At 32.3% G+C, this 57,671-nt stretch carries 29 protein-coding genes, 3 tRNA genes, 1 rRNA gene and 1 pseudogene (1 of these 34 running past the window's edge); 32 read left to right on the plus strand and 2 right to left on the minus strand.

Annotated features, from left to right (window positions below):
• The 4 genes from rrf to ASF10_RS11180 all read left to right on the plus strand — a co-directional run bounded on the left by rrf (position 1) and on the right by ASF10_RS11180 (position 449).
• Positions 1-111: ribosomal RNA gene (gene rrf, locus ASF10_RS11165) — 5S ribosomal RNA — on the plus strand.
• 74 nt (positions 112-185) lie between these two features.
• Positions 186-258 (plus strand) — tRNA-Phe (locus tag ASF10_RS11170).
• 6 nt (positions 259-264) lie between these two features.
• Positions 265-350, plus strand: a tRNA-Leu gene (locus ASF10_RS11175).
• A 13-nt stretch (positions 351-363) separates the two neighbouring features.
• Positions 364-449, plus strand: a tRNA-Leu gene (locus ASF10_RS11180).
• Between the two features lie 302 nt (positions 450-751).
• Here ASF10_RS11180 and ASF10_RS11185 read toward each other — a convergent pair.
• Entirely contained in the window at positions 752-1,771 is a 1,020-nt protein-coding gene (locus tag ASF10_RS11185) for a proline-specific peptidase family protein (RefSeq protein ID WP_056249001.1), read from the minus strand.
• A gap of 42 nt (positions 1,772-1,813) precedes the next feature.
• A complete protein-coding gene (locus ASF10_RS11190) occupies positions 1,814-2,344 on the minus strand; it encodes a GNAT family N-acetyltransferase (RefSeq protein ID WP_056249004.1) in 531 nt (176 codons plus the stop codon).
• Between the two features lie 136 nt (positions 2,345-2,480).
• Between ASF10_RS11190 and ASF10_RS11195 the strand changes: the two genes are divergently transcribed.
• The 28 genes and pseudogenes from ASF10_RS11195 to ASF10_RS11330 all read left to right on the plus strand — a co-directional run.
• On the plus strand, positions 2,481-2,918 hold the full coding sequence (locus tag ASF10_RS11195) for a PepSY-like domain-containing protein (RefSeq protein ID WP_056249006.1): 438 nt from the start codon (positions 2,481-2,483) through the stop codon (positions 2,916-2,918).
• A gap of 149 nt (positions 2,919-3,067) precedes the next feature.
• Positions 3,068-4,129, plus strand: a complete 1,062-nt coding sequence (locus ASF10_RS11200) for a LacI family DNA-binding transcriptional regulator (protein WP_056249008.1) — start codon at positions 3,068-3,070, stop codon at positions 4,127-4,129.
• A gap of 4 nt (positions 4,130-4,133) precedes the next feature.
• A complete protein-coding gene (locus ASF10_RS11205; RefSeq protein ID WP_056249010.1) occupies positions 4,134-4,970 on the plus strand; it encodes a helix-turn-helix domain-containing protein in 837 nt (278 codons plus the stop codon).
• A 90-nt stretch (positions 4,971-5,060) separates the two neighbouring features.
• Positions 5,061-5,606 (plus strand): annotated as a pseudogene (locus ASF10_RS11210) (YbhB/YbcL family Raf kinase inhibitor-like protein).
• A 225-nt stretch (positions 5,607-5,831) separates the two neighbouring features.
• Positions 5,832-7,982 carry an alpha-glucuronidase family glycosyl hydrolase gene (locus ASF10_RS11215; RefSeq protein WP_056249012.1) on the plus strand — a complete coding sequence of 717 codons (2,151 nt, stop codon included), beginning with the start codon at positions 5,832-5,834 and terminating at the stop codon, positions 7,980-7,982.
• Between the two features lie 19 nt (positions 7,983-8,001).
• The gene (locus ASF10_RS11220) at positions 8,002-8,739 is read left to right on the plus strand and encodes an SDR family NAD(P)-dependent oxidoreductase (RefSeq protein ID WP_056249015.1); all 738 of its coding nucleotides are present in this window, start codon (positions 8,002-8,004) and stop codon (positions 8,737-8,739) included.
• 27 nt (positions 8,740-8,766) lie between these two features.
• On the plus strand, positions 8,767-9,930 hold the full coding sequence (uxuA, locus tag ASF10_RS11225) for a mannonate dehydratase (protein ID WP_117611370.1): 1,164 nt from the start codon (positions 8,767-8,769) through the stop codon (positions 9,928-9,930).
• A 142-nt stretch (positions 9,931-10,072) separates the two neighbouring features.
• Positions 10,073-12,685: a glycosyl hydrolase 115 family protein gene (locus tag ASF10_RS11230; protein WP_082472421.1), complete on the plus strand. Its 2,613-nt coding sequence runs from the start codon at positions 10,073-10,075 to the stop codon at positions 12,683-12,685.
• Between the two features lie 149 nt (positions 12,686-12,834).
• Positions 12,835-13,944, plus strand: coding sequence for an endo-1,4-beta-xylanase (locus ASF10_RS11235; protein WP_056249020.1), 1,110 nt, complete (start codon positions 12,835-12,837; stop codon positions 13,942-13,944).
• A 259-nt stretch (positions 13,945-14,203) separates the two neighbouring features.
• Positions 14,204-15,637: an MFS transporter gene (locus tag ASF10_RS11240; RefSeq protein ID WP_056249023.1), complete on the plus strand. Its 1,434-nt coding sequence runs from the start codon at positions 14,204-14,206 to the stop codon at positions 15,635-15,637.
• A 29-nt stretch (positions 15,638-15,666) separates the two neighbouring features.
• The gene (locus ASF10_RS11245) at positions 15,667-16,701 is read left to right on the plus strand and encodes a glycoside hydrolase family 43 protein (RefSeq protein WP_056249028.1); all 1,035 of its coding nucleotides are present in this window, start codon (positions 15,667-15,669) and stop codon (positions 16,699-16,701) included.
• A 49-nt stretch (positions 16,702-16,750) separates the two neighbouring features.
• A complete protein-coding gene (locus ASF10_RS11250) occupies positions 16,751-17,464 on the plus strand; it encodes an NUDIX hydrolase (protein ID WP_056249031.1) in 714 nt (237 codons plus the stop codon).
• A gap of 224 nt (positions 17,465-17,688) precedes the next feature.
• Positions 17,689-18,699 carry a GntR family transcriptional regulator gene (locus tag ASF10_RS11255; RefSeq protein ID WP_056249034.1) on the plus strand — a complete coding sequence of 337 codons (1,011 nt, stop codon included), beginning with the start codon at positions 17,689-17,691 and terminating at the stop codon, positions 18,697-18,699.
• A 3-nt stretch (positions 18,700-18,702) separates the two neighbouring features.
• Positions 18,703-20,187, plus strand: a complete 1,485-nt coding sequence (locus tag ASF10_RS11260; protein ID WP_056249036.1) for a xylulokinase — start codon at positions 18,703-18,705, stop codon at positions 20,185-20,187.
• A 4-nt stretch (positions 20,188-20,191) separates the two neighbouring features.
• Positions 20,192-21,517: a xylose isomerase gene (gene xylA / locus ASF10_RS11265; protein WP_056249039.1), complete on the plus strand. Its 1,326-nt coding sequence runs from the start codon at positions 20,192-20,194 to the stop codon at positions 21,515-21,517.
• Between the two features lie 682 nt (positions 21,518-22,199).
• On the plus strand, positions 22,200-25,292 hold the full coding sequence (locus ASF10_RS11270) for a SusC/RagA family TonB-linked outer membrane protein (protein WP_056249042.1): 3,093 nt from the start codon (positions 22,200-22,202) through the stop codon (positions 25,290-25,292).
• An 11-nt stretch (positions 25,293-25,303) separates the two neighbouring features.
• A complete protein-coding gene (locus ASF10_RS11275; protein ID WP_056249045.1) occupies positions 25,304-27,271 on the plus strand; it encodes a RagB/SusD family nutrient uptake outer membrane protein in 1,968 nt (655 codons plus the stop codon).
• Positions 27,272-27,435: 164 nt separating this feature from the next.
• Entirely contained in the window at positions 27,436-29,064 is a 1,629-nt protein-coding gene (locus ASF10_RS11280; RefSeq protein ID WP_056249048.1) for a DUF5597 domain-containing protein, read from the plus strand.
• A gap of 175 nt (positions 29,065-29,239) precedes the next feature.
• Entirely contained in the window at positions 29,240-31,165 is a 1,926-nt protein-coding gene (locus tag ASF10_RS11285) for a sialate O-acetylesterase (protein ID WP_056249051.1), read from the plus strand.
• 468 nt (positions 31,166-31,633) lie between these two features.
• Complete coding sequence (locus ASF10_RS11290) at positions 31,634-33,541, plus strand: alpha/beta fold hydrolase (protein WP_056249053.1); 1,908 nt, start codon at positions 31,634-31,636, stop codon at positions 33,539-33,541.
• Between the two features lie 969 nt (positions 33,542-34,510).
• A complete protein-coding gene (locus tag ASF10_RS11295) occupies positions 34,511-41,542 on the plus strand; it encodes a non-ribosomal peptide synthetase (protein ID WP_056249056.1) in 7,032 nt (2,343 codons plus the stop codon).
• 159 nt (positions 41,543-41,701) lie between these two features.
• Complete coding sequence (locus ASF10_RS11300; RefSeq protein WP_056249059.1) at positions 41,702-43,321, plus strand: cyclic peptide export ABC transporter; 1,620 nt, start codon at positions 41,702-41,704, stop codon at positions 43,319-43,321.
• Positions 43,309-47,757: a non-ribosomal peptide synthetase gene (locus ASF10_RS11305; protein ID WP_056249060.1), complete on the plus strand. Its 4,449-nt coding sequence runs from the start codon at positions 43,309-43,311 to the stop codon at positions 47,755-47,757. The genes ASF10_RS11300 and ASF10_RS11305 overlap by 13 nt, the downstream gene beginning before the upstream one ends.
• Positions 47,758-47,774: 17 nt before the next feature.
• Complete coding sequence (locus tag ASF10_RS11310) at positions 47,775-50,162, plus strand: outer membrane beta-barrel family protein (protein WP_056249063.1); 2,388 nt, start codon at positions 47,775-47,777, stop codon at positions 50,160-50,162.
• Between the two features lie 5 nt (positions 50,163-50,167).
• Entirely contained in the window at positions 50,168-51,145 is a 978-nt protein-coding gene (locus tag ASF10_RS11315) for an aminoglycoside 6-adenylyltransferase (RefSeq protein WP_056249067.1), read from the plus strand.
• A gap of 131 nt (positions 51,146-51,276) precedes the next feature.
• Positions 51,277-53,142, plus strand: coding sequence for a class II aldolase/adducin family protein (locus tag ASF10_RS11320; protein WP_056249070.1), 1,866 nt, complete (start codon positions 51,277-51,279; stop codon positions 53,140-53,142).
• 14 nt (positions 53,143-53,156) lie between these two features.
• Positions 53,157-57,536: a condensation domain-containing protein gene (locus ASF10_RS11325; protein ID WP_198529581.1), complete on the plus strand. Its 4,380-nt coding sequence runs from the start codon at positions 53,157-53,159 to the stop codon at positions 57,534-57,536.
• 14 nt (positions 57,537-57,550) lie between these two features.
• Positions 57,551-57,671 carry the 5' end (the start) of an AMP-binding protein gene (locus ASF10_RS11330; protein ID WP_056249074.1) on the plus strand. Its footprint extends 2,570 nt past the window's final position, so 121 of the gene's 2,691 nt are visible here — the first part of the coding sequence; it begins with the start codon at positions 57,551-57,553; the stop codon falls past the right edge of the window.

Below are 57,671 nucleotides of genomic sequence, written 5' to 3' on the forward strand. Positions count from 1 at the left end.
TAATCCGGCTTCTGCAGCGATATTATTACTCTTCCCATCCCGAACAGAGTAGTTAAGCCCGCCTGCGCAGATGGTACTGCAGTTATGTGGGAGAGTATGTCGTCGCCTTTCTTTTTAAAAACCCTGATTCCAAAGAATCAGGGTTTTTTATTCAAAATTTTATTTATAAGTAATAAATAAAATAAGGTACCTTAGCTCAGATGGTAGAGCAATGGACTGAAAATCCATGTGTCCCTGGTTCGATCCCTGGAGGTACCACATTATGCTCGGATGGTGAAATTGGTAGACACGCTGGACTTAAAATCCAGTGAACAGCAATGTTCGTGCGGGTTCAAGTCCCGCTCTGAGTACTNACCACATTATGCTCGGATGGTGAAATTGGTAGACACGCTGGACTTAAAATCCAGTGAACAGCAATGTTCGTGCGGGTTCAAGTCCCGCTCTGAGTACTAAAACTTCAATTGGCTAACGCTAATTGAAGTTTTTTTTTTGGAAATAACTGAAATATATTCATTTATCTTTTGATAAGAACAATTGAAAATCTTATTCATAAGAATTTCAAGTAGTCTTTTTTGGTTGCTTTAGTGATAAGAATGGCATTATTTATGAAACTAAATTTCCGGCGAAACCTATAAAAAAAGTTTTATGTAAATAATCAAAAGAGAAGATCCAGATGGAAATTTTATAATCTTTTTTGATTTTTTGCAAGCTGAAAATCATACTTTTTTATACTTCTTTTCTGTAAAGTGTTTTAAATTTTTTTCTTATCAACATCTTTTATAAAAGTAATTACACCACTCATGAAGACTTGTTGATCATCCCACATTGCTAAATGACTTCCATTTGGACAATATAAATAACGACCTTTTTGGACTAATTTACTTTGTTCTTCCATTGCTTTTGGATCCATCGTATCATATTTTGCACCTATCATTAAGGTTGGAATTGTAATTTCATGTAAACGATTTTTAATATCCCATTTGGCGAGACGACCACTAATTCCAAATTCGCTTGGTCCCTGCATTATAGTATAAATCTCATTATTAGCATGTTTACTTGCTCGGTTTAATCCATCTGGCCATTCTTTTAATCGACAAAGATGTTGTTGGTAATAATTAGGAATAAGTAATTCCATATAACGTGGATTACTAAAGTCTTTTTTAGCTTCAAGTGCTCTAATTTCTGCTAGAACTTCAGGTTTCATTTGCTTGGCTAATACTTCATCTGCATATTTTCCATAATCCGGTGCACTTGCCATCATATTTGCTACTAATAAACCTTTCATATTTTGTTGGTATTTTAATGCATATTCCATTGCAAGAATTCCTCCCCATGAATTTCCAAGAACGTAAAAATTATTTTTATCAGCTCCAATAGCTTTACGAACTTGCTCAACTTCTTCTACAAAACGTTCAGTCGTCCATAAGCTGCTGTCTTTTGGCTGATCACTATAATATGATCCCAATTGATCATATTCATAAAATTCAAATCCTTCGCGTTGAAAGAAAGTTTCAAAACATTCCATATATTCATGTGTCATCGCTGGTCCTCCATGTAATAAAAGAACTTTAATTTTAGGATTATTTCCAAAACGTTTTGTCCATACTTTAAATTCTCCCAATGGAGTTTTTATTGGAATCATTTTTACTCCTGCCGATTCTACTTCATTATTTTTTTGATAGGTAAAATAATCAGAAAGTGTTGTAGATTTGGTCTCATTTTTACAGGAAATGATTAGAAAAGTGATAATCAGAATGGATAGATATCGCATATGTTTTTTATTTAATGTTATTTATAAAATTAATACTCAGATTTAAATATGTTTGTTGTTTTCTGGTAAACCGAACAAATACGCATATACATCAAAATCAGCATTATTAAAATGGAAACTACTTACTTTATTCATTCCCATTTTTTCATGTGCCCGTATAGAGGATTCATTGTCACTTTTAATAAATAAAATCCCTTCACGGTTAGGTTCTAGTTTAAAAAGTTGCTGAAACATAAGTTGCGCCAATCCTTTTCCGCGCTGAGTTTGACTCACGCAAATTGGTCCATAAACGTAAGAATCTGAAGAACCAGAATAAGATGCCGACATAGCATCGACAATTGGAATTTTTCGATTACTGTTTACAGCTTGTGATGTTGTCAGTAAAAAGCCAACAATTTCATTATCGTCAACAGCTATAATTTGTGGCATATCGCTCATCATTTCCTGAATCTGATCAAAAGTTATTTCTCCTGATAATGTTCCGCCTTGTGAGGTTTGATTCGCCTTTTGAAGTTTTATTATTCCATCTAAATCATTAATAGTAGCTACTTTTATAGTGATAGATTTTGTCATAACTTTTTTAATTTTAATGAGTTACTTTATAAGAAACTTACTTTTTAAAATAATAAAGGTTTCTTAAAATCATTTGAACGCATTATTGATTATTGTAAATTAGTGAAGGAAAAGTACTAATTTAAATATTAAAATTATGAAAAAGATAATTATAATTGCCTTGTTATTACTTGTTTTTGGAATAACGGCAAATGCGCAAAAGAAAATTGAAATCACTGAATTACCAAAACCATCACAGGACTTTTTAAAAATGCACTTTGGAAATAGTGAAATTGACGTTGTAAAAAAAGATGCTGAACACGGCGAAAAAGGATATGAAGTTAAATTAAAAGACGGAACAGAAATAGAATTTTGGAAGGATGGTTCATATCGTGAAGTTGACGGTGGCAAAAAAACAATTCCTACTGCATTTATTCCGGAAGCTGTAAAAGATTATGTAGCAAAAAATCATCCAAACGAAAAAATAACACATATTGATTATGGTCATAAAGATCTTGATGTCGATTTAACAAATAATATCGATTTGGAATTTACCAAAGAGGGAAAAATCTTAAAAGACAAAAAAGACAAATAAGAGATTATTCATCATATCATAATGCCTCTGTATTATTTATCTTTTAAGGGTGAAGTAATATTGAGGCATTTTTATTTAAAACTGCTTTTTTTCGAAAGATTATCTTTGTTACAAAATAGTTTATATTTACATCTCATATTATTGATTTCATGGAAGAAAATAAACATGTAACGATTTACGATATTGCTGAGCGATTAAATCTTGCTACATCAACTATTTCGCGTGCTTTAAAGGATCATCACACGATTAGTGATAAAACAATAAAGAAGGTAAAAAAAACGGCCGAAGAAATGGGTTTTGTTCCTAATACTTTAGCTGCTGGTTTGCGTGGAAATAAGACAAAAACCATAGGAGTTTTAATTCCAACCGTTACACAACCTTTTTTGTCCTCCCTGATTAGTGGTATTGAAATTACAGCTCAAAAATCTGATTATACTGTAATTATTATGCAATCTCATGATTCTTATTTTGAAGAAGTTAATATGGCTAAATCACTGTATAGTAATCGTGTAAGTGGTGTTATTTGTTCGCTAGCAATGGAAACGAGAGATACCTCGCATTTTCAACAATTCTCGAATAATAATATTCCGCTTGTATTTGTAGACAGGGTTCCTAAAGATTATAATACTTTTAGAGTGGTGATTGATAACTATACCGCTGGATATAAAGCAACTAAGCATCTTATTGAACAAGGTTGCATTCGTATTGCACATTTAACTGCCGGATCAGAATTTGGAAACCTTTATAACGAAAGAAAAAGAGGGTATATCGAAGCTTTAAAAGATCATAATTTGCCAATTGATGAAGAATTAATCATTAATTTAAAATCGGTTACTTATGAAGAAGGCGTAAAGGCGAGCAATCAGTTGTTTGATCTTGAGCCTATTCCGGATGGACTTTTTGCACCTGGAGATATTATAGCAGTAAGTGCAGTTCAAACAGCGAAAAAAAGAGGAATAAAAGTTCCGGACGAAATAGCGATTATTGGTTTTAATAATGATCCAATTTCTCAAATAATTGATCCTAATATTTCGACAATTACACATCCTGCTGAAAAAATGGGAAAAGCTGCTGCTGAGATTATTATAAAAAATTTGAAATCAGCAAAAAGTGATGAAGATGATGCTAAAGAAATTACTTTTTTAAATACAGAAGTACTTGCCAGAGAATCGTCTGATAAAAATAAATCTTTAGAGGCTACAGCAAAATAGTATTATGCATACCATTACAATTCCTGATGAATTGAATTTAGAAAACCCTAAGCTTGTTCAGGTGTTTGATTACAGCAGTTCGAAAGAAGTTTCTAAACAACAAATCATTTTAAACCAAAATATATTCAGTTTTCTTATTGAAGGAACAAAAGAAGTTATTTTTGAAAATTCGGCTTTATCAATAGATGGATCTAAATTTCTGGTAATGAAATCCGGAAATTGTCTGATGACAGAAAGACTTTCGAATGTGTCAAATTATAGAAGTGTGCTTTTGTTTTTTACAAATGAAATGGTGTCCATATTCATTAGAAAAATGGAATTGAACAAAATCGAGGCAACGTCATACACATCTGTTTTTGCTTTTGAATATGATGAATTTCTTAAGCATTTTGTGCAAAGTCTGGTAGGTATTTCAACGCTTTCAAAAGATTTTCAAAATAAAATACTGGAAGTTAAGTTTGAGGAAATAATGCTTTATTTAGTAGAAAAGTATGGCACTGAATTTCTTTATTCCTTAAATTTAGACAATCACAATGCTACCCAAAAGTTTATTCACGTTATCGAAAATAGTCATCTCAATAAACTAACATTAAAAGAGTTGGCTTTTTTATGTAATATGAGTATATCTACTTTTAAAAGAGAATTTGAAAAACATTATTCAGAATCGCCTATAAAATGGTTTCAGAATAAAAGACTTGAATTTGCACATTATTTACTTCAGCAAGAACAAAAAAATCCATCTGAAATTTATTTTGAAGCGGGTTACGAAAATTTATCAAGCTTTACACAAGCTTATAAATCAAAGTATGGAGTTACGCCAAAATTCCATCAGAAAAATTGAACTTTTAAGACTACTTTTTGACCCTTTCTCTAAACTTTATTTAGTATTACGCAATCTAAATTTGCTTAATAATTTTTAAATAAAAGTAAAATGAAAAAGGTAAATTTAATTTTGGTGCTTTGCTTAATTTTCACCACAACAATTTTTGGACAAAAAACATTTACGCTAACTAGTAATGATTTAGGAGGTCAAGCTTCTAAAATTCAGGAATTTAATGGATTTGGTTGTTCAGGTGATAATCAATCGCCACAATTGTCATGGAAGAATGCTCCTGAAAGAACAAAAAGTTTTGCAATAACAATGTATGATCCTGACGCACCAACAGGAAGCGGATTTTGGCACTGGATAGTTTTTGATATTCCGGCAAATGTCAACGAATTAGTTACCAATGCAGGAACAAAGAATAATTTAATACCTAAAGGAGCAATTCAAAGTATTACTGATTACGGAATTAAAGGATTTGGAGGACCTTGCCCGCCTGAGGGACATGGATTTCATCAATATATCATAACGGTTTATGCTCTTAAAACGGATAAATTATGAACTGATGCAAATACAAATCCTGCTGTTGTAGGTTTTAATCTTTGGAATCAAACGTTGGCAAAAGCCAGTATTGTGGCGTATTATAAAAGATAAAATTTTCGAGATTCAGATCTTGAATTAAACCCAGTTATAGCAGGATAGTTTTTTTAATTATCCTGCTTTTATTTGTTATCAAAATATTTTTTTCAAAAAAAAGACAGTCAAAATTTTTTTCTTAAATAACAATCTTATATTTTTACGCAACCGATTGCAATTGTTGTTTTATTTCTAATAATGTATTTTTTAAATTAAAATTTTAAGAATAAAATTAAATAACACATGAATGTATTAAGATTTGTTTTCTTGTCTCTTTTGATTTCCTTTTCAGCTTTTGCTCAAAAGGATTATAAATTATGGCTTCAATATAATAAGATTACGAATCCTCAAATTGCTAAGGAATATAATTTGGCTATTACAGGAATAATATCATTGGGAAATTCAGAAACCTCAAAGATTTCTTTGAATGAAATACAATCTGGTTTGACAAATATGTTGGGAAATAAAATCGAGGTCAGATCAAAATTAGAAGGACAAGACAATTTAATCATTGGTTCGCAATCCTCTTTAAATTCTGATATTCAAAAAGCTATAGTATCAGATTTAGGAAAAATAAATGATGAAGGTTTTATTATTAAATCTATTTCAATAAAAAATCAAAAACAGATTTTAATTACCGGAAAAAATGAGGTTGCTGTTTTGTATGGTATTTATAATTTTCTGAGATTGATTCAAACCAATAAATCAATTAAAGATTTGAATATTATTGATTCTCCAAAAACGAATATCAGAATCTTAAATCATTGGGATAATTTAGACCGAACCGTTGAGCGTGGGTATGCGGGTTTCTCTTTATGGAACTGGCAAAAATTACCAGATTTTATCGATCAGAGATATATTGATTACGCAAGAGCAAATGCCTCAGTTGGGATTAACGGAACGGTTTTGACTAATGTAAATGCAAATGCTTTGATTTTGACACCTCAATATTTAGAAAAAGTCGAGGCTTTAGCTCGTGTATTTCGTCCTTATGGTATTAAAGTATATTTAACTGCAAGATTTTCTGCTCCAATAGAAATTGGAGGATTAAAAACAGCTGATCCAAATGATTTGGCTGTAGCCAATTGGTGGAAAGAAAAAGCGAAAGAAATTTATAAAAGAATCCCTGATTTTGGAGGATTTTTGGTAAAAGCAAATTCTGAAGGTCAGCCCGGGCCTCAAAATTATGGCAAAGACCATGTCGAGGGAGCGAATATGTTAGCTGATGCAGTTGCACCTTTTGGAGGCATAATTATGTGGAGGGCTTTTGTATATTCTGAACATGATGCAAATGATCGCGCGCAACAAGCTTATGCTGAATTTCAACCGTATGACGGAAAATTTAAGGATAATGTAATTGTTCAGGTTAAAAACGGAGCTATTGATTTTCAGCCAAGAGAACCTTTTCATCCATTATTTGGAGCAATGCCAAAAACGCCTTTGATGATTGAGTTTCAAATTACGCAGGAATATTTGGGATTTAGTACTCACTTGGTTTATTTGCCTAAATTATTTCAGGAAGTTTTAGAATCAGATACGTATCAGCAAGGCAAAGGTTCTACGGTTGCCAAGGTAATTGACGGATCTTTAAACCCTAATAAACTAACCGGAATTGCGGGAGTTTCAAATATAGGAAATGATCTTAACTGGACCGGACATCCTTTTGCACAAGCAAATTGGTACGGCTTTGGCAGATTGGCCTGGGATCCGTATTTAGATACTGAAGTTATTGCAAACGAATGGCTGCGATGTACTTTTTCAAATAATGAAAATTTTATAAAAGCTGTTCAGGATATGATGATGAAATCGCGTGAGGCAGTTGTCAATTATATGACGCCGCTTGGTTTACATCATATTATGGATACGGGACATCATTATGGTCCGGGTCCTTGGGTTTCAGATTTATCAAGACCGGAATGGAATCCGACTTACTATCATAAAGCGGATAAAAACGGAATTGGTTTTGACAGATCAAAAACCGGAACGAATGTAACTGCTCAATATGCAACAGAAGTTGAGAAGATTTTTGATAATCTGGAAACTTGTCCTGAACAAGATTTATTATGGTTTCATCATGTTTCCTGGGATTATAAATTAAAAAATGGTCAAACACTTTGGAACGGTATGGCTTTAAAATATCAGGAAGGTGTAAATCAGGTTCAGCAAATGCAGAATATCTGGAGTAAAACAGAGAAATACATAGATAACGAACGTTTTAAAGAAGTCCAGATGTTATTAGAAATTCAGTATAAAGAAGCAAAATGGTGGAGAGATGCCTGTTTGTTATATTTTCAGCAATATTCAAATAAGGATTTGCCTGTGGGAGTTGAGAAACCAACACAATCATTAGAATATTATAAATCATTAAAATTTCCTTTTGCACCAGGGAATTAATTATATAAATAAAAGAAATATGAGTACAAAAACTGCGATTGTAACTGGAGGAAATTCAGGTTTGGGTTTTGCAACTGCGAAAAAATTATGTGAGAACGGAATCAAAACTTATATAATTGGAAGATCAAAAGAAAAAACAGAGGAAGCTTGTGCAGAAATTGGAGAAAATGCAATTCCGGTTTTATATGATCTGAATGATATATCTGGAATTCCGGCGATGATTGAAAATATTACAAAAAATAATTCTATTGATATTTTGGTTAATAATGCCGGAATCAATCTAAAAAAAGAATTTATAGAAGTAACAGATGAAGATTTTCTATCTGTAATTCATACCAATCTTTTGAGTGTTTTCGCAGTAAGCAGAGAAGTTGTAAAAAACATGAAAACCAATAAAGGCGGAAGTATTGTAAACATTAGTTCTATGGCATCTCAATACGGAATCCCAAAAGTAATTGCCTACTCTGCAAGTAAAGGCGCGATAGAATCAATGACAAGAGCAATGGCAGTAGAATTAGCTCCGTTTGGTATTCGCGTAAACTGTATTGCACCGGGATTTATCAAAACAAAAATGTCTTCGGCAGCGCTTGATAATGATCCTGAAAGAAAAAATAAAGTGCTCTCCAGAACGCCAATGGGATTTTTAGGAGAACCGTCTGATATTGCAGATGCTGTATATTATTTCGCTTTAAGCGAATCAAAATACACAACCGGAACCGTTTTGCCTGTTGATGGCGGTAACAGTATTGGTTTTTAAATTTTAAAGATAACGATCATGATAAAAATGCAACAAACAATGCGATGGTTTGGTCCTCAGGATAATGTTACTTTAATCGACATTAAACAAGCCGGAGCAACAGGAATTGTAACCGCTTTACATCAAATTCCGGTTGGTGATGTTTGGCATGTTGCTGATATCAAAGAGAGACAACAAATAATTAAAGACGCAGGATTGGAGTGGATAGTCGTAGAAAGTTTGCCGGTTCATGAGGAAATAAAACGTGCTACGGGAAATTATTTGCAATACATTGAAAACTATAAAAGCAGTATAAAGAATTTATCAGATTGTGGTATTAAAATTATTACCTATAATTTCATGCCTATTTTAGATTGGATAAGAACAAATCATGATTATATAAATCCGGACGGAAGTAAGGCTTTGCTATACAATCAGGATGCTTTTACTTATTTTGATGTTTTTCTGTTAAAAAGACCCAATGCTGAAAATGATTATTCTGAAACACAGAAAGAAAGTGCTCTGAAATTTGGGAGCAAACTTTCGGGATTAGAGAAAGAGTTACTTTTCAAAAATGTATTATTGGGATTACCCGGAAGCAAAATCAATTTTACGGCAGAACAAATCCTTTCGTTACTGGATAATTATATTGATATTGACAATGATAAACTGAGATCAAATCTTATTCATTTTTTATCAGAAGTTGCTCCGGTCGCTTCAGAATATGGTGTAAAATTAGCGATTCATCCGGATGATCCGCCATTTTCGGTTTTAGGCTTACCGCGAATTGTTTCTACAGAAGAGGATCTTAAAGCTATTTTTGATGCTGTTCCTTTCAATTCAAATGGATTGTGTTATTGTACGGGTTCTTTAGGTGCAAATCCGGATAATAATCTGGAGAGAATTATAGACAATTTTGGCGACCGAATTCACTTTTTACATCTTCGAAATACTTTCCGCGAAAGCGAAACCATTTTCAGGGAATCAGAACATTTAAAAGGCGATACAAAAATGGAAGTTATTGTAGAGAAACTATTATTGTTGATGAATATAACAAAAGTGAGTTTGCCTATGCGTCCGGATCATGGTTTTCTTCATGAAGCAGATAAAACGAAAGAAACTTATCCGGGATATTCTTTAACAGGAAGATTAAAAGGTCTTGCAGAATTAAGAGGTTTAGAAATGGGAATCGCATATAAACTAAATCAATGATTTGTAAATACATATAAATATAGATTAGCGAATTAATTTAAAAGTAATTTTATAAAGCCTAGATTTTTCAGATTAATTATGTGTTTTAAACAAATGAAACACTTATACAGACAATAAAAAACGGTGTAAAAAATATAAAACGATGAACTACTTAAAATCTCAATTTTTGCAAATTATTTTGATGCTTTTTGTCTTCGGAATCAGTACAAAATCGCATGCAATAAATGGAGATAAATATGTAGTGAATCAAGCTTCTGCTAAAAATTTCCCTTTGGTTTCAAAAGGAAAAACAGCTCAGATTTTAGTGAGCAAAAAAGATTTTGCAGGAGTTTTGCGAGTTGTAGGACATTTAGAAAATGATCTTTTTAAAGTTTCAGATTTGCATCCAAAAAGAATAAATAAAATTTCAGAATCGAAGGATTTTGTTGTGATTATAGGAACAGTTGGTAAAAGTGAAATCATAGATCAATTAGTTCAGGAAGGCAAAATTGACGCCAATCAGCTTAAGGGAAAATGGGAAAAATTCACCACTCAAATTGTTGATAATCCTATAAAAGGAGTTGAAAAAGCCTTAGTAATTGCAGGCTCAGACAAGCGGGGAACGATTTACGGCATTTATGATTTATCGAATCAAATAGGCGTTTCTCCTTGGTATTTCTGGGCAGATGTTCCGGTTAAGAAACAATCAGAGTTGCATATCATACCAGGAATTCACACAAAAGGAGAACCAAAAGTAAAATACCGCGGGATTTTTATAAATGATGAAGCTCCTGCATTATCAGGTTGGGCATTTGAAAAATATGGCGGATTTAATGCTAAATTCTATGACAAAGTTTTTGAATTGATCCTACGAATGAAAGGCAATTATTTATGGCCATCAATGTGGGGAAGAATGTTTTATGTCGATGATCCTGAAAACGCAATCCTGGCTGATGAATATGGAGTCGTAATGGGAACTTCGCATCACGAACCTTTGGCAAGGGCACATGCAGAATGGTCAGCATTAGGAAAAGGAAAATGGGATTTTAAGACTAATTCTAAAAACCTGATTTCGTTCTGGAAAGACGGAATAAAAAGAATGGGCAATAAAGAAAGTATTGTAACTGTTGGGATGCGTGGTGATGGCGATGAACCCATGACACAGGGAACAGCAATTGAATTACTGGAAAATATCGTAAAAACACAAAGAGATATTATTACAGAAGTAACGAAAAAACCTGTTGAGGAAACACCACAAATGTGGGCACTTTATAAAGAGGTTCAGGATTATTATGATAAAGGAATGCGGGTTCCGGATGACATTACGCTTTTGTTGTGTGATGACAATTGGGGTAATATCAGGAAATTACCGGAACTGAATTCAAAACCAAGAAAAGGTGGTTACGGTATTTATTATCATTATGATTATGTTGGAGGACCACGAAATTATAAATGGATAAATACGAACCAGATTGAGCGCACGTGGGAGCAAATGGATTTAGCCTATCAATATGGCGTTGATAAAATCTGGATTGTAAATGTGGGAGATATAAAACCAATGGAATTTCCTGTAGAGTTTTTTCTGGATATGGCGTGGAATCCTGAAAATTTTAATGCCGGAAATTTAGATGAATATTATGTGAACTGGGCAAAGGAAAATTTCGATAATCAGTTTGCAGAAGAAATTGCCGAAATTTTAAAATTATATACTAAATACAATTCACGCAGAAAACCAGAATTGCTGGATGCTAAAACGTACAGTATTATCAATTATAATGAAGCAGATCGAGTTGTGGAAGATTATAAAAAACTGGTTGAAAAAGCGAATTCAATTAACGAAAATTTGAAACCGGAATATAAAGATGCTTTTTATCAATTGGTTTTATTTCCTGTTTTAGCAAGTTCTAATTTAAATGAAATGTATGTTGCTGCGGCTAAAAATCAGTTTTATGCAAGTCAGGGAAATTCCATCGCGAATGAGTATGCAAAGCAGGTAAAAGGACTGTTTGTAAAAGATAGTTTGCTCACGGATTATTACCATACGAAATTAGCAAATGGCAAATGGAATCATATGATGTCACAGACGCATATTGGCTATGATAATTGGCAGCAACCAGATAAAAATGTAATCCCAAAAACAAGAACAATCGATCTTGCAACAATAGAGAAAACTAAGATTGTTACTGACGATTTTCAAAAAACTGAAATATCGATTAATAAAAATAGAGATTTAGATCATGTTCAGGGTTTTGTTGAGAACAAAGGTTACATTTCAATAGAAAGTAAAAATTATTCTAAAGCAATAAATTCAGATGCAGTAAAATGGACTATAATCCCAAATCTTGGTAAAACAGATTCTGGAATAACAATAAAACCTTCGAATATTCAGGCGATTAAAATCTCGGAAAAATCGCCAAGATTAGAATATAATGTTCATTTTTTCAATAAAGGAAATGTGAAAGTGTACGCCTATTTTTCGCCAACAATAAATTTTAAAATCGGTGACGGCTTGAAATACGGAATTGCTTTTGATGATGAAAAACCGCAAGTAATGAACCTCAACGCAGATTCTTCAGAGAAAGCCTGGGCAGAATCTGTTGCGAATAATATCAAAATAATAACATCAACGTATAAAATTGACAACTCTGGAAACCACGTTTTAAAGATTTATGCGATTGATCCAGCTTTAGTGCTTCAGAAAATTGTAATAGAAACTGAAGAAGGAAAAGTTTTGGAGTCGTATTTAGGACCGCCAGAAAGTTTTAAGAAGGAATAAGTCCGTAACGTAACACGTTTTATTTGTCATTTCGACAGAGGAAAAATGGCAAATTTAAGAGCACAGATTAGACCCGACAGGTTTTTAAAACCTGTCAGGTCTCCGTTGAGAAAAACTATTGAAAACTATTAACTATTAAACCAAAAGATATGAGATTTATTAACCCTTATTTAATTGCCATCACAACGTTGCTGGCACTTAGTTGTACTTCGCAAAAAGAAACTACTTCATTAAAAGACGTCTACAAAGACGATTTTTATATTGGTACAGCGTTAAGTGCTGATCAAATTGAGGAAAAAGATGTTAAAGAAGATTCACTGATTTGTAAAGAGTTCAACGCTATTACGGCAGAAAATATTATGAAGTCGATGTTTATACATCCTCAAAAGGACAAATATGATTTTGCCCTGACAGATAAATTTGTGGATTTTGGCAAAAAAAATAAAATGTTTATTCACGGACATACCTTGATTTGGCATAGCCAATTAGCGCCGTGGATGGAAAAAATTAAAGACAGTACAGAAATGAAAGCCTTTATGAAGGATCATATCACAACGATTGTTTCTAAATACAAAGGAAAAATTAATTCGTGGGATGTTGTAAACGAAGCTTTGAATGAAGATGGAACCTTAAGAAAAACAGTTTTCCTCGACGCACTTGGCGAAAGTTATCTCATTGATGCCTATAAATTGGCAGCAAAAGCAGACCCAAAAGTAGATTTGTATTATAACGATTATAATCTTGAAGATCCGGCAAAAAGAGAAGGTGTAATAACATTGGTAAAAAAAATAAAAGCTGCCGGAGGAAAAGTTGACGGAATAGGGAGTCAGGCACATTGGAAATTGAACAGTCCGTCGCTGGAAGAAATTGAGAAAAGTATTTTAGCATATTCGGCTTTAGGAGTTAAAGTCGCTTTTACTGAATTGGATATTACGGTTTTGCCCAATCCTTGGGATTTAAAAGGCGCAGATGTGAATCAGAATTTTGAAGGAAACCCTAAAATGAACCCTTATCCTGAAACTCTTCCGGATTCAGTGCAAACCAAATTGGCGCAGCGTTATGCAGACATTTTTAAATTATTTTTAAAACACAAGGATAAAATTAGCAGAGTAACTTTTTGGGGAGTTCATGATGGACAATCCTGGCTGAATGACTGGCCAATAAAAGGAAGAACAAATTATCCTTTATTGTTTGATGCAAAACTACAGCCAAAAAAAGCATACAATAGTGTGATAGAACTAAAAGAAGCAAAAGAATAATTAGTGCACAAAAAGAGTTTTTCATCAAACTATTTACAATCGATTGTTTTGATTTTATTGTTGAAATAAAGTGAACTAAATTTGCTTAATATGTTTTTTTAGCTAAATTTACACAACCGATTGTTTAAAATAAATAACACTAATATTTAGAAGATTACAGCATATAAATTGAAATCAGGAATGATAAAATAAATTCTTATTATTATAAAATCAAAAACAGTTTTTTGACTTTAAACTAACCAATAACCACAAACCAATAATGAATTATATTTCTCAAAAATTATCGATTAAAGAAAAAATCGGATACAGTTTAGGTGATCTGGCGGCAAATTTAGTTTTTCAGACCCTGATGACCTATCTGGCTTATTTTTATACTGATATCTACGGATTATCGCCAACTGATTCTTCGATAATAATGCTGGTTGTAGGTTTGATTGCAGCTTTTGTTTTTAATCCAATTATTGGATTTCTGGCAGACAGAACAACTACAAAATGGGGAAAATTCAGACCCTGGATTTTAATTACCGCAATTCCATTGGGGATTATTGCTTTATTGGCTTTTTCGACACCTGATTTTTCGCATCAGGGAAAAGTGATTTATGCCGTCATAACTTATACTTTATTATTGCTTTTTTACGCCAGTAACAATTTGCCTTATTCGGCTTTAAGCGGTGTAATTACAGGCGATATGCGCGAAAGAAACAGTTTGTCGTCCTATCGTTTTGTAGCCGTGATGTTTGCGCAATTCTTTGTTCAGGTTTTTATGCTTGGTATTATTAAAAGTGCCGGAAACGGTGACAAAGCAATTGGTATCGAAAAAGTAATGACAGCTTTGGCAATTATTGGAACAATTATGTTGTTGATCACTTTTTTGACTACAAAAGAACGTATTATTCCAAAACCGGAACAAAAATCAAGCATAAAAGAAGATTTAAGCGATTTAATGAAAAATAAACCGTGGGTAATCATGTTGAGTTTAACAACATTGGTTTTTATAACCCTGGCAATGAAAGGCGGATCGTATGTGTATTATTTTGAGAATTATGTCAATAAACAACAGTTGGCGGTCTATATCCAGCCCATTCTAAATGTATTATCCAATATAGGATTAAACCATTTTGGAAATGATCCAATAGCAGCAGGATTTGGATTGTTTAATGCCGGCGGAATTATCTTTATGATCGTAGGAATTACATTGTCTAAAAGTCTGGCAGATAAATACGGAAAACGAAACATATTTGGGTTATTCCTATTCATTTCGACCTTGTTTATTATGGCGTTTTATTTCTTTTCGCCAACCTCAATTGGTTTGATATTTTTCTCTCAAATCTTTCATGGTTTTTTCTACGGAATCACAATTCCAATTCTATGGGCAATGATTGCCGATGTTGCAGATTATTCAGAATGGCTTAATAATCGCCGCGCAACAGCCATCATTTTTTCGGCAATGATGGTTGGGTTAAAAGCGGGTTTAAGTATTGGAGGAGCTTTAACGACTCTGTTTTTAGGATATTTTCATTATACGCCCAATTCAGTAATACAAACAGATACCGCCATAAACGGAATAAAATTATTGGTAAGCATTTATCCTGCGATTCCATTTTTAGTTGGGGTTGCCTTATTGTTTTTCTATAAAATCAATAAAAAAATGGAAGTTCAGATAGAAACCGATTTAAAAGAAAGAAGAGCTTAATTATTTAAAATATAATATAAAAAACGACTATGCCTGAAGATAGTATTGAACAAATTAATTTTGAACAAATTAATAAATTGGCCATTTCGAAACCTTTAGTTTCGCATATGTATACGGCTGATCCATCTGCGCATGTATTCAACGGTAAGATTTATATTTATCCTTCGCATGATATCGATGCCGGGATTCCGTTTAATGATAATGGAGATCATTTTGGGATGGAAGATTATCATGTTTTTTCGATGGAAGATATTCAGTCAGAAGTTGTAGATAATGGTATTGCGTTGCATGTAAATGAAGTTATCTGGGCAGAAAAACAAATGTGGGCGCCAGATGCGGCGTGCAAAAACGGAAAATATTATTTGTATTTCCCTGCAAAACGTGCCAACGGAATTTTTCAGATTGGTGTTGCCGTAAGCGATTCTCCGGTAGGACCTTTTTTACCGCAGCCAGACGCTATAAAAGGAAGTTATAGTATTGATCCTGCTGTTTTTGAGGACGAAGACGGGAAACATTACATTTATTTTGGCGGAATTTGGGGCGGACAACTTCAAAAATACCGTGACAATAAATACAGCACAGATCATGAAGAACCAACCGGCAGTGAAACTGCTTTAGGACCTATTGTGGCTTTGTTGCGAGAGGATATGCTGGAATTTGCAGAGGAACCAAAAGAGATTAAAATCCTCGATGAAAACGGCGCAGTTTTATTGGCAAGCGACAATGATCGCCGCTTTTTTGAAGCTTCATGGGTACATAAATACAATGATAAATATTATTTCTCGTATTCTACCGGTGACACTCATTTTATTTGTTACGCAATAGGCGACAATCCTTACGGACCTTTTACCTATCAGGGACGAATTTTGAATCCAGTTGTAGGCTGGACTTCACATCATTCTATTTGTAAAGTCGATAACGATTGGTATTTATTTTACCACGATTCGAGTTTGTCAAAAGGAGTAACGCATTTAAGAAGCATGAAAGTGACCAAAATTGATTATCTCGAAGATGGTACAATCGTCACCATAGATCCTTATGGCATACGAAGAATTATAGAGTAAGATTTCTGTTTATTGAAAATAATAGTAATAGGTTTAAATTTTATTTTCTATGGAAAAAGGAGATGAAAATCGAAAAAAGAAAACCAGTCAATGTCGTACAAACCGAATAGAAATTGATTGTGTCGTATTTAATTTTGAAGATGAAAGTCTCAAAGTTTTATTGGTAAAACAAAAAGACAATGAAAGAAATACAAACTGGGAACTATTAAGCGATACTATAAAAGAGGGGGAAACAATATCTGGTACTGCCCAAAATATTCTGAAAAAATATATTGGCGTTGATAATTTCTTTCTGGAACAACTAAAAGCTTTTGGTTATCCGTCTCCGTCATCATCTTATGAAGACATTTCGATAGGATATTATGCTCTCATAAAAAGAGATACAGGAAATGTAGAAAATCATGTTGCGTACTCAAATCTGGAATGGATTGGTATTAATGAAATTTCTGGTTTAAGCGATAAACACAAAATAATATTAGATTATAGTTTAAAAGAATTGCGACAAAATATTTGCAAAACTGCCATTGGGTTCAATTTATTGCCAGAAAAATTTACCTTATTGCAAGTCATGCACCTGTATGAAGAAATATTGGGAATCGAAATCAATAAATCTAATTTTCGAAGAAAGATATTGCAAATGAATTTGGTACACGATTCAAACGAAAAAGAAGAAGCTGTGTCACACAGAGCTGCAAAATTTTATAGTCTCAATTTGCAGCAGCACGAAATGTTAGCACACAGAGAACTTAATTTTAATTTTTAAAGAATCGGTTTTTAACTGGCAATGGTTTGCGTGAGGGATAGTAGCGAAAAGCCCACAGCCTGACGAAGGAAGAGCGAGGACTTGCAGCGAATAGCCCGACCCGCTTTTTCAGCGGGTCACGCCATAAATAAAAAGAAAAGTAATAAAAAGATAACATTTTTAGTATAAATAGTGATTTTTTATAAAAAGCGAATCCCTATTTTAGCATACCAGAACAGAACAGTATGATTAGCGAAAATATAGAGAAATTTGTCTTTAAAATAAATCATGAAAGTGATATTCCGAAATACCAGCAATTGGTAAACGGAATCAATAATGCAATTGCAGAAAATATTTTGCAAAAAGGAGATTTGTTACCGTCGGTAAATAGCATTTGCAAAACGAATCAGTTGTCCAGAGATACGGTTTTTAAGGCTTATTCTATTTTAAAAGATCAAAAAGTCGTTGATTCGGTGCCTAATAAAGGATATTATGTATTGGGCGAAACCAGAAAAGTGCTTTTGGTATTAGATACTTTCAAAGCATATAAAGAGGTTTTATATCATTCGTTTGTGAATAATCTGGCAGATAATGTGATTACAGATGTGCAGTTTCATCATTATAATATTGATGTTTTTAAAACGATAATCAATAATAGTGTAGGGAAATATTATAAATACGTCGTCATGAATTTTGATGATAAAGAAGTTTCGACCACTTTATCAGCAATTGCAAATGAAAAATTGTTGCTGATTGATTGGAATATTCGGGCGGAAAAACAAAATAATTATGTTTTTCAGGATTTTGGAAAAGCATTTTACGAGTCTTTAGAAAAGGCACAGGATTTATTTAAAAAGTATAAAAGTATACATTTTGTTTATCCGGATTATACCAATCATCCTAAAGAAACATTAGAATATTTCAAGAAGTTTTGTACCAATTTTAAATTTAAATATGAAATTATTTCAAATGCAAAAAAGTTTAATATCGAAAAAGGAATTGCTTATATCAGTGTGAGTGATCGAATTTTAGGTCACTTTTTAGAGCAATGCAAAGAGAAAAATTTAGAGCCTGGAACAGATGTTGGTTTTTTGTCTTATAACGAAACGCCAATGAAGAAATTTATTTATAAAGGAATTTCGGTTGTTTCGACTGATTTTAATGAATTAGGAACAAAAGCCGCCGCATTTATTACGCACGATGAGGTTGTACAGCGATACGTGTCTACAAATTTAATTTTAAGAGAATCATTATAAAGTATGTATTATATAGGATATGATATTGGAAGTTCTTCTGTAAAGGTCGCTTTGGTGGAAGCCGAAACAGGGAAAAAAATAATCGTTTTGAATGAACCTCAAAACGAAATGGAAATTGTGTCCCTGCATGCAGATTGGGCAGAACAAGATCCTGAAATTTGGTGGCAATATATTTGTGTGGCAACCAAAAGAGCGATTCGCGAAGCCAATATTGAAGCTTCGAAGATTCTGGGAATTGGAATTTCATACCAAATGCACGGATTGGTTATTGTGGATAAAGAAGGCAATGCGCTTCGCAATTCTATTATTTGGTGCGACAGCCGCGCGGTTGAAATTGGCAACAAGGCTTTCGCCGAAATTGGGGCCGAAAAATGTATGGAACATTTACTGAATTCCCCGGGAAATTTTACCGCTTCGAAACTTAAATGGGTAAAAGAAAATGAACCAGAAATCTATAATCAGGTTTATAAATACATGCTGCCCGGAGATTATATCGCTTATAAATTAACAGGCGATATTACGACCACAAAAAACGGTTTGTCTGAAGGAATGCTTTGGGATTATAAAGAAAACAAAGTTGCCAATTGGCTCCTGGATTATTACGGAATTGAGCAGTCCTTAACGCCGGATATTGTAGAGAATTTTACCAATCAGGGAATTTTAAACGAAAAAGGGGCAAGAGAATCCGGACTTCCTGCAGGTATTCCGGTAGTTTACAGAGCCGGAGACCAGCCCAATAATGCGTTATCACTAAATGTGTTAAATCCGGGAGAAGTTGCAGCAACAGGCGGAACCTCGGGTGTTTTTTATGCTGTTGGTGAAATGTCTTCGGGCAAAAGCACCAGAGTAAACAATTTTGTGCACGTAAATTACGAATTAAAAACTCCCAGAATTGGTAAATTATTAAACATCAACGGAGCGGGAATCCAGTACAGATGGCTGCGAAATAATATGGGAGACGAAAGTTATGAGTCGATGAACCTGAAAGCAGCTGAAATCGCAATAGGTTCAGATGGAGTAGCGGTGATTCCGTTTGGAAATGGAGCCGAGCGTATGTTCAACAACAAAAACATTGGAACCCATTTGTTGAACCTCAACCTGAATATTCATAATAATGCCCATTTGTTCAGGGCTTCTCTTGAAGGAATCGCTTTTTCGTTTGTATACGGAATGGAATGCCTCAAAGAGGATAATGCAACTATAAATGTTATTAGGGCGGGGAATGATAATTTGTTTCGTTCAGAGATTTTCTCTAATACTGTAGCAACGCTTATTGGGCACGAAATAGAAATTTATAATACAACAGGCGCAGTAGGAGCAGCCAGAGCAGTAGGTTTAAAAGATGGCGATTACCATAAATTTGGTTCCGGTATTACGACCAACGATCACGTGAAGACGTTTTTACCGCTAAAAAACAAAGAACCTTATGAAAAGGCATATCAAAAATGGAAACAGGAATTAGAATTTATATTAACACATAAAAAATAAAGAAATGGTAGTTTTAGGCAATAAAGAATACTACAAAGGTATTGGTGAGATTAAATTTGAAGGAAGAGAATCTGATAACCCACTGGCATTTAAATATTACAATCCGGATCAGGTTGTAGCGGGAAAAACAATGCGTGAACATTTTAGATTTGCCATTGCATACTGGCATACGTTCTGCGGACAAGGAAGTGATCCGTTTGGACCGGGAACCCAAAATTTTGCCTGGGATCAATCACCAGATCCAATTCAGGCAGCAAAAGATAAAGCCGATGCTGCTTTTGAGTTTATCAGTAAAATGGGTTTTGATTATTTCTGTTTTCACGATTATGATTTAATTGCCGAAGGACCAACTTTTGGAGAATCAGAAAGACGTTTAGCCACTATTACAGAATATCTAAAACAGAAGAAAGCCGAATCAGGAATTAAATTGCTTTGGGGAACATCAAACTGTTTTTCGAATCCAAGATTCATGAATGGTGCAGCAACAAATCCTGATTTTAATGTTGTGGCAAGAGCCGGAGGACAAGTAAAATTAGCCCTTGATGCCACAATTGCTTTAGACGGTGAAAACTATGTATTCTGGGGCGGACGTGAAGGTTATATGTCTTTATTAAATACAGATATGGGAAGGGAACTCGATCATATGGCACAATTTTTAACCATTTCAAGGGATTATGCAAGAGCCCAAGGGTTTAAAGGAACTTTCTTTATAGAGCCAAAACCTATGGAACCATCAAAACACCAGTATGATTTTGACTCGGCAACAGCAATTGGTTTTTTACGTGAATACGGTCTAGACAAAGATTTTAAAATTAATATTGAAGTAAACCATGCAACATTAGCACAACATACTTTTCAGCATGAATTAGAAGTAGCTGCAAAAGCAGGAATGTTAGGAAGCATTGATGCCAATAGGGGAGATTACCAAAACGGTTGGGATACAGACCAGTTTCCAAACAACATTCAGGAAACTACAGAAGCAATGCTTGTTTTCCTGAAAGCGGGAGGATTGCAAGGCGGAGGAGTAAATTTTGATGCAAAAATCAGAAGAAACTCAACAGACCTTGAAGATGTTTTCCTGGCGCACATTGGCGGGGCTGATACATTTGCAAGAGCTTTATTGACGGCAGATAAAATCATAACTTCTTCACCTTACGAAAAATTAAGAAAAGAAAGATACAGCTCATTTGATTCCGGAAAAGGAAAAGATTTTGCTGATGGAAAATTAAATCTGAAAGACTTATACGCGATTGCAAATGAAAATGGCGAATTAAACCTGCAAAGCGGAAAACAGGAATTATTCGAAAATATCATTAATCAATATATTTAATCTATAGAAATGTCAAACAGGTTTTGATAAAACAATTATAAAATGTGATAGTTATAGAAAGTTAATTTTTTAAATCTGACATGCAATCAATATTGTATGTCTCAGATGATTATTTTCCTTGCATTTGCAACTAAATAAAAAGTCCTCTCAAATTCGTTTTGAGAGGACTTTTTTTATTTTATAAGCAACCGATTGCCTCTTTGTGCGTTTTATTAAAAAGTTATCGTTTTTAAGGGTAAAATATTGTTATTGAGAAAAGTAACAGATATTATTGTATGTTTTTTTGACCTTTTACTCAAATTTATGCCTGTTTTTTGTAATTGAATTTTGATTAAAATGATTTCTAAAATATAAAAATATTGATTTTAATCTTTTTGTGATTTTTGTAAGATTTTGGATGAAATGATTTTATATCTCTAACGTTTTCGTGAGATAGAATGTCTGTTTTGTGATATGTTTAATATTTTGTGTGGAAAAATATATATTATGTTTTTTTAAATCACTATTATTTAATAATTCGAAAAAATAATTAACGCAACCGATTGTGTATTATTGTTTTTTATATATATTTGTTTTAACAAAAGACTTATAAAACGTTTCTACACTATTAAGGATACAGTTTATAGGCCCATAAACAAAAACTAACTAAACCATACTATTAACTAATTAAACCAAATTATTTATGACTAACTTTTTAATTGAAAAAAGCGAATCAAAAATCTTTAGATTTTTGGGGTTTCTAACCTTATTGTTTCTATTCTCCTGGAATACAAATGCACAAACGACAGTTTCAGGAACTGTATCTGATGCAAATGGTCCAATACCAGGAGCAAATGTTACTATAAAAGGAATGAAAACTGGAGTTATTACCGGATTTGATGGAAATTATTCTATAACAAATGTTCCTGCTAATGGAGTTTTGATATTTAGCTTTCTGGGATTGACCACCAGAGAAGTATCTGTTGATGGTAAAACTAAAATTAATATAGTACTACAGGAAAACTCTAATGCATTGCAGGAAGTTGTAGTTATAGGTTATGGTGCTCAGCGCAAAGAAGCTGTTACAGGTTCTGTGGCGTCTATAAAAGGAGATGTTATTAGAGAGGTTCCTTCTGCAAATGTTACTCAGGCACTTCAGGGGCGTTTGGCAGGAGTAGAGATGACACAAACTTCTACAAAACCAGGCGCTACAATGCAAGTACGTATTCGTGGTACGAGATCTTTAACAGCCGGAAATGACCCATTAGTAGTCTTGGACGGAATTCCTTTTTCAGGAACATTGGCAGATATAAGCCCTGATGACGTAAAAAGTATTGATATTTTAAAAGATGCATCTGCAACAGCCATCTATGGTTCCAGAGGAGCAAATGGTGTAATATTAGTTACAAGTAACAAAGGAACAAAAGGTCAAAAAGCCCAAATAGCTTATAACACTTATACCGGATATAAAAATGCAGTAAAATATCCTATGATGAACGGTCCTAAATATGTAGAGTTTCGTAAGCTTGCAGGTAAAAATCTGGTAAATGGTATCGATGAATCGAATGATGTAGATACAGACTGGCAGGATTTGTTTTACAGAACAGGTATTGTTACAAGTCATGATATCGCAGTTACAGGCGGAAGTGAAAAAGGGAATTACAACTTTGGAGCTAATTATTATAAAGATCAGGCGGTTATACCGGGATCAGAATACAATCGTTATTCAGTTCGTGCAGGTCTTGATCAGGAATTGGGTTTATTTCGCATTGGATTTTCTTCTAATAACAATTATAGCATAACAGATGGCGCGAGTATAGGAATGTACGGTGTTCTTAGTATGTCTCCAATTGCCAATCCATACAATGAAGATGGCTCCCTGAAAAGAACAGTAAGAATGCCTCAGGACGAAAACTGGGTTTACACAAGAGAAAGCATGAAAAATCTGGGCGATAAATTTGTCGACCGCAATAAAGCTTTCGGAACGTATAACTCCGCTTATGCCGAGTTAAAAATTCCTGCTATCGACGGTTTAAAAGCAAGAGTTAATATAGGAGGAAATCTACGTACAACCAACACAGGTAATTATACCGGAATTGGAGTTTTTAATTCTAATATTAATAATCCAAACCTTGCCTCAATTGGCAATTCTCTTTCTACAAGCTGGACTATAGAAAGTTTATTAAACTATGATCACACTTTTGGACAAAATCACAAAGTTAGTGCCTTGGCTATGTATTCGGCAGAACAAACTACCTACAACAGCTCATCGATTTCAAGAAGAAATATTGCAGGTGACAGCTTTCAGTATTTTAATCTTGGTCAGACTTCCACCGGAGATAATGATGATATTACGATCAATAATAACAATCAGATTTATACACAAAGCGGTCTTATGTCTTACATGGTCAGAGGTATGTATTCTTATGCAGATCGCTACATGATAAGCGCAACTTACAGATCTGATGCTTCATCAAGACTTGCTCCATCGAATCAGTGGCACAGTTATCCCGCTATATCAGCCGGATGGAATATTCAGAAAGAATCGTTTATGAACAATGTTTCCTGGATTAACTCCTTAAAATTACGCGCAGGATATGGACAGACCTCTAACCAGTCTGTGGCTCCATATGCTACTTTAGGAAATTTAAGTACAAGACCGTATAATTTTGGAGATACCAATGCAACCGGATATTATGTTTCGACATTGCCAAATCCGGATCTTGGTTGGGAATATTCTATAACAACAAATTACGGACTTGATTTTGCCATTCTAAAAAACCGTTTATCTGGTACTGTAGAATATTATACGACAGATACCAAAGATCTTTTGCTTAGCGTAAACCTGCCGGTAACTTCAGGAGTAAGCAGTTATGTAGGGAATGTGGGATCGACTCAAAATAAAGGTAGGGAACTTTCATTAAACGGGGTAATTCTGGATAATTATAATGGATGGACCTGGGAAGCAGGAGCAAACATATACAGTAATAAAAACAAATTGGTATCGCTCGCTTCAGGAACAACCGAAGATAAAAACAATTGGTGGTTTGTAGGCAAACCTCTTAATGTAATCTATGATTATAAAAAAGTTGGAATCTGGCAGACAGATGCTGAAGCCAAGCAATATGAAGGTCCGGCAGGAGCAGCGGGAATGATTAAGGTAGAATATACAGGTGAATATAATGCAGATGGTACACCAAAAAGATTAATAGGTGCAGATGACAGACAGGTTATGAATGCAGATCCTGATTTTCAGGGAGGTTTTAATACCAGAGTTGCTTATAAAGGATTTGATTTGTCGATCGTAGGAATTTTTCAAAGCGGAGGAATACTGAACAGCACGCTCTATGGTTCAAACGGATATCTTAATATTAATGACGGACGAAGAGGACAAATAGATGTCGATTACTGGACACCAACTAATACTGGGGCGGAATTTCCGTTACCCGGAGGTCCAACAGAAAGTAATAATCCAAAATATGGTTCAACTTTAGGATATTTTGATGGATCGTATGTAAAACTTAAAACCATCACTTTAGGATATAATCTTAAAAAAGACTGGATAAAAACCGCTGGAATGGAAAGGCTGAGACTTTACTGTACAGTTCAGAATCCGTGGGTGATATATTCTCCATATCATAAATTATCAGGGCTAGATCCGGAAACGAATTCATACGCAAATGATGGTACCAATATGGCAGTGGCTTATTCCGGAAATTTAAGTCGTTTACTTACAGTAGGATACAATACTCCGCAGTCTACTAATTTTATGTTAGGGCTAAACGTAACATTCTAAAACAGAAAAAGATGAAAAAACATATACAAATAAAAAAATATATAAGTGCAGCAGTACTTTCAGCTGTTCTTTTTAGCTGTTCTAATGATATCTTAGACGAAAAACCACGTGCTATTTTTACACCTGATTATTTTTCAACACCCGAAGGTGTAATGGGCGGAGTGACTTCTATGTACGGACATTTGCGCTATATGTATGGTAACGGATACTTTTTGAATGTAGGACAGATCGCAACAGACGAATCGACTTGGGGACAAAATTCAGACGGAAATGTCAAAAACCTCGATTATTCAGGAGTAGGAGTTATAGATCCTTCAACAAGTAATACAAGTGCAGTCTGGAATAATGCTTTCCCAAATATTAATACTGCCAGCGGTGTTATTGAAAACGGAATGGCGATTGGAACCATTTCGCCTGCCCTTATTGCAGAAGCAAGATTCTTTCGTGCTTTTGATTATTTTTTACTCGTGCAAACTTATGGCGGAGTACCTTTAGATCTTGGCGCCGGAGAACTAAAATTCAATTCTTCGACATTGCGATCTTCAGTTCGAAATACAGTTCCTGAGGTTTACAGTAAAGCTATTTTCCCAGATCTAAAAAAAGCCGTTGAAGACTTGCCTGTAACAGGGCGTGTTACCGGTGGTTTGACCAAAACGGCCGCGAGACTTTTTTTAGCAAAAGCCTATCTTACTTTTGGCTGGTGGCTTCAAAATCCAAAAGCCATTCCTACTTATCCTGTAGCTGATAGAAAAGATCTTGACGGACACGACGCTGCCTGGTATTTTCAACAGGCATATGATACAGCAGTTGCCGCAATCAATGATCCCGGACCATTTGGTTTACAAACCACATTCTACGATGTAAACGTGGCTACAAAAGACAGAAACAAAGAAATGTTATTATATGCAGATCATACACAATCCAGTGCAACTTACAACGGAGGTGATCTAAGTTATAGCGGTGGTGGTTTTAGCACTGATTATTTTGCAGGCTGGTTTGGTCAGTTCAATTATACAGGTGTTAGAAGTTCTTCCAGTAAAACCAGTTGGTCTGCTGTAAGTTCTGTTCAGCGTGAAGCTTCGCAGCCTTTAGGCCGCCCCTGGACAATGTTAGCGCCGCCACTCGAAGTGTTTAAAAAAACTTTTGCAGATAAAACAAATGATTCCAGATATGATGGAACTTTTACAACAGCATATCGTGGTAATTGGGCCAAAGCCGGAATTACTTCACCTACTTTATACAATGCAAATTATCTGCCAATCGCAAATGGAGATGCAGTACTAACTTTTCTGGATAATGATGTATCAGGTGTAGATTATTCAAACGCTGTTTATAATAGCTCAGTTGGAGCAGGAGTATTGCCTGGAAGAGCAGATTTTGTGATCGAACCGAGTTATTTCTCCAGAATATGTTACCCCGGAAACTGGAAACTTGGACCTTATCGCACAGATAATGGCACAGGTCTAGGCTCGCCTAACGGAAGCAGCACACGACCTTTTCCTGTTGCTAAATTTTCAGAATTATATTTTATTGCAGCCGAGGCAGCTGTAAAAGGAGCTACAGTTCAAGGAGGTAAAAGCGCAAGAGATCTTATTAATGTTATTCGCGCCAGAGCAGGAAAATGGAGTTTTAATAACAAAGCAAATACCGCTGTTGTACAGGATAATAGTGCTGTTCTTACAGCAGCTACGCCAGCAATTATAGATATTGACTATATTCTTGCGGAACGTTCTCGTGAGTATTTTGGCGAAGGATATCGCTGGTATGATTTAACACGCACACAAAACTGGATAGAATATGGCAGTGCATTTACCATTGCCGGAGCAACAAACCCAAATGATTGGAAGGATCACTCTGTCAAAACATTTACGCGCAGCATTACCGCTAAGGATTATTTGCGCCCTATACCAACTACTCAACTCGACGGTATGGAGATGTCTGCAGGAGATAAAGCCGCTTATCAAAATCCAGGATATTAATAGAATAAAAAGAAGTTGAGAGAAGTGATTAAAACTTTAATAATCGTTTATTTTAGTAAGTTTAAGTAATAAATGTTCTTTTTGAGTTTGTTTACATAAAAGCCGGATCTTAATTCGGCTTTTTGTTATTAAAGAGATTGTCATCTAATTTTAAAAAAAATAGAATGGTTGGTTCAAAAAAAAATATTCTTTTTATAATTGCTTTATTTATAATCCAATTAGGCTTTAGCCAAAATACAATACCAAGCCTTCAGAAAAAAGGAAATAAGACGCAATTAATCGTCAACGGAAAACCCTTTATTATACTTGGCGGAGAATTAGGAAATTCTTCGGCAACAACTATGGAAAGTATGGAACCTATTTGGTCAAAATTGACTGATATGAACCTTAATACAGTTTTAACGCCTGTTTATTGGGAATTAATAGAAAAGGAAGAAGGTAAATTTGATTTTTCACTAATAGATGATTTAATTCTGAAAGCCAGAAATGAAAATCTCAAACTAATCTTTTTATGGTTTGGATCCTGGAAAAACAGTATGTCAAGCCACGCTCCGGAATGGATAAAACTAAATCAGAAAAAATATCCCAGAATCAAAGATGATAAAGGCAAAAGTCATGAAATACTAACGCCGTTTAGTGAAAACAATTTACAAGCAGATTTAAATGCGTTTCAGAAACTAATGGCTCATATTAAAGATTTCGATCAAAAGGAACAAACTGTAATTATGGTTCAGGTCGAGAATGAAATAGGCATGTTGCCAACAGCCAGAGATTATCATCCATTAGCAAATGAAGCTTTCAAAAAAGAAGTTCCGGCAGAGTTACTACAATACATGCAGAAAAATAAAGCAAAATTAGTTCCTGAATTTTTAGAAGTATGGAAAAAAAACGGATATAAAACATCTGGAAATTGGGAACAGGTTTTTGGAAAAGGACTTCAGACAGATGAGGTTTTTATGGCGTGGTATTTTGCCAAATTCACCAATAAAATTGCCAAAGCCGGAAAAGACAGTTATGCCATCCCCATGTTTGTAAATGCAGCTTTGAATGCACCAGAAAAAAAGCCCGGAGAATATCCAAGTGCAGGGCCATTACCACATCTAATGGATGTCTGGAAAGCCGCAGGAACAGCTATAGATTTTCTTTCACCGGATTTTTACAATCCTTCATTTAAACACTGGAATGATTTATATGCCTGTCAGGGAGATCCGTTATTTATACCGGAACATCGATTTGATACCAGCGCACCATTCAAAGGATTATATGCAATTGGACATTATGAAGCAATTGGTTTTTCGCCTTTTTCGATTGAATCCGTTTCTGATGCTAAAAAAGAACCACTGGGAAAAATTTATGATTTAATAAGACAATTAACTCCGGTTATTGAAACAAATAAAGGGCAGAATAAAATTGACGGAGTTTTATTAGATAAAGAAAATCAATTACAAATTATTAAATTAGGCAATTACGAATTTACCTTTAAACACGATTATACTTTAAATTGGTCAGATGGTGCCAAAGACGAAAAATGGCCAATGTCAAGCGCAATTATTATAGAAATAACAAACGATGAGTTTTATATTGCCGGATCTGGAATTGTAGTCACTTTTAAATCCTTAAAAAACACAAATCTTAATACAGGAATTTTAAAAGCAGATCAGGGAAAATTCGAAAATGGAACATGGAAAACTATCCGACATTTTAACGGAGATCAAACCCATCAGGGAAGACATTTAAGGATTTCAGTGGGAGATTATGAAATTCAAAAACTAAAATTATACACGTATGAATAACGTATCCTAACAGATTTTTAAAACCTGTTAGGTATTACATCCAAAAAAGTTAGCCACGAATTACACCAATTTCGCGAATTAATATTTAATAAAAAAGTAAGCAAAAATTTAGTGTAATTCGTGGCAAAAAAACAAGTTCAAGATTCAAGAAATCATTGCAGTAAAGAACATAAAAATGAAAAAATTAATAACACTAATGATCTTGTTTTTAAGCATCAGTGCAACTGCGCAAATTAAATTACCGCGTTTAATTAGCGACGGAATGATTTTGCAACGCGATACAAAAGTAAAAATTTGGGGTTGGGCTTCTGCCAAAGAAAAAATCGAACTTAATTTTAATCATAAAACATATAAAACCGTTACAACCGAAGATGGAAAGTGGATGATTGTTCTTCCGTCTCAAAAAGCTGGCGGTCCCTACGAAATGACTTTAAAAGGAAATAATACAATTGTATTAAAAAACATTCTTTTTGGAGATGTTTGGGTTTGTTCCGGACAATCGAATATGGAACTTCCAATGGATCGTCTTAAAGATAAATATAAAGATGTTATCGCTAAAGCAGAAAATTCAAACATAAGACAGTTTTTAGTTCCGGATCAATATTATTTCGCCAATGAAAAAGAAGATTTTATTTCTGGAGAATGGGTTTCAGCGAATCCTGTAAGTGTTTTGCAGTTTTCCGGAGTTGCCTATTTTTTCGCTTTAGAAATCTATGAAAAATATAAAATTCCGATAGGGTTGATAAATTCAGCTTTGGGTGGTTCTCCGGCAGAATCGTGGATCAGTGAAGAAAGCGTTAAGAAATTTCCCGATCATTATCAGGAATATTTAAAATATAAAGACGGAACACTCGAAAAACAAATTGAAGAAAATGATCAAAAAGTAAGTAATGATTGGTACAAATTAGCCAATAATACTGATGAAGGTTTAAAAAACAAATGGAAAAGTGCTGATCTGAATGATCTTGATTGGAAAACAATGAATATTCCAGGCTATTGGGCAGACAAAGAATTAGGAAATATGAATGGAGTGGTCTGGTTCAGAAAAGAATTTGTTGTTCCAAAAGTAAAACAAAACACAGCAAAATTAATTTTAGGACGAATAGTAGATGCCGATTCGGTTTATGTAAATGGGCATTTTGTTGGGACAACTTCATACCAATATCCACCAAGAATTTATTCTTTTGATGCCAACATTTTAAAAGAAAGTAAAAATGAAATTGCTGTCCGTGTTATTAATAACTCAGGAAAAGGAGGATTCGTTATTGATAAACCGTACCAATTAGTTTCAGGAAACGATACACTTGACTTAAAAGGATTATGGAAATACAAATTAGGGGCAAAAATGCTTCCTTTGCCTTCACCAACTTTTGTGCGATGGAAACCTGTTGGATTGTATAATGCTATGATTGCACCATTAAAGCAATATTCCATAAAAGGCGTATTATGGTATCAGGGAGAATCGAGTACTAAAAAGCCATTAGAATATTTTTCATTAATGGAGACCTTAATTGCAAATTGGCGAACACAATGGCAACAGCAAAAATTACCATTTATACTCGTGCAATTGACTAATTTCATGGAATCAAAATCAGAACCAGTCGAAAGCAATTGGGCAGCATTAAGACAACAGCAATTAAATGTTTTAAAAATACCTAATACCGGAATGGCGGTCACCATAGATTTAGGAGAATGGAACGATATTCATCCTTTAAATAAATACGATGTTGGTAAAAGACTCGCTCTTCAAGCCAGAAAGATCGCATATGGCGAGAAAAATTTAGTAGCTTCAGGTCCGCTTTTTAAATCAATAGAACAAAGAGAAAACAAACTAATCTTGAGTTTTACAAACACAGGATCTGGTTTAATAGCAAAAGATTCTCCCATATTAAAAGGATTTGCGATTGCAGGAAGTAAAGGGAAATTTGTTTGGGCAAATGCAACTATCGAAGGCGATAAAATTATAGTTTGGAGCAATAATATCATAAATCCAATAAAAGTGAGATACGCATGGGCAGATAATCCTGTAGAAGCTAATTTGTATAACAAAGAGAATTTACCGGCTTCGCCTTTTGAAGAAGATTTGAGTAGGAGGGAATAGTTGAGGTTTGATAATATAATAGACCCTGTGCATTAATTTGCCGAAGATTTTTATTTTTAAGCAAAAAGATTTTTTTATAATAGAATCAAGTGTAAATAAAACTTCTAACACCGCGACTTTAATAAATGTAAAAGGGTTAATATATTAAATTTGTTTCTATAATTATTTAAATTTTTATGGATCTGTTAGTTCTGACACTTGCAGGAATAATTTTATAAAAAAAAACAAAAAAACGATTTTTAATTTTTAAATTAAATGAATAAAAATATATCTTTACATGAAAAACACAATTAAATGAAAAAAAAAATCAAAATTTATTAGTTATTTAATTGTGTTTTTATGAAATAAATAAACATTCAATATGGGAATTAGTTCATCATGACTAATCCTGTATTTACAATTAAAATTTTTCAAGACAAACACAATAATTAAGATTAGCTAAATTTAGATATTATTTTAAATAAACGAATGGGAATTAAACTTGACACTAAACAACTATTTATTTGCATCATTTTTTTTTATTTTTTTTCACAAATAAATGCGCAAATTCCAAATATCACATATCAACTTCAAAATGCTACAAGTTATTTTCCAGACTGGAAAGAAGTAAATAACCAAAATATAAAATGGTATAACCTAAATGTTCCTGAAAATTGGGAAAATACCAGTTCAAATAAAACTATAAAACTAGCTGTAGCTGTATTACCGAGTTTAAAAAAATCAAATAAAAACGTAGTTCATATTTCTGGCGGTCCTGGCGGTTGGTGTATAGGCGCTATCAAAAAATGGTTAAATCATCCTCTAAGAAATGAAGCAAATATTATACTTGTTGATTTAAGAGGTACTGGTTTTTCTGAACCTAGTCTTTGCCCTAAGCTTGGAGAAGATATCTTGCAAGTGCTTGCCGAAAATAATAATACAACTAAAGATATTAATGAAATTGTCAATGTTTCAGAACAATGTAAAAATGACCTTATTGAAAAAGGGATAGATATAAAATCATATAATAGTTTAAACATTTCAAAAGATTTACATGCATTAAAAAAATCATTAGCCATAAATAAATGGTTTGTTTATGGAATATCTTATGGTACTTACATCGCACAAGTTTATTCAAATCAATTCCCAAATGATTTTGAAGGTATTATTCTAGATTCTCCTATTAATAATATTAATGAATATTATAAAAATAATACTTTTAATTATATCAATAGTCTGAATACTCTTTTTAAGGAAAGTAAAGAAAAGTACCCTGATTTAGAGTCAAAATATTATTCAGTAATTAATAAACTGAGTAAAAAAGGGGTAGAAGTAGATGTTGATAAAGCTATTGTTCAAACAGGAAAGTTTACCTATAATGCTGACGATTTTAAGATAATTATTCATCAATCTCTTTATAATAAACAATTAATTGAACTGATTCCTTTAATAATAAAAAGTTTTTATAAAGAAGACAAATTTATATTGGTCAATTTAGTAGATGCTTTTTCTGAGGCATTAAAAAGAGATTTTGGAACTTATTATTGTGTTTCATGTAATGATGGGTTTACAGATAAAAGTATTGAGGAATATGGTAAAAATGCTGTTGCATTCACAAAAAACAAAGGAGGAATATTATTTTATCGATCGGACTTGTCTGTTTGTGAAGAATGGGAAATTGGCGCAAATAAAATAAACGATTCAGTACAAAAAAACAATCAAATTAAAGCTTTGATTTTTGCTGGAAAATATGATCCGATCACGCCTTTAAGTAACGGTAAAGAAATTGCAAAAAAATATAAAAATGGTTTTCTATTTGAAATGCCATATGGTCATGGAACAAGTTTTTCAAAAGCAGGAAAGGGTATTGTAGAACGTTTTATTAAGACACCAGATAAGAACCCTGAAGTAAAAGAAAAATTAAGTCAAATTGAATTTATTTCTAATATTAAATATAATAGTGGAATATCTAAACTGGCAAAAAGTATAAATAAACCAGTCCTGTTATTTATATCCCCATTGATTATTGCAACAATAATAATTTTTGGTACATTTTTATACTGTGGTTTTTCAATTTTTAGAAATAAGAATAAAGAGTTGAATATATTGAAATACCTATTTATAGCAAATTCATTGTTAGCAATGATTGTGGTATTTGGTTTAGTTTGGGCTATTTTTCAAACCTCTAACTATAATTTTTATATTCTACTATTTGGATTGCCCGAAAAATATAATTTTTTATTTATTTTAAATTATATATTCATTGGAACAACAATTATTAGTGTATTATACTTACTGTTTAAAATAAAGATCATACCATACATAGAAGTAGTTTTTTCTATAGCATTTTCTTTTATATTAGTAATTATTTATTTTCTGTATTGGGGAATCATTTAATTTAGAATAGTGTGCAGGATAAATTATATTTATGCAATTAAGTTGCATTGTCTCTTGCTGCACTTTTATTTTTAATGTTGTTCTGATTGTTAAATCTTTCGATAAATTCTACTTGTGATTGGATTACTCTCGAATCTATCAATAATTCACTTTCTTTATGAAATTCGTATTACATCGATTTAAATTTGTGGTGTAATTTATTTTACTTTTTTTGCTATCTGGTGCTTTTTAAAAAGTACTTTCTACGAACTTCTAAATTGGCCATACCTCCATTGTTTATAAAAAACAATTTTATTCTGTTATTTGTTAATAATTAATTAATGTGCTGTTTTTTAACGACTTGCATTTAATTTGGTTAAGGATTGCTTTTTAAAAACCGCAAAAAAAGTATGACTAAACATAAAAAAAGACAATATTTTAGGTAAGATAAACCTAATTTATTTTGAACGCAATTAGCAAACTCATAATTTCTGAACATTTTTGGTAAAGTTTACCTGTTAATATTTCTTGCGAAAAAATAGATTTTGAAGGCGAAAGTTTGTGTTCTGATTAGGGAAATTTTAATTCTAATAAAAAAACAGCATGATTATTTTTCACTAAGAATTTTAAAATCAAAGAGATGAATAGATTTTAATAAACTTGATTTTTTGAATCAGAACTGTCTTTTTATTTTATAGATGTTTTTTTATATATCACTAAAAAAATGAAACAGGTAAGAATAACCCGTAAGTTTTACCTAAAAAGTCCGTAATTTTTTACTAAACACTATGTTATTTTTGTGTTATATCATAATAAAATTTATACGCTATTAATGAATTTGTTAGGAATAATTAACCTTTATATAATATGTACTAATTATCATTTTTTGATTTAGAATTACTAAAAAAAAAATGAACATAAAATAGAGGGGTTTTATTTTAATCCATTATATAAAAAAATACACCCGATAAATAAAATATTAGAAGTTTCATGGAGAATATTGATAAAATTGCAGAGCTTTTTTGGAATAGTAACATTAAGGATAAAGAGCTGATTTTTCCATCAAATAAAGAAGTTAATTCATTTAAATACACAATTGAATTGGAAGACTTATGGTATTTACAAAAGATATCGAATAATAATCGTCTTTCACAATTCTCAATAATTACTACTGTATATTCTATATTATTATACAAATATTTTTATAATTATACAGGCATTATTACCTCTTACAACTCTTTAATAGGCAATAAAGATTCTAATCCTTTCTTTTTGGAAGACCATACCCATTCATTAAACAAATCTTTTAAGGAGTATTTAAAAACCATATCAGAAGAAGTTCAAAATAAATTGACTTATGCGGTGAATGATTTAGACTATTTGGGTTTAGATTCTTATTCTCACTTTGGAATTAGTTTAAATGATGAGTCGATTGGTGCGGATAAGTGCAAAGGTGTTTTATTAAAATTTAATATAACCAATGAAGCATTAGAATTAGTAATTTATTTCAATGACGATTTTGTTGAGAAGTCATTAATACAACATTTAGGCTCCGGTTTTACGAAAATTTTAGTTCATCTTCAGGAATTTATTAATAGCGACAGTAATGACTTTGATTTATTAGGCTCAGAAGAAAAGCATCAATTACTATTTGATTTTAACAATACTGCTATCGATTATCCAGACAACAAAACGATAATTGAGTTATTTGAAGAGCAGGTAGAAAAAGCACCCAACAATGTAGCGGTTGTTTTTGAAGCAAAGGAACTTACATATAAAGAGCTTAATGAAATAACCAATCAGTTGGGAGCTTATTTAAGAGAAAAATACAATATTCAACCTGATGATCTGATAGGTATAAAATTAGAAAGAAGCGAACGGATGATTGTCTCTATATTTGGGATTTTAAAATCTGGTGCAGCTTATGTTCCCATTGATCCTAATTATCCTCAGGACAGGATTGATTATATAGAAAATGATACCCAAAGTAAAATTATTATTGATGAAACCGAATACGGAATTTTCTATAATGAAAGGGAAAAATACACAAATTTAAATTTAGCTAAAATCAATTCTACCAAAGATTTAGCATATATAATTTATACCTCAGGAACAACAGGAAATCCTAAAGGAGTAATGATCGAACATACTTCTTTAGTGAATAGATTAACCTGGATGCAAAAAGCATATCAATTGTATTCTGGTGAAACGCTTATTCAAAAAACTACATATTCTTTTGATGTTTCCGTTTGGGAATTAGTATGGTGGGCTATCTATGGAGCAAAACTTTCTGTTGCTAAATCCGGAGTAGAAAAAGACCCTGCTCAATTAATAAAAAATATACATGAAAATCATGTCACAGTAATACATTTTGTTCCTGCAATGTTATCCGTTTTTTTAGAATACATTAAGGAAAATCCAAATGAAAAAGAGCGTATAAAAAGCTTAAAACAAGTATTTGTAAGTGGTGAAGCACTAACATTACATCAAAGAGAGTTTTTTTATAGTGAGTTATCAGATATTTCTTTGATGAATCTTTATGGTCCAACAGAAGCAAGTATCGATGTAAGTTATTATGATTGTGCTGAGCAACATAACATTCATTCTGTTCCTATAGGCAAACCTATTGATAATATCAGTTTATATATTCTCGACGAAAATTTATCTTTAAAACCTATTGGTGCTGTTGGTAAACTATACATTGCCGGGGTTGGTGTTGCCAGAGGTTATCTAAATAAAAAAGAGCTTACAGACGAAAAATTTATCAATAACCCTTTTATTCATGGTACAAAGATGTATGATACAGGAGATTTAGCAAAATGGCTTCCTGATGGTAACATTGAATATATTGGAAGAAAAGATCACCAGGTAAAAATTCGTGGTTTCAGAATAGAATTGGGTGAGATAGAAACGCATTTATTTCAATATTCAAATGCAATAAAAAATGTAATCGTTGAGATTAAAGAAGTAAATAAAGAGAAGGTAATAGTAGCTTATTATGTTTCGGAATCGAAAATTGATAAAATAGAAATCCGTCATTATCTACAGGAAAAACTTCCAGAATATATGATTCCTAATTTCTATATTGCTTTAGACAGTATTCCTGTAACCTCTAATGGCAAGGTTGATAGAAAAGCGTTGCCTTCTGTTACCGGAGATGATATTATTAGAGGTAAATATGCAGCTCCAAGAAATGAAACGGAAGATAAATTAGCAGCAATTTGGCAAGACGTTTTAGGAATTGAAAAAATAGGAATTACAGATAACTTCTTTAATTTGGGAGGAAACAGTCTAATCATAGGACAAGTTATCAATAGAATACATAGAGAACTCCATCAAGGCATAACTTTTAAAGAATTTTTTTCAAGCCCAACAATTGAAGAAATTAGTCAAAAATTACATAAACAAGATTTTGCTTCCATTCCTAAGGCCGCAGAGAAAGCATCATATCCTATAACCAAATCTCAACACAGATTATGGATATTAAGTCAATTAGAAGGTGGTTCTTTGGCTTATAATATGCCTGCAGTAGTAAAATTAAAAGGAGATATCGATAAAATTAAATTTAAAGAATCCTTTGCATTTTTAATCCAGCGCCATGAAATACTGAGAACCTATTTTAAAACGAATGAAGAAGGAGAAGTTCGTCAGTTTATAGTACCGACGGAAGAAATTAATTTTAATATAACAGAAAAGGATTTTACATCCGAAAAGGATGAAATCCTAGTATTTGACTATTTACAGAAAAACAACGCAATTGCTTTTAATTTAGAGCAAGCTGGATTGTTAAGAGCAAGTCTAGTTAAATTGAAAGAAGATGAATTTGTATTTTTCTTGTCGATGCATCATATTATTGGCGATGGATGGTCGACAGAGTTATTGGTATCAGAAATTGTAAAAATCTATAATTCGTTAATGCAAGGAATAGAGCCTAATCTGCCTGAATTAAACATTCAATATAAAGATTATTCAGTTTGGCTTGATGAAGTATTACAACAGCAAAAAAGCCAGGAATCTAAAGCATTTTGGTTACAACAGTTTGCCGGAGAATTACCGGTACTAGATCTGCCAAGTTTTAAAACGCGCCCATTGGTTCGTACTTATAATGGAAATAGCCTAATACACATCTTTTCTAAAGAATTTCTAAATAAATTGAAAACCTTTTCAAAAGAGCATGATGCAACCTTATTTATGACGCTAATGGCTGGAATAAATGCCTTACTGCATCGTTATACTGGCCAAAGTGATATTATAATTGGAACCCCGATAGCAGGAAGAGAGCATCCGGATTTGGAAAACCAAATGGGATTATTTTTAAATACTTTAGCGATACGAACCCAATTTGAGGAGAAAAACAGCTTTCTTGATTTATTAAACAAAGAAAAAAATATTCTTTTGGAGGCTTATGAACATCAAAATTATCCGTTTGATGCGCTGTTGGCCGAATTGAATTTAAAGAGAGACACTAGTCGTTCTGCTTTATTTGATGTTTTAGTTGTATTACAAAATCAAAAACAAGTAAAAAGTCTTGTTAATGAACAACAATTAACGGGTTTACAAATAGAAAATTATGAATTTGAAAGCAAGAATTCTAAATTTGATATCACTTTTACTTTTTCGGAATCAGATGTTTTAACCTTGTTAATAAATTATGATTCAGATATTTATGATCAATTAATGATTGAAAAAATGTTTTCTCATTTTGAAAATATTCTAACAAAATCATTAGAACAACCAGAAAAGCCTGTCGAAGAAATGGATTTTCTAACAGCGGAGGAGCGACAAGAACTTTTGGTTGGATTTAATAATATATCGGTTGATTATCCTAAGAATAAAACACTTATAGATTTATTTGAAGAGCAGGCTAAAAATGTTCCTGATACTATTGCCGTTGTTTTTGATGATGATGAACTCACCTATAAAGAGATTAATGAAAAAGCAAATCAACTAGCGAATTACCTTTTAAGCAATGGGCTAAAGAAAGGAGATTTTGTTTTGCTTTGTTACAATTCGCATATGAGTATGTCGATTGTGGCTTTACTGGGAATCATGAAATCCGGAGGCGTATATGTGCCGCTAGATGCTGACATACCTGAGGAAAGAGCTGCATACATAATAAAAGATACCAAGGCTAATTTTGTTGTAACCAATGATGCTGATTTAGGGATTTTTGCAAATCACAATATTCAAATCATCGCATTAAACAATAAAAATGGCAACCCATTTTCACAAGAAAAAGAATTAAATATTAATAATACAACACCAGATAATTTAGCGTATTTAATATATACTTCCGGAACCACAGGTTCTCCAAAAGGAGTAATGGTGAATCAACAGAATTTGGTAGATTATTTTTATGGTCTGAATTTTAGAATTCAAATCGATCAGGCTAAAACTTTTTTACTAATGTCTTCCTTGTCAACAGATTTAGGTAATACAATTTTATATAGTTCCTTAATTTATGGTAAAACATTGCATTTGTTATCTAAGGATTCTTTAAGAAACATCGAATATGTCCATCAGTATTTGGATCAAAACGATATTGACTGTATTAAAATAGTACCTACTTTTTGGAAAGCATTAGTGAATGGCAATAATCTTTTGCTGCCTAATAAAATGATTATTTTTGGAGGAGAAGAACTGTCAAGAGGTATCATAGAAAAGATAAAAGAAGTAAATAATGAATTAAAGATTGTTAATCATTATGGTCCTACAGAAACAACTATAGGAAAACTTATTTATTCTGTGAATGATAAACCATTACATGACAGAACCCCTTTGGGACGTACTTTTTCAAACTCATATGCTTATGTTCTGACTGAAGATTTAATTCCGCTGCCTATAGGGATTATTGGAAATCTCTATATTTCAGGGTCAGGAGTTTCTAATGGTTATTTAAACAATCCTGATCTTACGAAGGTTAAATTTATAGATAATCCTTTTGTTATTGGTGAAAGAATGTATGATACCGGAGACTTAGTCAAATGGCTGCCTGAAGGAAATATTGAATTCATAGGAAGAAAAGACGGACAAGTAAAAATACAAGGAAACAGGATTGAACTTGGAGATATCGAAGTAGTGATAGCCAAGAATAAATACATAAAAGAAAGTTGTGTAAAAGTCGATAAAAATTCAAATTCAGAAAATATACTAATAGCATATTTAGTAACTAAAGAAGGATATGAAGAAGATGAATTTAAAGAATATCTGACCCAAAAAATGGCTGTATATATGATTCCTGCCTTAATAGTGAGAATGGAATCATTACCGATGACTTCTAATGGTAAAATAGATAAAAAAAGGCTACCAAAAATAGAAAGTATAAAAGAGAGTAACGAAATTGTCCTTCCGGAAAATGAATTACAGCAAACACTTGTTGCTACTTTAATAGAACTTTTTAAAAGAGATTCTATCTGTGTTACCGATAACTTTTTTGAATTGGGCGGAAATAGTTTATTGGCTATACAATATATAAATTCCATAAATAAAAAACTTATTCTGGATTTAAAACTAAAAGATATTTTTAGTAAACCAACTGTCAGAAGTCTGAGTAAATTTATTAGCGGGCTCGATTTGAAATATAATTCGAACCTGACAATAGAAAAATCCCAAAAAAACGTATCATTATTATCCAGTAATCAAAGAAGATTATGGATTTTAAGTCAGGATGAAACAGAATCCAGCGCTTATAATATTTCGACAGCATTACAGATTGAAGGAACTTTTAGTATCAAAGATTTTATAAATTCTTATCATGAGCTTATTAAAAGACACAATAGTTTTAGAACAAGATTTGAATTTGATGGAGAAAATCCTATACAATTTATACAAGATGAGGCAGCGCCAATAATTGAAATTGAAGATTATGATTATACACCAGAAAGTGAAGAACTATTAAAAATTTTAAATAAAGAAAACCTAACAAGTTTTGATTTAAGTATTGCCCCTTTATCAAAATTAACAATACTTAAATTACCCAATGATACTTATTTTGTCATTATCGTCATGCATCATATTATAAGTGATGGATGGTCTTTGAATATTTTAATAAAAGAATGGGTCGAAATATATAATGCATTTGTAACCAGCAGTAAAAACAGTTTGCCAGAAGTTGATTATACCTATCTGGATTTTGTTTCATGGCAAAACGACATAAAAGAAAATAATGAGCATAATAAAAATGTTCAATATTGGAAAAATAGGCTAGAAGGAGGGATAGAGAAATTAAACCTGATTAAAAATCAGCACTCTATTAAAAATGATAACAAAAGTGAAGGGAATATCACTGATTTTTATATTGATGATGAGGTTTTTACTTTGCTAAAAAGAATCTCAATTGAGCAAAATGTTTCCCTGTTTTCAATTTTACTAACAAGTTTCAGTATTTTATTGCATCATATTTCAGATCAAAAAAATATAGTACTGGGAACTTCTATTACCGGAAGAAGCAGAAAAGAATTTGAATCTATCATAGGCTTTTTTGTAAATACATTACCAATAAAAACAACAATCAATCCTGAAGAAACATTCATTGACCTGCTGATCAGAACCAATGATGATATTATGCAGGATATTGATCATCAAAATATTTCTTTGGAAGAGTTGGTAAAACTGAATTTGAGTGGGAAAAATGATTCGAATGCATTATTTCAGGGAAGATTTGTGTTTAATGAAGAATTATATGATTTAAAGAATATTGCCGAGAAAATTAAGGTAAATAAACTTGAAATTTTTACACCAAAGGAGTTTACTGCAAAATTTGATTTTAGTCTTGTTATGAGAATTAGAAAAAATAAGCTTTTAGGATCTCTGGATTATAAAAAGGAATTATTTGACGCTCAATACATGGATCTAATTGTAGAAAGTTATAAGCATATTCTAACTCTGATAAGCCACAATCAAAAAGAAAAAATACATTCATTAAATTCTTTTGGAGGAATGTATACAGCGTATATGGAGAGTAAAACGCAACAAAAAAACAAACAAGTGTTTGATAGTTTCCTTAATTACATGAATAAATAAAACATGGCGAAAAAAGGATTGTCAACACGGAAGGATTTTATTGGCAACGTCCTATTGAAGACAATGATAAATTGACGATACAATAATTTTGATAGTGTTTATTATTTCAAAATTGTAATAAAAAAGTTTAAAGAAAAAGTAATTAAATTGAAATACTAAATGATTAAAATTAATCTAAATAAAATTTTACTATTAATATTCTATTCATTAGTAAATACCTTATTAACGCTTGGAATTATATATATACTAAATATCGCGATTACAGATGAAAATTTTAAGTCTAAGAATTATCTAATAATTACATTCTTTTCTTTTATTGTTTATTCTTATCTGTTAAACCTTTTTTTTCAAAAAAAAATAATTGATTACACCTACAATTTTGTTTATGATAATGAATTGTTCCTGGCTAAAAAGCTTCAAAACTCTTCCTTAAAGCAACTTGAAACTTTAGGAACTGAAAGAATATATGGAATTATTGAAGAAATGAGAGTTTTTATATTTCTACCCGGAATTATGACAAATACGCTCAATTCTTTATTAATGATCTTGTTATGTATTGGTTATCTATTTATACTATCCTATAAAAGTACATTAGTGATTGTTGTCCTGATCGCTATGATTGCCTATGTGTACTTACTTGTTGGTAAAAAATTATCAAAAAAGCTGAGTATTTTAAGAAGTCAAAATGATTTTTTTAATAAATACATTCATGATATTATTCAGGGATTCAAGGAATTAAAAATAAGTGAAACAAGAAAAAACAACTTATATAATAATGTATCTGCCAATAGAACAGGTGCTAAGGATTTAGATAAGTTTTTAGCGAATAATTTTAACGCTATCAATATATTGAGCCAATACGGGCTTTATGTAGTTTTTGGTGTTATCCTTTTTTTACTTCCCGCCTTTGGCATAATTCAGGCAAAAGAAATGGTCTCTTTTGTAACAGTACTACTATTTATGTCAGGACCTTTAAATAAGTTAATTACAATGCAAAACATGTACACTAGGACTAGAATTGCTATAAAAAGAGTAAAATCCTTTTTTAAAGAAATTAACACAAACGAAATTGAAGAACAAAAGGAACAATCGCAAGTCATTGATTTTGAAAATTTGCAATTTAAAGAATGTAGATTCGAGCATAATTCTTCTTTTGGGTTAGGGCCAATAAATCTTTCTATAAATAAGGGTGAAACTATTTTTATAATTGGAGGAAACGGGAGCGGTAAAAGTACTTTTATAAATATGCTAACCGGTTTATATACGCCTTCATCAGGTGAAATTTTATTAAATAATATTCAGGTTCAATCCAATACGCCTAATTATCAAAATTTATTATCTGTAATATTTACGGATAACTATATTTTTTCTCAAAATTATGACAACTATTCTCTTAAAAATAATAAGGAATACATCTCTTTATTAGAACTAATGGAGTTGGACAAGGTACTTACTGACGATGAAGAATCATCTGCCAGAAGAAAATTTTCAAAAGGTCAGAGTAAACGAATGTCTATGATATTTGCGATGCTTGAAAAAAGCCCAATACTAATTTTAGACGAATGGGCAGCAGATCAAGACCCCTATTTCAGAAAGTATTTTTACGAAAAATTAATACCAATGTTTAAACAACAAGGCAAAACAATCATTGCAGTTACTCATGATGACGCTTATTTTCAACACGCAGATCGGATTTTAAAATTCGAATATGGAAAAATAATAAAAGATATAAGCATAGAAAAAAATGAATTTAGTCAAGCTATTTTATGGAACAATTAATTAATAATTTCTCTCTCACACTCCCACAGCAAGATATTTATTTTGAACAAATCCTTTACCCAAAAGACCCTATATATAATATTGGTGCAAAAATTGAAATTAGAGGAACTATCAACGTAGATGTTTTTAGAGATGCCTATATTCATTTAATAAACCAACACGATGCATACCGAATTATTATAGATTCAAGCAATGACATCCCTTATTTTTATATACTTGATATTCACAACTCTGAATTAGAGTATATTGATTATTCTAATGTAGCTGATGCTGAGCGAATTTCTCTGGAATTTATGCGTAAAAATTTCCAGACGCCATTTGATTTGAATAAAAAAGAGCTGCTGCACAAATTTATTTTAATAAAAGTACAAGACGATTTATATTATTTATTCTCTAAATACCATCATATTATTACAGATGGCTGGGGTACATCTTTAATGTTCCAGCGTTTGGTTCAAAATTATAATGAGATAGTAGAACATGGAAAAATACTATCTGATTATCCATTTAATTATGTCGATTTTGCTCATGATGATATTAATTATCAGGATTCTGACACTTTCTTGGAAGACAAAAAATTTTGGACTAAAGAATTTTCAAATTTACCGGACGCCCTAATTCCTTTGATTTCTGAAAAAAAGAATGAAAGCAAAAGAAAGGAAATTTACATTAAGAGAGAAGTATACAATCAAATCAACCAATTGGCCGGTAAGCATAATGCTTCTACTTTTCATATCATTTTGGGGATTTTGTATGTATACTTTGCCAGGTATTACAGAACTGATGATTTGTCTATAGGTATCCCGGTATTAAATAGAGGAAAGTCAAGTTTTAAAAAAACGGTGGGACTATTTATGGGTATTGCGCCTTTGCGTCTGGCACTGGATTGTGATAATTCTTTTCAGGAATTAATTTTACAAATTAAAAACAAACTACGTCAGGAGTACAGACATCAAAGGTTTCCTTTGGGTAAACTCATTCAGTCATTAAATATTTTTGAAGAGACAGAGCGACTTTTTAATATTACATTATCTTACGAAAAACAAAACTATTCCAGTCATTTTAATGGGACAAAAACAACTGTTATTCCTTTAAGCCATGAAGCCGAAAGGGTAGCATTAGCGGTCTACATAAGAGAATTTGATGAAGAAGAGGATGTGAAAATTGATTTTGATTATAACGTAAGTTACTTTAGCGATTATAATATTGATGAATTTGCCATTCATTTTGAAAATATACTACATGAGGTATTAATTGATCCATCTCAAAAAATAAAAGATATAAATTACCTTTCTGTAAACGAAAGAGAAAAAATTATAAAAAAATTTAATAATACTTGTGTTTCGTATTCTTCTGAGACCTTCGTGGATATTTTCCTGAAAAATGTAAAATTATTTCCGGATAAAATAGCCGTGAGTGATGGTGATCAGGAATTAAGTTATTCGCAATTAGATTTTGAATCAAATAAAGTGGCGACTTATATTCTTCAAAATATTGATTCGCAGCAAAAAAAGCCAATAGCAGTTTTATTAAACAGATCGGCTAATTTAGTATGTGTCTTGTTGGGCGTTATTAAATCCGGAAGACCCTATATTCCTCTTGATCCTAATTTTCCTAAGGAGCGATTGGAATATATTATAGAAAACAGCAAATGTGAAAGTATTATTATAAGCAAAGATCTTTCTGTTAGTTTTGATTTTAAAAATACTAAAGAATTTATATTAGAAAATATACAAGATTTTCGTGCTGAAAAGTATATCACGTCATTGCCGGTTTTTGATGATACGGCATATATAATTTATACATCCGGTTCGACCGGAAATCCTAAGGGAGTTGAAATTGGGCACAAATCCTTAATCAATTTTTTATGCAGTATGCAAAAAGAGCCAGGTATTACTTCTGAAGATATTTTTTATGCAGTTACTACTTATTCTTTTGATATTTCAATTCTTGAGCTATTTCTGCCAATAATTTCAGGTTCAGCTTTACATATTGTTAAGAGCGATATACTTTCTGATTTAATAAGGGTTATTTCAGATATAGAGTATACAAAACCAACCATTATACAGGCAACTCCAAGTTTTTTTCAAATGTTGTTTCATGCCGGCTGGAAAGGAAATAGGTTACTAAAAATACTTTGTGGAGGAGATTTACTAAGTGAATCATTAGCAGGGAAACTTATTAATAGTTCAAAAGAAGTTTGGAATATGTATGGACCAACTGAAACAACAATCTGGTCAAGTACTAAAAAAATAGTACAGCCCCGTGATGCCAAAAATATTGGTAAACCAATAGATAATACTTCTTTTTATATTTTAGATCAATGGCTTAATCCAGTTTCTATTGGTGCAATTGGTGATATATATATAGGAGGACACGGTCAGGCTAAAGGATACTATTTGAATACTGAATTAACAAATGAAAAATTCCCTTATATAAGTGCTTATAACCAAATACTATATAACACCGGAGATTTAGGTAAATGGAATAATAAGGGGGAAATCGAATTTTTAGGAAGAAATGATTTTCAGGTTAAAATAAGAGGCTATCGTATCGAGTTAGGCGAGATTGAAGAAAAATTAGTTAAAATACCGACTATTAACCAAGCCGTCGTAATTACTAAAAAAATAAATGATGAGGCTTTTCTGGTTGCTTTTGTAAAAACGAATAATCTATTTCAGGAAGATTTGGTTACCGAAATTCTGCAAAAAGAATTACCGGAGTATATGGTGCCCAAAATCATTGTTAGATTAGAAAATTTTCCATTAACGCCCAACAATAAAATTGATAGAAAAGCACTGGCAAACCAAAACATAAGTTATAGTCTGGATGAGGTAGTATTGCCACAAACTGAAACAGAAGAAAAGCTGCTTGAAATATGGTTGAAGAATCTACCTGTAAATCAGATAAGTGTCACGGATAACTTTTTTAAACTAGGCGGGCATTCTTTAAATGCAGTTCGAATAATATATGAGATAAATGAGTTATTTGCCTGTAACTTGTCTCAAAAAGATATTTTTATTAATCCCACTATTAAATCTATAGGAACATTAATCGAAAATACGTCTAAGGAAAATATATCTAATACAATTTCTACAGCTACAGAGAAAGAGTTTTATGATCTTACTCCTGTACAAAAAAATATATGGATAGCATCTCAGCGAACTGAAGCATCGATAGCATACAATATGAATGCTATTTATGAAATTCAGGGCAGTCTTAATATTTCTACACTGAATCAGGCGCTATCGTGTGTTATTTATAAACAGGAGAGTTTAAGAACTAACTTTTTTGCATTAGAAGGAATTCCTAAACAAAAAATTAAACCTGCCGGTGAAATAAATTTCGAATTGAAAACTATTGAGGTAGAAAGTGAAGAATTTGATACTGTTGCAGCTTCAATTTTATATAAAGAATTTGAATTAGAGAAAGACTTATTAGTAAGGTTATATCATCTTGTAACAGATGAATTGACACAGTATTTGTTATTTTCGACACACCACATTATTATGGATGGATGGTCTGTTGAAATATTTATAAAAGAATTGATGGTTATTTACAATCAGTTGTCTGAAGGTAAAGAATATAAAATCAATCCATTACCATTTCAGTTCAAAGATTATTCAGAATGGATAAATAATCAGCCTTTAGATGAAAATGCTAACATTTATTGGGCTAAAGAATTGAAAGGATATCAGGCCAAAGATTCATTTTTAAAAGACTTAAAGCATGATGAAGTTTCATTTAATGGCAATCAGGTTCATTTTTTAATTGCTGCCAATGAAAAAACAAAGCTGGTTAAATTAGCAGACACTTTTAATCTAACTCTATACTCCATATTAATTTCATTAGTAGGCTCTTTTATACATAAGTATTCAATGCATAAGGATATTTGCATTGGCACGGTGAATTCCGGTCGAAATTCTACAGATTTATTTCCATGCATTGGGATGTTTGTAAATACAATTCCGTTAAGATTTATGATAAATGAAGATGATACTTTTAAAGAGGTATCTCATAATATAAATCAAAAAATTATTGATTCATTCCAGTATTCAAATTTCCCTTTTACAACATTACAAACTAAAAATTCACAATTGTTCGATGTAATGATTGCATATCAAAATCCGGATTTTTCATTAACTAATATTTCAGGATTTAATGCAGTGGAAACAAAACTGGTTCAATATAAACACAAAGTCAGCCGATTTCCTTTAACTTTTAATTTTTATCATGATGAAGATAAATTATGCTGTGCCTTAGAGTACAATTCAGATTATTATTCGCTCAATAATATTACAATTATAATTGAAAAGTTTAAAAAAATCATAAAAGAAATCATAAATAGTCCTGAAGATAAATTAGCAGATTATGACATTTTATTAGAAAAAGAAAAAGAACTTAAGCAAAACATCGAAATCAATTTTAACTTTTAAATCAGAATATCAAACATATGAAACGTATACTATCGATTATTTTTTTATTTATTATTTCCACAAATTGTATCGCGCAATATAATATATCGGGTAGTATAAAAGATAATAAGGAAATAGCTGTGTCATTGGCAAAAATTGAAATTATTGCAGTAAATGATACCGTAAAGATTAGTCCTGTTCAATCAGGTAATGATGGTACATTTAGTATTAAGAACATAAAAAATGGCAATTATATTTTAATAGTTTCTGCTTTGTCTTTTCAGGAATATAAAACAGATATCATTATAGAAAATAAAGATCTGAACATTAGCCCAATTATATTGGTAACAGATAATCTTTTAAAGGAAGTTGTTATATCAACAAAAAAACAACAAATGGTTCAAAAGACCGATCGTTTAGTAGTTAATGTTGAGGGTACTCCAATAGGAATTTCCGGAAGTGCTTTAGAAGTATTACAAAGATTGCCCGGAGTGGATATTGGCTCAAACGGAAGTGCAATAACGTTAAACGGTAAAACAGAGGTAGGTATAATGATCAATGACAAGTTAGTCAGAGTTCCTATTGCATCTCTTTTACAAATGTTAAGCAGCACCAATGCAAAAGACATTGAAAAAATTGAATTAATATCAAACCCACCATCTAAATATGATGCAGAATTTACCGGTGGATTAATCAATATAAAACAGATCAAAAAAAATACTGAGGGAACAAATGGCGGTGTTCTTTTAGGATTGGGTTATGGAAAAAAAGATAAGGAAAAAGCAGGAATAAACTGGAATACCAGAAAAAAGGACATTAATTTTTTTGGAGATCTAAATTTTGACAGAAATAACAATCCCCGACAATTTACGAATTCTTCTACGATACAATCAGATAACAATATTTTTTACAATAAAACGGTTAGCGACAGATATCCGGTAATAAATGGCTATTCCGGAAGATTAGGTCTGGATTATTATATAAATAATAAAACTACACTTGGATTGCTTGTTAATGGCAATACGAGTAGATTTAAACAAGAAGTATCCGGGAATACTGTACTTAATGAATCAACTGGTAATATGTCTTCAATAGTTTTATTTAATGATGAAGATAGTCAGAGAGATTTATTTAGTACAAATATTAATTTCAATATGAAAATTGATGATTCACAATCCTTAAACTTTGATATTGACTATTTGAACTATTATAATGGGGCTCCCAATAATTACCAAAACACTTATTTTGATGCCAGCGGAACCGAATATAAAAAAGAAACCTTTTCGGCAACAAAAAAGACTCCCGTAAATGTTTGGGTTGGAAAAGTAGATTATTCAAAAGAAATAAATAAAAATGTAAAATTTGATTTAGGATCAAAATATACCAATTCAAATCTTGATAATACAGTCCTGGTACAAGATTTAATAAATAGTGAATACATAAGGAATGAAGAATTTAGCGAAAAATCAGATTTAGTTGAAAATATAGCTGCGGTCTATTCTTCTATGGATTGGAAAGCAAATGACAAGACAGATATTAAACTTGGTCTGCGTTACGAATATTCGACTCAGGATTTGAACTTATTGACAAAAGGAAATGTTCTCGATTCTAAATTAAGCGAGCTTTTTCCATCTTTTTTTCTATCCAGAAAATTAAATCAGAACAATACTTTGCAATTTTCTTATGGAAGAAGAATTGCAAGACCTACTTATTTTGATTTGGCTCCCTTTGTTTTATTTCTGGACCCAAATACGTATTATTTTGGTAACATCGAGCTTAAGCCATCTATTAGTAATGCATTTTCAACGAATTATCAATATAAAAAATATTTAGTATCGCTAGAGTATACAATTGAAAAAAACGCAATAGCCAGATCACAAGCCATATTTCCAGATAACACGACCCAACAAGTTTTAACTTCCTTAAATATAGATTATCTGAAGGTTTTAAATTTTTCTCTGTCCTTTCCATTTAAGATCGCAGATTGGTGGGATATGCAAAATAACCTTCAATTATCCTATTTAGATCAAAAAATGGATGATAAAAAAGATGATGATACATTTTATGTTTTAAGAACTTCTCAAAACTTCACATTGCCAAAAGACTTTTCTATTCAGGTATTTGCTTCCTATAATTCAAAAAGAATATCCGGAGTAAGTTATATAAATGATTTTCAGAGAGTAAATTTAAGTATAGATAAAAAAATCCCAAAATGGGATAGCAGAATCCAATTGAGTTTTAGTGACATTTTTGGACGTGATTATAGTTTTGAATCTATAGACAATTTGAACAGGTCTTATGTTCTTTATAGTTATGAGCCACGAGTTGTAAGGCTAACGTTTACTTATAATTTTGGAAATAACAAATTAAAAAAACAAAGAAAAAGAGAAACTGGTTCAGATGAAATTAAAGAACGAATAGACTAATTATTATGGATAAATTAGAACGAATAGATAAAATAAATAAAGGGATTCAATTATTATTATCTAATAATCAAGATATTATTTCATTGATTTCTATAGGCAGTTTTTCTCAAAATTCTATAGATCAGTTTTCAGATATTGACTTATACCTATTTACTAACAATCCTAAAAAATATTTAGACAATACAAATCGCTCCTGGATTGATCCGTTGGGAAAGATTCTCTCCATAAGGATCTTCAAAGATCTTCAGGAAGGTGTCGATAAAAACAAAGTAGTTTTAGAGAATGGCTTAATGTATGATTTAACCATTATTGATATTAAAAAAATCAAGCTGATAAGCTATTATTTAAAATTAAAAGATATTGGATTAGTGTGGCTGCTTCCAAAATTTTTAAAAAAAGGTATTGAAAAAAGTATTTTAAAATTCTATGAAACCATAAAAAGAGGATATAAAGTTCATGTAGATAAAATTAATCTGAAAGACATATTAGAAAGAACTATTACTTTTTCCAGGATGATTAGTCCGGATAAAAAAATAGACGAAAAATTATTTTTTAGACATTACAATTTCTTTTGGCAATCCTGTTATACCGCATCAATTAAGCTCATAAGAAAAGACTTTTATTTTACCATTCTCACTTACGATAATTACATCAAAAAAGAATTAATAAGAATGATAGAATGGGAGGCAATGCTGAGAGAAAAATCTACAGATGTTTTTTATTGCAGTTTAAAAATATACGACTGGAGCAGAGAAGAAACGTGTGATGATTTATATGGAACCTTATTATCTGACAATATAGAAAATATGCAAAAATCACTAATTAAAACAGCTGAATTATATCAAAAATTTTCAACTCTTGTAGCTAACGAATATAATTTTTCTTTAAACAAAGAATTTGAAAACTTTGTTATTGATTTTATCAAAAATGTGGCTATACCGGAAGCACTAAACAATAAAGAAATCTTATCTGAAAATATCTGAAATACGTGTTGAGCTCAATCAAGAAAAAAAATACCATTAATAAATAAGCTTAAAAAAGAAAATAGAGAAAAGAAATAAGAACAGATCATTGTGGACTTCTTAAATAATATAAACAAATAAATACCACGAATATGGAAAATAGTTTTAACAGCCTTATCAATATCCAGCCTAAGGAAATCAGTGATAAATATCCTAAAAATATAAAGTTTGAAATAGTTGGTAATGACTACACAAAAATAGCCGTTATAACCTCGGTTGAAGATAATGAACTGGAAAGCTGGCTGGCAAAAAATAATGATTTTGTAAATGAAATATATGAAAAAAACAGAATCATTCTATTTAGAAAATTTAAAAGCTTTACCTCCAAAACAGAATTTTCTTTAGTTGTAGACAACTTGTCCTCAGGAGGTGCTTTGGAGTATGCAGAACCTTCTTCTCCAAGAACGAGACTGGAAGATAAGATATATACTTCTACAGAGTATCCAAAAGAACAGTCCATACCTCAGCATAATGAGCATTCGTACTCTAAGTCATGGCCAAAAAAGCTCTTTTTTTATTGTGAACGTCCTTCTGAAATTGGCGGTTGTACGCCTATTTGCAATAGTTCGGCTGTTTATAATAAAATCCCGGCTGAAATTACCAAAAGATTTGAAGACAAAGGAGGCGTAATGTATGTTCGAAATTTTAGCCAGGAAATGGATATTCCATGGGAAACCTTTTTCGGAACATCAGACATAAAAGAAGTAGAAAAATATTGTAAGGAGCATCATATGAACCTTACACAAATTGATCAGACCAGACTTCGAATTGATTACGTTGCACAGGCGACACTTCTTGATAAAGCTACTAATAAAAAAATATGGTTCAATCAGGCACATCTTTTTCACTACAGTAACCTGGATAGTGATGTGTATAGCTATTTGATAGATGCTTACGGAATAGACAATCTTCCGCGAAATAGTTATTATGGAGATGGTACAGCCATATCAATTAATGATTTGGAGGTGATAAGACAAGCTTACGACGATGTAGCTTTCAGGTTTGATTGGGACAAAGGTGATCTTTTGATGATGGATAATATTAACTTCACTCATGGACGTGATTCTTACGACGGAGCAAGACAGCTTTTTGTATCGATGTCTGAAGAAGATAATATTAGCAACTATGTAAAAGCCTCAGCCACAAAAAAAGTAACTGAAGCCAGAAAAAATACAGCATCTTTCTTTATCACCAACGAATCTAAGTACGGAGACAGTAAGGCAATGCTTAAATATAAACTGGCTTTATCGTGCAGAATGCTGAGAAGTCTTCAGCTTGATGAAGGAAGTATCAGCGGGCATATTAGTATGAAAGTACCCAACGAGAAAAACCTGTTTTGGGTAAATCCTTTCGGGATATTATTCGACGAAATAACACCGGATAATCTGATATTGGTAAACAACGAAGGAGAAGTTATTGAAGGAGAATATCCTATTAATGTAGCAGGATTCTGCATACACTCAGAAATACATAATACCAGTAGAGAAGCCAACTGTATCGTGCATACACACTCTCCCTGGGGAACGCTTTTTTCATCGCTGGAAAAACCTGAAATCCTGATGCTTGACCAGAACAGCTGTATGTTTTATGATAATTATGTTCTGTATAACGAATTCGATGGTCCTGTTAATACAACTGACCGTGCCATTAAATTAGCTCAAAAGCTGAGAGATAAAAACGTTGCCATTCTGGCTAATCATGGAGCAATTGCCTGTGGAGAAAGCATAGAAACGGCTATGATGTACATGATCAGTCTGGAACGTACCCTTAGACTAAATGTACTGGCAAGACAAATGAACGAAAAAGTAAATCTTATAGACTCTCAAACAGCACAAAATTCTAAAGAATGGATCAGCAATCCTATGGGCTTTAAAATTGAATTTGATGCTTTGGCAAGAAGAATCGAAAGAGAACACGCGGATATCAAAAACTACTATCCAATTTCTTTAAGCATATGATAAAAAGATATAATTTGTCACCCCAGCAAAACCTCTTGTATCTGGCCGGTAGTAAAGGTGACTTGTATAATGTAATGGCTTTTTCTCTGGAGAATACTCAGGGACAAAAGCTCTGTGATGATATAAATGAAGTTCTGAAAGATGAATTATCTCTTTACATGACTATTACTTCTCCGGGAAAAGAAGCCTTTTTAAGTATTGAGGAAGAAAGAAATTTCGATGTAAAACTTGTACACAAACAAGTGCAGGAAAACACAGATAATGCAGTATCACAAGAATATAATCTGAGCATTACCATTGTTCAGGATAATGAAAATGCTGTATCGATAAATTTCAGATACGGACTTTATTTTTTTGATAGCTGGAGTATAATAACGCTCTATCATCGTATTTTAGAAAAATATCATAAAGGCACTTATGATAAGCCTGATATTAGTTACCTGCAATATTCTGCATGGAGAGAGCATATTATCAGTGAACAAGGGAATGAAGAAAATTTGGAATTCTGGAAAGATATAATGAAAAATTTTCAGCCTTTCAGAACAAACCTAGAATTGAATGTTACTGAAAGCAGAAAAAGTGAAACACAAATTTATAAGCTGAGCGACAAGCTTGTGCAGTTATTGCAAAATGCCACAATTGATAAAGAGATACTATTATTATCTGGTTGGTATTATACGCTTTGCCAAATATCTGCAAATAAAAATACAGTATATGGTGCGGGATATGTAAGCCATGGAAGAAGCTTTGAGCAGCTTTACAAAAACATTGGACTTTATGCGAGTACTTTACCTTTTAATGCAGAAACAACAAATGATTCTTCAGCAATAAAAGAATACTGTGACAACATAGGGAAACGGGTGATATCGATAAACAGCCAGAAAGAGTATATTCTCAATAATCAGGAATATGCAGATTTTATAAAATCAAACTTCAGGTATATTTTTGAATTTATCGATCTGAGTAAAATTACCAATAATAAAACTCCGTTGAATCAGATTACAGCTCATCAAAATGACTATTCAGATTTTATCGCCCAGATTTATTCTGCAAAAGAAGAAACGACTGTTGCGCTGCACCACAAAGATAACATCAAAAGTGAAGATATAGCGTACTTTATAAAGCTGTGGGAGCATAATAGTATTCAACTTATAGAAAAATATTCAGAAAACACATCAGCAATCGAGCCTTACGAAACTGGTGCCCAAAAAACTGTGAAGACAGAAAATACCATAATCGCAGAATCGGTTTTGGAAAGATATGCAGAAATCCTAAAACAATTTGCGGATCATATTGCTATAGAAGATGAAAATGGAACCTACAGCTATAAACAGATCGATGAGAAATCAAACGAGCTGGCAGCATTAATTCTGGATAAAATAGCAGATGCTTCATCGCCAACAATAGGGGTAATGTGTGATTGGGATCATAACGTAATTGTTGCTTTTTTGGCCACATTAAAAATTAATGGTACCATTGTTCCTATAGATCCTAATGATTCTCAACAGAGAATCACGCATATACTGAACAATTCGAATGCGCAGCTTTTAATTACCGGAAGTAATTATCAAAAAGAAGAATTTGAACCAAAACTCTTTATAGATAAGCTGAATTTTACAGGTTCTATAACTTCAGGCAGTAATTCGATTCGTACACCGGAGAGTACTTCATACATTATATATACATCAGGAACAACCGGAGCTCCCAAAGGAGTTTGTATTCAGGATAAATCTTTGATAAACTATGTCGACTTCCTGAACAGATCACTTGATATAAACCATAGAGACACCTCTATACTACTTTCTTCGTATGCCTTTGATTTGGGCTATACAAGCTTATGGGGAACTTTACTTTCAGGAGGAAAATTACAAATGATAAAAAAAGATATCCTGTATGATTTAGATGAGATAATCAGTACGATTACAGATAAAAAAGTAACGTATATAAAAACGACTCCGTCATATTTTAACGCCATATTAAATGCAAAAAACTTTAATAAGATTGAAGGATCAGATCTTAAAAAAGTCATTCTGGGAGGAGAAAAAATAAAAACAAAAGATTTAGCAGACTTTAAAAAATCTTTCGGGACGATAGAAGTTATCAATCATTATGGCCCTACGGAAACCACTATTGGAACTATTTTTAAAAAAATAAACGATATAGAGCAATACATTCAAAGGCCAGTCATAGGGTCGTCAATTTCCAATAATTTTGCGGTTATTTTAGATGACAGAAAGAAAGAAGTATCAAAATATGAGACAGGAAATGTCTTTATTGGAGGTGCAGGACTTGCAAAAGGGTATTTGGATAATGAAGAACTGACCTTAGAAAAATTCATAGTTCACCCCGATTACGGAAGAATATATGCGACTGGTGATATCGGTTTCTTTACGCTTGAAAATGACATCATGTTCCTTGGAAGAGGAGATAGTCAGGTAAAAATAAGAGGCTACAGAGTAGAGCCGGATGAAGTAAAAAACATCATCACGACTTTTTCGGGAGTAACAGATTCTGCGGTATTGGCTTTAGAAAATAACGGAGATACAGGACTTTGCGCTTTTGTAACCGGAATTTATAAAGAAAGCTTTTTAGATTTGGAAGAATACCTTAAGAATTCGCTGCCAGAATATATGGTTCCGGCCAAAATTTTATTTGTGGATAAAATTCCGTTAACATCAAATAATAAAGTCGACCAACAAGCTCTTAAAGATCTATATGAACAACATGAATCGGATAAAGCGACTCATGATTCTTCTAAAGAAAATACGTTTTTTATAACCTCAGATTTACAGAAACATTTATTAAGGATCTGGAAAGAAACCCTAATAACGGATGACATAACCGGCAGCAGCAACTTCTTTTCTTTGGGCGGACACAGCTTAAAGGGAATTCAAATGCTCAACAAAATATACAAAGAATTCAACGTAAAAGTAACTTTAAGTGATATTTATAAATATCCTGATTTTGAAAGTCTTTCAGGATTTCTGTCAGAAAAAGTAAATGAGAGTGAGGAATCTCCTTACACAAAGATTTCTCCCGTAGCGGTTCAGTCCAGATATGAAGTTTCAAATTCTCAGAAACGTATGTGGCTTTCGACCATTAAGAAAGAAAGCGCAGCATTGTTTAATGTTCCTATGCATTATTCAATCAATGGATCTTTGAATATGGAGGGGATCAGGGCTTCTTTTGTGGCGCTTATACAAAAACACGAAACCCTTAGAACTATATTCAAATATGAAGATGGAGATATTTATCAGTACATCTTACCAATAGAGAATATTGATCTGGAAATTCCTGTTGTAGTCATACAGGATTCACCGTCAATGATCAAATTTTTACGTCAGGAAAGATACAAACCATTTGATCTCTCAAAGGAATTTCCTATCAGGTTGAACCTAATAAAAAAAGGAGAGAAAGAATATACTCTTGCAACAACGCTACATCATATTATTTCGGATGGTTGGTCGCGCGAGATTTTGTATAAAGAAATCAAAGAAAATTATAATACTTATCTTAAAGATAAACATATCAATGTTGAGCCTTTGGCAATTCAATATAAAGATTATGTAAACTGGCACAAAGGCAAATACAAGACGCATGAAAATTTCTGGAAGAACTTCTTTGCTGAGGATATTCCTTCTCTGGATTTTCCGATAGATTACGTACGTCCCGGAATTATATCGTACAATGGTACCGCAATAAGCACAAAAATAAAAGAAAACTTTAACGGTCTGAAGCAAAGCCTTAATGAACAGTCTCTTTCTCTTAACAATTATCTTGTTGGAATATACGGACTGTTAATACATGCCTACAGCAATCAAAACAAATTCTACATAGGAACAATTTCCTCCGGAAGAACCCACGTAGATACAGAACCAATTATAGGATCTTTTATAAATTATCTGCCTTTAAAAATTAAGGTTTCATCCGGGATGAACTTTCAGGAATTCCTTGAAGAAAATACAAAAGGATTTGTGCAGGTGTATGAAAATGAAGACTATCCTTTTGATTTGATGGTAGAAAAGTACTTGCCGAACAATGATGCATCGAGAAATCCATTTTTTGATACAACAATTATTCTTCATAATGAAGAAGATGTTTCGCGTACAATACTGTTTGATGACGGCGTACAGATAGAAGAATTTGTACATGAAGAAGAAATAGGGACACACTCCAAAATAGAATTCAAAATAGATATTACGGTAAAAAAAGAAGAACTCGTAATTCGATTGGAATATAATACAGACATTTTTTCTGAAAGTAAAATGACAAAATTACTGCATTTGTATATCGATCTGATAGAAAAAATGGCGAGTAATTCAACAGATACTTTAGATGAGATTCTTGAGGCATTAAGGATGGAGATGAATCAGGATCAGGAATTTTTAATATAATTTATAAAATAAATATGGAAATCATACCTATTTTAAAAACGCTTGATAAAAAAGGAGTAAGCCTGGAAATTGAAAACACACAGATCAGGCTTAAAGGGAATATAGCCCAACTTTCTATAGAGGAAAAAACGTTTT

The organism is Flavobacterium sp. Leaf82, assembly GCF_001422725.1.
In the GTDB taxonomy this organism is placed as follows: domain Bacteria; phylum Bacteroidota; class Bacteroidia; order Flavobacteriales; family Flavobacteriaceae; genus Flavobacterium.

Coding starts and splice junctions, on each gene's coding strand:
- ASF10_RS11270 (WP_056249042.1), top strand. CDS start 22,200: ATGACTAACTTTTTAATTGAAAAAAGCGAATCAAAAATCTTTAGATTT.
- xylA (WP_056249039.1), top strand. CDS start 20,192: ATGGTAGTTTTAGGCAATAAAGAATACTACAAAGGTATTGGTGAGATT.
- ASF10_RS11285 (WP_056249051.1), top strand. CDS start 29,240: ATGAAAAAATTAATAACACTAATGATCTTGTTTTTAAGCATCAGTGCA.
- ASF10_RS11300 (WP_056249059.1), top strand. CDS start 41,702: ATGATTAAAATTAATCTAAATAAAATTTTACTATTAATATTCTATTCA.
- ASF10_RS11205 (WP_056249010.1), top strand. CDS start 4,134: ATGCATACCATTACAATTCCTGATGAATTGAATTTAGAAAACCCTAAG.
- ASF10_RS11240 (WP_056249023.1), top strand. CDS start 14,204: ATGAATTATATTTCTCAAAAATTATCGATTAAAGAAAAAATCGGATAC.
- ASF10_RS11280 (WP_056249048.1), top strand. CDS start 27,436: ATGGTTGGTTCAAAAAAAAATATTCTTTTTATAATTGCTTTATTTATA.
- ASF10_RS11185 (WP_056249001.1), bottom strand. CDS start 1,771: ATGCGATATCTATCCATTCTGATTATCACTTTTCTAATCATTTCCTGT.
- ASF10_RS11315 (WP_056249067.1), top strand. CDS start 50,168: ATGGATAAATTAGAACGAATAGATAAAATAAATAAAGGGATTCAATTA.
- ASF10_RS11215 (WP_056249012.1), top strand. CDS start 5,832: ATGAATGTATTAAGATTTGTTTTCTTGTCTCTTTTGATTTCCTTTTCA.
- ASF10_RS11245 (WP_056249028.1), top strand. CDS start 15,667: ATGCCTGAAGATAGTATTGAACAAATTAATTTTGAACAAATTAATAAA.
- ASF10_RS11305 (WP_056249060.1), top strand. CDS start 43,309: ATGGAACAATTAATTAATAATTTCTCTCTCACACTCCCACAGCAAGAT.
- ASF10_RS11220 (WP_056249015.1), top strand. CDS start 8,002: ATGAGTACAAAAACTGCGATTGTAACTGGAGGAAATTCAGGTTTGGGT.
- ASF10_RS11190 (WP_056249004.1), bottom strand. CDS start 2,344: ATGACAAAATCTATCACTATAAAAGTAGCTACTATTAATGATTTAGAT.
- ASF10_RS11295 (WP_056249056.1), top strand. CDS start 34,511: ATGGAGAATATTGATAAAATTGCAGAGCTTTTTTGGAATAGTAACATT.
- ASF10_RS11195 (WP_056249006.1), top strand. CDS start 2,481: ATGAAAAAGATAATTATAATTGCCTTGTTATTACTTGTTTTTGGAATA.
- ASF10_RS11310 (WP_056249063.1), top strand. CDS start 47,775: ATGAAACGTATACTATCGATTATTTTTTTATTTATTATTTCCACAAAT.
- ASF10_RS11290 (WP_056249053.1), top strand. CDS start 31,634: ATGGGAATTAAACTTGACACTAAACAACTATTTATTTGCATCATTTTT.
- uxuA (WP_117611370.1), top strand. CDS start 8,767: ATGCAACAAACAATGCGATGGTTTGGTCCTCAGGATAATGTTACTTTA.
- ASF10_RS11250 (WP_056249031.1), top strand. CDS start 16,751: ATGGAAAAAGGAGATGAAAATCGAAAAAAGAAAACCAGTCAATGTCGT.
- ASF10_RS11260 (WP_056249036.1), top strand. CDS start 18,703: ATGTATTATATAGGATATGATATTGGAAGTTCTTCTGTAAAGGTCGCT.
- ASF10_RS11275 (WP_056249045.1), top strand. CDS start 25,304: ATGAAAAAACATATACAAATAAAAAAATATATAAGTGCAGCAGTACTT.
- ASF10_RS11200 (WP_056249008.1), top strand. CDS start 3,068: ATGGAAGAAAATAAACATGTAACGATTTACGATATTGCTGAGCGATTA.
- ASF10_RS11255 (WP_056249034.1), top strand. CDS start 17,689: ATGATTAGCGAAAATATAGAGAAATTTGTCTTTAAAATAAATCATGAA.
- ASF10_RS11230 (WP_082472421.1), top strand. CDS start 10,073: ATGAACTACTTAAAATCTCAATTTTTGCAAATTATTTTGATGCTTTTT.
- ASF10_RS11320 (WP_056249070.1), top strand. CDS start 51,277: ATGGAAAATAGTTTTAACAGCCTTATCAATATCCAGCCTAAGGAAATC.
- ASF10_RS11235 (WP_056249020.1), top strand. CDS start 12,835: ATGAGATTTATTAACCCTTATTTAATTGCCATCACAACGTTGCTGGCA.